This is a genomic window from Rhodoferax ferrireducens (genome assembly GCF_031458075.1).
GTDB lineage: Bacteria > Pseudomonadota > Gammaproteobacteria > Burkholderiales > Burkholderiaceae_C > Rhodoferax_B > Rhodoferax_B ferrireducens_A.
Genome location: NZ_JAVDXT010000002.1, coordinates 850,417 through 908,087, shown reverse-complemented (window position 1 = coordinate 908,087; position 57,671 = coordinate 850,417). Strand labels below are relative to the sequence as shown.

Here is a 57,671-nt window from a genome sequence, read left to right as displayed (position 1 = left end):
CAGCACCGTCAGCAGCGTGACCACCTGCATCGCCACCCGGTCCAGGGTCAGCGGATTGGCATTGTCCAGAAAGTACGGGTCGGGCATGGGTGCGGCCAGGTACAGCCAGCGGCCGGGCTCGAACTCGGCCTGGATCACCAGCACCGGCGCCGGGCGCGGGCGCAGCAGCAAGGTGGCCTCGACCCAGGACTCGGGCAGGTCGTTCACCGTGCGGCCGTCATCCGACACCCGCAGGCCATCGGGCCAGGCAAACGCCACATCGGGCGGCTGGGCCGGCTGCAGATTACCCACCAGGTCGTTGCGCACCACGGTCACCACCGCATCCACCAGGGCGTTGCCGCTCAACGGGGTGATGGACACGCGCTCGCGGTTCACATTGACGAAGAAGCGGGTGCCGCCCATGGTGCGCAGCTGCTCGATCAGGATAGGCCGGTACTTGGGTGGCAGGTCGCGGAAGAAGCGCAGGGTGCCGGCTGCGTTCACCGCCAGATGGTGGGCCGCGCCCAGGGCTTCGGCACGGGCGCTTTCGCGCAGCTGGCGCGCCCACAGCAAGGTGCCCACCAGCTGGGCGCTGACCACGCCCAAAGCCATCACCAGCACGATGCGGCCCAGCAGGCTGTCGGGCAGCCAGCGGCGGATGCCGGCAGGCCTAGGAATGTTCTGCATGACTCTGGCGAGGATGTGGTGGTGCGGATCGGGATGGGATGCAAGGCGCGTTTTGCAGCCAATAGCCGTAGCTATTGGCTAGAAATGCAACGCCGCAGACCGCACGAGCCCGTGCTGCCACAGACCGCAGGGAGTTATGCAGAGCATTCCTAGGCATCGCTGGCCGCCACATCGGCGGAGAACACATAGCCGCTGCCGCGCACGGTCTTGATCAGCAGCGGCTGCTTGCCGTCGTCGTTCAGGCGCTGGCGCAGGCGGCTGATCTGCACGTCCAAGGATCGGTCCAGCGGGCCCAGATCGCGGCCCCGGGTCTGTTCCATCAGGCGGCCGCGGTCCAGGGTTTCTCCCGCATGTTCGGCAAAGAAGCGCAGCAGGTTGAAGTCCATGCTGGTCAGCACCACCAGCGCGCCGGCCGCATCGGTCAGCTGGCGCTCCAGCAGGTCCATGCTGAAGCCGGCAAAGCGCAGAAAGCGTACCGCCACGCCCGGCCCACCCAGCTGCATGCGCCGGTGGATGGCCTTGATGCGCGCCAGCAGTTCGCGCGGGTTGTAGGGCTTGGCGATGTAGTCGTCGGCGCCCAGCTCCAGGCCGACGATGCGGTCGGTGTCGTCGGCGCTGGCGGTCAGCATGATGATGGGCACGGGCGACTGGCGGCGCACCGTCTGGCACAGGGTGAAGCCGTCGGTATCGGGCAGCATGACGTCGAGGATCACCAGGCTGAGCTCGTCCTTGAAGCGCTCGAACTCGGCCAGAAAGCTGACGCCGTCGTGCGCCACGCGCACCTCGTACTGGTGCTTTTCCAGATAGGTCTTGAGCAGGTTGCGGGTTTTTTGGTCGTCGTCGACGACCAGGATGGTTCTGTTCATGCGGTACTTTTCAACGTTCTGCACTGGGTGCGCGGATCACGGCGGCCAGCCGGCGCTGGGCCTCGGACGGCTCCATGCGCGCGTCGGTCAGGTAGCGCCACAGGGTCTGGGCCACGGCGTCCTTGATGGATTCATCGGCCGCCATGCGGTGCGCCAGGCTGGGCACGCGCGCACTGCGCGGGTCGGCAAAGGTGTCCCAGGAGTCGCGCGCGCAGCTGTCCAGGCTGCTCACATCGGCATCGCGGTGCACCGGCACCGAGCCCTTGATGCGGTTGTAGGCCAGCTGGGCTGGCAGGCTGGAGACCAGCTCGGCCACCTTCTCCTGCGTAGCCTCGCGGTGCCGCACATTGACCAGCATGGCCAGGGTGTCGATGCTGTAGAGGTGCATGTTGTCGGTACCGGGCACGACCACGCAGCCGAAGTCCTTGCCCGGACTCGCGCCCCAGGCCATCAGCTCGCCCTTGGCCCAGTCGCCCATGACCATCATGCCCACGCTGCCCTGCAGCAGCTCGCGGGCGGCATCGGTCCAGTTCTGCTCGCGCGGGGTCTCACCCTGGATGCTGCGCAGCCAGCGCAACCGCGTCAGCGCGCGTTCGACCCGCGGGTCCAGCCAGGCGCTGCTTTTGCGCTGCACGATCAGCTCGCGGTACAACGCCGGGCCGGCTTCGCCCAGCAGCACGGACTCGAACACGGTGGCGATCTGCCAGGGCTCATCGCTCCAGGCCAAAGGCTTGATGCCCTGGGCCAGCAGCTTGCGCGCCACCAGCTCGAACTCGGCCCAGGTTTTGGGCGGCAGCAGGCCGAGACGCGCAAACACGCGGCGGTTGTACAGCAAGGTGTTGATACGGTGGATGCCCAGCGGCGCAGCGATCACATCGCCCTGGTAGCTGACCAGCTCCATCACGGTAGGAAACATGTTCTGCGCCCAGCGCTGGCGCGCGGCCACGGTATTCAGCGGTAGCACCAGGCCGACATCGGCCCATTCGGTCAGGGTGGTGCCTATCAGTTGGGCCACGTCGGGCGGGTCGCCCATCAACACCCGGCTTTTCAGCACCTTGACCGCTGCCATGCCGCCGCCGCCGGGAATCGCCGCATCGCGCCACTGCACGCCGTTGGCGGCCAGGTAGAGGCTGAGCTGGTTGGCGGCACGGCGCTCGCTGGTCGAAGTCCACCAGTGCAGCACATCGACCGGCATGGGCTGCGCCTGGGCGAACGCCGGCTGCGCCCCCAGCCAGGCCGCCAGACCGATCCAAAGCAAGGCAAGAGCTTTCATTTCCTATCGAAATGTAATGTTATCTATCGCCGCTGCGGCGCCCACCGCCGCGCCTGCCCACACAGGGCGCCTGCTGCGTAATGAAACGTAATGCAGCCCGCGCACCACAGGAAAAAACATGAACAAAATCAATAGCTTGAACACTTTATAAAGCCCGTTGCGCGTGGTTTGATATTACAGGTGGCACAGCATAACCTCCGGCCCACTGTGCACCACGACATCCCGTCTGCGGTGGCAGCCAGCTTCAACCACAGACCAGGAGAACCCCACCCATGCGCACCCCACTCCACTTTGCTGCAGCCGCCATTGCCCTGGCTTGCAGCGGCCTTGCCTCCGCCGGCAACCTGACCATCGAAAGCTGGCGGGTGGACGACAAAGCCCTGTGGGAAGAGGTTTTGTTGCCCGCCTTCAACAAAGCCAATCCCGGCATCACCATCAAGTTTTCGCCCACCTCGCCGCCCGAATACGACTCGGCGCTCAATACCCGCCTGACCGCAGGCACCGCCGGCGACCTGATCACCTGCCGCCCATTTGACGTGTCGCTCGACCTGGCCAAGAAGGGCTACCTGGAAAAGCTCAACGGCATTCCGGGACTGAAAAACTTCCCCGAATCCGCCCAGGTGGCCTGGCAGTCGGACGATGGCAAAAGCACCCACTGCCTGCCGATGGCATCGGTAATCCACGGCTTTTTCTACAACAAGAAGATCTTTGCCGACCTAGGCCTGGGCGTGCCGGTGACGGAAGCCGACTTCTTTGCCGCGCTCGAAAAGATCAAGGCCGCAGGTAAAGCCACGCCGTTGGCCATCGGCACCGCCGACCAGTGGGAAACCAACCAGATCGTCTTCACCGGCATTGGCCCGAACCACTGGAAGGGCGAAGAAGGCCGCAAGGGCATCATCAGCGGCAAGAAGAAGTTCACCGACCCCGAATTCGTCAGCACCTGGGAAACCATGGCCAAGTGGGCACCCTATATGTCCAAGGGCTACCAGGCGCAAACCTATGGCGATTCGCAAAACCTGTTCGGCTCGGGCCGCGCCGCCATCTACCCCACCGGCTCGTGGGACATCTCGTACTTCGAGCAGAACAGCAAGGTCGATTTCGGCGCCTTCAAACCACCGGTGCAAAAAGCCGGCGACCCTTGCTACATCTCCGACCACACCGACATCGGCATGGGCATCAACAGCAAGAGCAAGAACAAGGCCGATGCCCAGGTGTTCCTGAACTGGCTGGCCAGCAAGGAATTTGCCGACCTGTACACCAACAAGGCCACCGGCTTCTTCTCGCTGTCCAGCCACGCCATCGAGGTGAAGAACCCGGTCGCCAAGGAAATGATTGGCTGGCGCAACCAGTGCAAGAGCACCATCCGCCTGAACGCGCAAATCATGAACCGCGGCACGCCAAGCATGGAAAACGAGCTGTGGAACGTGAGCTCGCAGGTCATGAACCTGAAGATGGCGCCCAAGGATGCGGCCCAGCAGATCCAAGCCGGGTTTGCCAAGTGGTACACGCCGGCTAAGTAAGTCGGTCGGCAGCGGGTCTATTCGGACCCGCTGCCTTTTTGCTCCCCTGCACAACCACCAAGGTTCACGATGAAACAAGGATTTTCGTGGCGGGTGCTGGTGTTTATTACGCCCGCCTTGCTGATCTACGCCGTGTTCAGCGCCCTGCCGCTGCTGGACACGCTGCGCCTGGGGCTGTACAGCACCGATGACACCGGCGCACGCACTTTCTCCGGCCTGGCGAACTACGCCACCATCCTGAACGACCCGCAGTGGTCGGCCAGCTTCTGGAACGCGATGCTGAACAACCTGAAGTTCTTCGGCATCCACATGCTGGCGCAAAACCCTATGGGCTTGCTGCTGGCCGCCCTGCTGTCGCTGCGCAATGTGCGCTTTGCGGCCTTCTACCGCACCGTATTCTTTTTGCCCACCTTGTTGTCGGTGGTGATCGTCGGCTTTGTCTGGCAACTGATCCTGTCGCCCTTGTGGGGCGTGTCCGAGCGGCTGCTCGGCTGGGTCGGCCTGGCGGACTGGTTCGCACCCTGGCTGGGGCTGGAATCCTCGGCGCTGATCACTTTGTCGCTGATGTCGGTATGGCAGTACGTGGGCATTCCCATGATGTTGATCTACGCGGCCATGATCGCCATCCCCGAGGACGTGATCGAGGCCGCCGTGGTCGAGGGCGCCTCGCCCTGGCGCATCTTCTGGCAGATCCGCCTGCCGCTGATCCTGCCGACCCTGGGCCTGGTGACCATCCTGACCTTCGTCGCCAACTTCAACGCGTTTGACCTGATCTACACCGTCAAGGGCGGCCTGGCCGGGCCGAACTACAGCACCGACATCCTGGGCACGCTGTTCTACCGCACCTTCTTTGGCTACCAGTCGCAAGTGGCCAGCCCGACCATGGGCGCAGCCGTAGCCACGCTGATGTTCCTGGTGATCCTGCTGGGCGTGGGCGCCTATTTCCTGGTGGTGCAGCGCCGCCTGCAACGCTTTGCCATGTGAGGCCCGAATGGCTCAATCTGATTTAAAAGTAGCGCCCAGCCGCTTGTTCGTCCACGCGGCCCTGCTCGGCTACCTGGTGCTGGCGCTGGCGCCCATCCTGCTGGTGTTCATGAACTCGTTCAAGGAACGCGGCGCCATCTTCGACGACCCGCTGGCCTGGCCTACGCCCGAGACCTTTTCGCTGATCGGCTACCACAAGGTATTGGCCCGCTCCGACGTGTGGCTGTACTTTGGCAACAGCTTCATCGTCACCGTGGCCTCGCTGTTCTTCATCCTGCTGTTCGGCGCCATGGCGGCCTGGGCACTGTCGGAATACAAGTTCAAGGGCAACCGCTGGCTCAAGCTGTTCTTTGCCTTCGGCATCATGGTGCCAATCCGCCTGGGCACGGTATCGATCCTGCAGATCATGGTCAGCCTGGGCCTGGTCAACACCCTCACCGCCCTGGTGCTGGTCTACGTGGCCCAGGGCCTGCCGCTGGCCATCATGATTCTGTCGGAATTCATGGGCCAGGTACCGGGCGAGCTGAAGGACGCAGCACGCTGCGACGGCATCGACGAATTCCGCATCTTCTTCCAGGTCGTAGTGCCGCTGATCCGCCCGGCGATTGCCACGGTGGCGGTGTTCACCATGGTGCCGATTTGGAACGACCTGTGGTTCCCGCTGATCCTCGCGCCCTCGGAAAAGACCCAGACCATCACCCTCGGCATCCAGCAGTTCGTCGGCCAGTACGCCACCGACTGGAACGCCGTGCTCGCCGCCCTGGCCCTGGCCATCGTGCCGGTGGTCGTGCTCTACGCCCTGTTTTCCCGTCAACTGATCCGCGGCATCACCGCTGGCGCAGTGAAGTAACCCGTTAAAAATCATGGCAAAAGTATCCATTCAGAACGTCTCCAAATCCTTTGGCAGCACGCCCGTGCTGCAGGATGTCAGCCTGGACATTGAACACGGCGAGCTGGTGGTGCTGGTCGGCCCCAGCGGCTGCGGCAAGTCCACCCTGCTACGCGTACTCTGCGGCCTGGAAGAAATCGACAGCGGCACGCTGCGCATAGGCGACGACATCGTCAACGGCAAGCCACCGGCCGAGCGCGGCATCGCCATGGTGTTCCAGAGCTATGCGCTGTACCCGCACATGACGGTCTACCGCAACATGGCTTTCGGCCTGAAGATCCACGGCGCCGACAAGGCCGAGATCGAACGCCGGGTACACGACGCCGCCAAGGTGCTGCACATCGACCACCTGCTGGAGCGCCTGCCGCGTGAACTCTCGGGCGGCCAGCGCCAGCGCGTGGCGATTGGCCGGGCCATCGTGCGCGAGCCGCGGCTCTTTTTGTTCGACGAACCGCTGTCGAACCTGGACGCTGCCCTGCGCGCCAAGACCCGCATCGAGCTGGCCCGCCTGCACCGCGACTTGGCCGCCACCATGGTCTATGTGACCCACGACCAGATCGAAGCCATGACCCTGGGCGACAAGATCGTGGTGCTGCACGAAGGCCGGGTCCAGCAGGCCGGCACGCCGCTGACCCTGTACCAGCAGCCAGCGAACCGCTTCGTCGCCACCTTCATCGGCTCGCCCACCATCAACCTGCTACCCGCGCGCGTCATCGAACTGGCCGAGCAAGGCGTGCGCGTGCAGCTGGGCAATGGCTGCAAGTTCCTGGCCACGGTGGACAACACCGGCCTGCAGGTCGGCGAGTCGGTCGAGATCGGCCTGCGCCCCGAACACTGCGAAGTGCTCAGCGGCGAACGCGCCCCGAACCTGGACGACGCGGCCCTGGACGCCGAAATCACCCTGGTCGAACACCTGGGCGAATCGAATCTGCTGTACCTGAAGACCGACGACGGCCAGGAGCTGGTGGTGCGCGGCGACGGCAATGCCGCCGTGCGCCTGGGCGACTCGGTGATCGTCCGCGCGGTGCCCGAAGCCATGTATTTGTTCCGTGCCGATGGCAGGGCCTGCGCGCGCCTGCGGCCCGGCAATATGCGCTCGGCCCACGCACTATGAAGCAGCCCGCAGACATCTTTTACCTGGTGGGCGTGGACGGCGGTGGCAGCAGTACCCGCGCGCGCATCACCCGGCCCGATGGCAGCGTGCTGGGTGAAGGCAAGGCCGGCGCATCGGGCCTGATGCAAGGCATTCCGCAAGCCTGGCAGCATATCCAGCTGGCGATAGAGCGTGCTGCGCAAGCCATGGCCGCCGCCGATGTGCCGCCCCTGACCCCGCACAACTGCGCGCTGGCGATAGGCGTGGCCGGCTTCAACAATGCGCAGTGGCGCGCCGCCTTCCTGGCGGCCAACCCCGGCTATACCCAACTGGTGGTAGATACCGATGTGTTCACCGCCCTGCTCGGCGCCCACCAGGGCCAGCCCGGCGCCCTGGTGATCGCCGGCACCGGCACGGTGGCCCAGGCGCTGCATGCCGACGGCAGCCGCACCACGGCCGGCGGCTGGGGCTTTCCGTCGGGCGACGAAGGCGGTGGCGCGGTGCTCGGCCTGCGCGCGGTGAACCTGGCCCAGCAGGCCATAGACCGCCGGCGTGCCCCCAGCGCCTTGAGCCGCGCGGTGCTGCAGGCCGTGGGGCCTAGCGCCGACGATCTGCTGGCCTGGTGCTGCGCCGCCAACCAGGCCGACTTCGCCCGCCTCGCCCCCCTGGTGTTCGACAGCGAAGCCCACGACCCCGCCGCCGCCCTGCTGCTGGCCGACGCCGTCGGCACCCTGGAACGGCTGGCGCTGGCGGTAGACCCCGGGGGCCGGCTGCCACTGGCGCTATGGGGCAGCATCGGCCAGCGGCTCGCGCCGCGTCTGGCGCCGCCTCTGCAGGCGCGCCTGGTACTGCCCCAGGCCGATGCACTGCAGGGCGCAATCCAATTGCTGTCACGGCAGTTTGCTTAACTCTCTGCACCTATTTAACGAGCCACCATCCCATGAAAACCATGCTCAAAACCATTCTGTCCGCCAGCATCCTGGCCAGCCTGCTGGCCCACGCGCCGGTATCGGCCGAAGGCATCAACGCGGTTGCGCAGGAGCGCGCGGCCAAGATCGTCCAGACCGGCATTTATTACTACTGGAACGGCGGCGACCTCAAGCAGGCCGAGAAGGACTATTTCAAAGGCATCACCCTCAAGGGCAAGTACGACATCGTGGAAAACAGCTTCCGCGAAGCCGCCAAGCTGCAGCCTGAGCGACTCGACCTGCTGTTCGGCGTGGCCTCGGCTCAGGTGCTGCAAAAGAACACCACGGGCGCACTGCAGACCTGGGCCGACATCTGGAGCAAAGACAGCCAGGGCTTTGAAGCCCCGATCCTGCAAGCCGCCTACCTGAAGGCCCAGGGACAGACTGAGGCGGCGGACAAGATCCTCGCCACGCTGGCGCAAACCCACCCGGATCGCACCCAGGCCTACCAGGACAAATTCGCCCGCACCGCGCGCACCCTGGCCTTGCCCATCCGCACCACGCCGAATGCCGGCATGCCGCAGGACAAGCACGCCATCGTGGTGCTCGGCTACGCGCTGGGCAAAGGTGGCGTGATGCAGCCCACCCTGCTCAAGCGCCTGGACAAGGCCCTGGAGCTGGCCCTGCTGTACCCCAAAGCGCCCCTGGTGCTGTCCGGCGGCGTGCAGCAAGGCGGCATCACCGAAGCCTATGCGATGGCCGAATGGCTGGCAGGCAAGGGCATTGCGCGTTCGCGCCTGGTGCTGGAAGACCTGGCCAAGGACACGGTGGGCAATGCCGTCAACTGCGCAGCCATCCTGAAAGACCTGGGCGTGAGCCACGCCACCCTGGTATCCAGCGCCAGCCACATCCGCCGCGGCCTGACCCTGCTGGAAGAAGCCGCGCGCAACCAGGGGCTGGACCTGCAATACGACAGCCTGGTCGAGCTCGACTACCCCAGTATCGAAGAAGCCCAAAAGGTCAGCGAGCAGGAGCGCGTAGTGGTCTACCGCGACCTGATGCGCACCAGCGGCATCTGGGCCTTCCCCGGCATCCAACAGTAAATCCGACTATGAACAGCTCCACACCTACCCATATGTATGCCGAGGCGGTCTCGTCCGCCCAGCAGGTCCAATTGCAACTGGCGGCCGATGCCGACCGCTACGCCGCACTCGGCGCCGCCCTGCGCGCGCGTCCACCCAGCGGCACCGTGACCATCGCCCGCGGCAGCTCGGACCACGCGGCTGCCTACATGGCCTATCTGATCATGGCGCGCAACGGCCAACTGGTCACATCCTTGCCGATGTCGCTGCTGACCCTGTACCAGGCGCCGCTGGCCATCGGCCAGATGCTGGCCATCTCCATCTCGCAGTCCGGCCGCAGCCCGGACCTGGTCGAACCCATGCAGCTGTTCCAGCGCGCCGGCGCCACCACCGTGGCCCTGGTCAACGACACCGCCTCGCCGCTGGCCGCCGCCGTCGACTGGGCCATGCCGCTGCACGCCGGCCCTGAGCTCAGCGTGGCCGCCACCAAGAGCTTCATCTGCGGCCTGGTCGCTGGCGCGCGCCTGGCCGCCTGCTGGAGCGACACGCCCGACTTCATCGCCCGCATGGCCGACCTGCCCGCGGCGCTGGAGCAAGCCTGCCAGCAGGACTGGTCGGCCGCCATCGCGGCGCTGCTCAAGGCCGAAAGGCTGATGGTCATAGGCCGCGGCCCGGGCCTGGCGATAGCCAATGAGGCCGCGCTCAAATTCAAGGAAACCTGCGGCATCCAGGCCGAAGCCTTCAGCGCCGCCGAGGTCAAGCACGGCCCGATGGCCCTGGTGAGCGACGCCTACCCGATGCTGGTGTTCGCCCCCCGCGGCCCGGCCCAGGCCAGCCTGGTCACCCTGGCCGCCGAGATGCGCGAACGTGGCGCCCGCGTGCTGCTGGCCGCCCCTGCCGACGTCTCCAGCCGCGACCTGACCCTGGCCACCGCCCCGCACGAAGACCTGGACCCGATCACGGCCATCCAGAGCTTCTACCTGCTGGTCGAAGCCGTGGCCCGCGCGCGCGGCCAGGACCCGGACCGGCCGCGGCATTTGTCCAAGGTGACCAGCACGCGCTGAGCTTGGGCTCAGGTTAATCAAAAATCGGTATCCATTTGATAGCTGCTACCGCAGGATATACCTGCGCTAGCGGCTCTTTTATGTTGCAAGCCAGCATCAACGACGCGCTGATCAACCGGGAAGCCAAGGACGCAGAAAGAAAGCCGATGGCTCGATCAGAGCGTTCGGCTTCTCTGCCATTCGCCAGAGGTTGTTCTAAGCATCAGGGGTAGTTGTCGAGAGCGGGGCCGGCGGTTGATCCTTGGCTTTATAGGCAAGCAGAAACGCGTCGGAAGACACTTGGTCGGCCAGGCCCCTCAAGCTCGCAGCCGAGTCGGAACCCAGAACAACCTCCACTTGGTCGTTTGCTGCAGCCCAGCGCACCATGCCTTCTGATAACCGGGTCTTGCCAAGCGAAGTGAGAACGCTGTGTTTGGTCCGGCGGTCTTGGGCGTCCTGACGCAATTCAACAATTCCGTCGCGCACCAGAGGCTTTAGCGCATGGGTAAGGGCCGAAAGTTGGATGGCCAGCCGCGCCGCCAGGTCCTGTAGCGTCGGTCCTTGTTGATCGCTGCCCGTGAGGCTGTAAATGCCTGCGATGAGCGCGAGCTGCGTGGCTTTGAGGCCCAACGGCGCCAGCTCTTCGTCATACAGCTGCTCAAGCCTGCGAGCAGCAAGGCGCAGTGATGTGACCGTGCAGACGCGTCCGCCCAGGATGTCCTGCTCGTCTGCGGCGGGCCCATCCGGGATGTTTTTTGCATCCATAAGATTTTTGGTAATTCCCATACTTTGAAAATGGTTTAGTACTGCACTATTGGCAATCTGCAAACGATCAGCCATACATTTGAGCCCTCAACTTATTTAGTTGAGTACTCAATTTTATTGGAAAGCTATCAATGACACATCCCAGTTCTAAAAAAGTCGCTATTGTCACAGGGGCTTCTTCCGGCATCGGCGCCATCTACGCAGACCGCCTCGCTGCGCGTGGATACGACCTTATCCTTGTCGCCCGGCGCGCTGACCGCCTGGAAGCCCTCGCTGCGCAAGTTTCAAAAGCGCACGGCATCAAAGCCGAGGCTATCGTGGCCGATCTGACCAAAGACCAGGATGTGGCGCGGATCGAAACGATTCTGGCCACCAATGGGGATGTGCAAATCCTGGTGAACAACGCCGGTCTTGCGCGCCTGGCACCGGCTGCACAGATGGGGGCAGACGACGTGGGCTCCCAGATCGCCCTGAACATCACAGCACTGACGCGCCTGACGCAAGCTGCGGTGCCTGCCTTCGTGGCAAGGAACCAGGGCCTGATCATCAACATCGCTTCCGCCCTGGCCGTTCACTCGCTGCCCATCAGCGCCATCTACAGCGGCACCAAGGCCTTCGTATTGCAATACAGCAGAGGCTTGCAGCAAGAACTGGCAGAAACTGGCGTGAAGGTTCAGCTGCTCCTGCCAGCATCGACAGCCACCGAGATCTGGGATCTGTCAGGCGTCCCGCTGGCGGCCCTCAACCAGGAGACCTTGATGACAACCGAACACATGGTCGACGCAGCGCTCGCAGGCCTGGACCAGGGCGAAACGATCACCTGGCCGTCGGTCGCCGATGCCAGTCTGTGGGACAAGTACGAGGCGGCCCGCTCCGCGCTGTTCGCAGGCACCCAAGCCGGAAAGCCGGCCCCTCGTTACAAAATCGTTTGATTTCCGCTAACGGAACGTCACTGCTCTTTCTTTTCTCGTTTTCCCATTCTTCCCAGGACAGCCCATGCTCTTCGACGCCTTTTCCCTGCGTGCCACCCAACTCGGCAATCGCATTGTGATGTCGCCGCTCACGCGCAGCCGCGCAAGTGTCGACAACACGCCCACCAGCCTAATGGCTACTTATTACGCCCAGCGTGCAAGCGCCGGCCTCATCATCACCGAAGGAACCTCGCCATCGCCCAACGGCTTAGGCTATGCCCGTATCCCTGGCCTGTTCAATGAGGCCCACGTGCAAGGCTGGAAGCTGGTGACCGACGCGGTCCATGCCAAGGGCGGCAAGATCGTCGTGCAGCTGATGCATACCGGCCGGGTGTCCCACCAGGCCAACCTGCCTGCTGGTGCCGAAGTGCTTGGACCTTCGCCCGAAACCTGCCCTGGCGAAATGTGGACCGATACGCAAGGCAGCCAGCCGCACACGCCGCCGCGCGCCATGACCGAAGCCGACATCCAGACCGCGATCGGCGAATACGCAACGTCCGCACGTCTTGCCATCCAGGCCGGCTTTGACGGCATCGAGCTGCACGCCGCCAACGGCTACTTTCTCGAGCAATTCCTGAACGCCAACATCAACCGCCGCACCGGTGGCTACGGAGGCACGGCCGAAGGCCGCAACCGGCTGGTGCTGGAGGTCGCCCGTGCTGCCGTGAAGGAGATCGGTGCTGAGCGCGTCGGCATCCGCTTGTCGCCCCACGGTGTGGTCAACGCAGCCGGCGCATTCGATGGCGTGGACGAACAGTATCTGGCGCTGGTGAAGCAACTCTCCGCACTCGGCCTCATGTACGTGCACGTCCTGGACCATTCGGCCATGGGCGCCCCGCCAGTTCCGGCAAAGCTGAAGGCCGATCTGCGGGCTGCATTCGAAGGCCCCTTCATCCTCGCAGGTGGACAGAGCAAAGCCAGCGCGCAACAGGCGCTGAGCGAAGGCCGCGCGGACCTGACAGCCATGGGCAGGCCTTTCATCGCCAACCCTGACCTGGTCGAGCGCATGCGCCAGGACGCGGCATTGAACGCGCCTGACCCCTCCACGTTCTACACGCCCGGTGCCAAGGGCTACACGGACTATCCGACGCTCGCGGCTTGAGCCAAACGCTCCGATTGCACTCGCCGGCCCTGGAGTTCCTGGGCCGTTTCACACGATAAGGAGAACGATTTGAGTACCTACACAAGCGGCAGGACGGCGAAGCGCGCGCTGGTAACCGGTGCATCCAGCGGCATTGGCGCGGCCATCGCGCGTGAGCTCGCGGCGCTCGGCGTTGATCTCGTGCTGACGGCACGGCGCCGCGACGCATTGGATGCGGTCGCCGCAAGTTGCAAGGGCGTAAAGGTCGAGATCGTCACCGCGGATCTCGGCAAGCCCGATGCCGCGCGCGCGTTGTGGGACGCCGCCACCGCCGGCGGTCCGATCGACATCCTGATCAACAATGCCGGGTTCGGCTACTTCCGCCGGTTCGACGAGGTCGACTGGGCGCGCGACGCGGAGCTTGTGCAACTCAACATGACCTCGCTCGTTCAGCTTGCGCGGTGCTTCGTCGACGCGCGCAAGACAAGCACAGCGCCTGCGCACATGCTGAACATCGCCTCGACCGGCGCGTACCAGTCGGTGCCGAACATGGCGCTGTACGCCGCGTCGAAGGCGTTCGTCCGCAACTTCAGCGAGGGCCTCCATGACGAACACCGCGGCACGCCGCTGTCAGTGACCTGCATCTGCCCTGGCGGCACCGAAACCGCGTTCCACGCCGCGTCCGGCGGGGGCGACTACTCGTGGATTGCGAACGCGTCGACGAAAAGCGCGGACTTCGTGGCGCACGCCGCGATCCAAGCGATGCTGCACGGCAAACGCACGGTGGTCCCAGGCTTGTTCAACAAGCTATCAACCTTCGGCGTGCGCTTCTTGTCGCGGCAGTTCGCGTCGCGGGTGGCGACCCAAGTGCTCGGCAAGCCGCGCTTGGCCCTGCCGGCGCGAAAAGGGGCTTGAAATAAGCGGGCAACTATCGTAGAGAACAGATGTTGCATAGAAAGTCATCCTGCGATCCAGCTGGCAAAGCACCTAGGCACCGAGGGGGCGCGACCACCAGCACGGGCAAGGTCGACCAAGGTGACCAGGACGCGCTGAGAACTACCGATTATCAGTATCAATTTGATAGCTTCTACCGCAGGTCGCATCTGCGCTAGAAGCTTTTTTTATTTATAGATTTCAGTCCTGTTTGCATAGCGCTACAGCGGCTAAGCAAAGCTGCCAACACCCCAGGGAATACCCGCTGCAACGAACAGCTTCGACCTCCCCATAATCCGGGTCGCGTCGTACGACAACAGATAACTAACCACCCCGGACACCATGCACTCTGCGCCCGCCGCCGGCCCTCGCCGCCCTCCGCTTCCCAATGGCATCCACGCGGCCCGCGGCATCTGCAAGCAGCTGCGGGTGCGCGCATGAAGTACGCGCTCGACTTCAGCACCCTGCTGCCCTACTGGCCGGTGTTCCTGAACGGCGCCTGGCTGACGCTGAAGATGACGGCGGTGGCCGTGGTGGTCGGCGTGGCAGTCGGCACGCTGGTGGCGTTTGCCAAGCGCAGCCAGATCCAACCGCTGTCGCGCATCTGCGCGGCCTACATCGAGGTGGTGCGCAACACGCCGTTCCTGGTGCAGATCTTCTTGCTGTACTTCGGCCTGGCCAGCATCGGCATCCGCATGCCGACCTTTGCCGCCGCAGTGCTGGCGATGGTCATCAACATCGCCGCCTACGCCGCCGAGATCATCCGTGCCGGATTGGAGTCGGTGCCCAAGGGCCAGATCGAGGCGGCCGAATGCCTGGGTCTGTCCAAGTGGCGCATCGGCTGGCATGTGATGCTGCAGCCATCGATAGAGAAGGTCTATCCCGCCCTGACCAGCCAATTCCTGCTGATGATGCAGGCATCGGCCATGGCCTCGCAGATCTCGGCCGAGGAGCTGACGGCGATTGCCAACACCGTGCAGTCTGATACCTTCCGCTCGCTGGAGACCTATATCGTGGTCGCCGCGCTGTACCTGGCGCTGTCGCTGGTGATCAAGCTGGTGACCCATGTGCTGGGCGAATACCTGTTCCGCCGGCGCCGCGTGGTGCGCCAGACGGCCGCGCGCAACAGCCGACAGGCAGTCCGGCCGCCGACCGCCAGCATTGCCCGCCAAGGGGGTGCGGCATGAGTTTCGGCAGTTTCACCGGCACCCATCTGCTGTACCTGTTTACCTCGATCTGGTGGACCCTGGTGCTGTCGGCCGTGGCCTTTGCGCTGGGCAGCATCGGCGGCTTTGGCGTGATGCTGGCGCGCATCTCGCCGCGGCGCTGGCTGCGCTGGGCGGCGCTGGCCTACATCGAATGCATACAGGGCATCCCGCTGCTGATCCTGCTGTTCATCGTCTACTTCGGCTTGTCGGTCTACGGCTATTCGCTGCCATCCCTGGTGGCGGCCGGCATCGCGATGATGGTCTACGTCAGCGCCTACCTGGGCGACATCTGGCGCGGCTGCATCGACGCCATGCCCAAGCCGCAGTGGGAGGCGGCCGAGTGCCTGGCCCTGGGCCGTTGGCAGACCTTGCGCCTGGTGATCATTCCGCAGGCGGTGCGCCTGTCGCTGCCGCCCACGGTCGGCTTTCTGGTGCAGATCATCAAGATGACTTCGCTGGCTTCGGTGATCGGCTTTGTCGAGCTGACCCGCGCCGGCCAGATCATCAACAACAGCATCTTCCAGCCCTTTTTGATTTTCACGATCGTCGGTGCGTTTTATTTTGCCCTGTGTTATCCGCTGTCGCGCTGGAGCGAAGCGATGGAAAGAAAACTGAATGTCGCAAATCGTTAACCCCCTGCCCGGCAAGTTGCACAGCGGCCTGGTCGCCACCGAAGGCGGTGGCAGTATCAACACTGCCGCCCACCCCGGCCCTATCGTCAAGCTCGACCAGGTCTACAAGAGCTTCGGTGCCAACCAGGTCTTGAAGGGCGTGTCGTTTGAAGTCGCCAAGGGCGAAATGATCGCCATCATCGGCGCCAGCGGCTCGGGCAAGAGCACGGCGCTGCGCTGCATAGACCGGCTCGAAGTCATAGACCAGGGCAGTATCGAAGTCTGCGGTATCCGCGTCGACAGCCCCACGGTAGACCTGAAGCAGCTGCGCCTGGAAGTCGGCATCGTGTTCCAGAGCTACAACCTGTTTCCGCACCTGACGGTGGAAGAAAACATCTTGCTGGCGCTGCGCCACGTGAAGAAGCTGCCGCGCGCCGAGGCCCACCAGGTGGCGCTGCGCGTACTCGAGCAGGTCGGTCTGCAAGAGAAAGCCGCAGCCTACCCCGAACAGCTGTCCGGCGGCCAGCAGCAGCGCGTGGCGATTGCCCGATCCCTGGCCATGTCGCCCAAGGTGATGCTGTTCGACGAAGTCACTTCGGCCCTCGACCCCCAGCTCACCGGTGAGGTGCTGCGCGTGATGGAAGACCTGGCCGCGGGCGGCATGACCATGCTGCTGGTGACGCACGAAATGGCCTTCGCCAAGCGCGTGGCCGACCGCATCATCTACATGCACCAGGGCAAGGTCTGGGAGGTGGGCGCCGGCGAGATGCTGGACGCCCCCAAGACGCCCGAACTCAAAGCTTTTCTCGACAACGGCCTATGAGGACGTGGCAAGGAGTAATTCCCCGATTTTCCCTGTCGGATTCGGGCGCGCTGCTTCGTTGCGGTCCACTTATGTGGCTCGCCACATGGCGCGTCCCACGCCTCACATCGCATCCCGACTCCTCGGGTCAAACCGGGGAATTACCCCTCGCCACATCCTAGCCTTTACCTATAACCACCAGGAGACAAACATGCACACCACCTATTTCACCCGCACCGCCATCGCCGCCGTACTGCTGGCCTGCGGCAGCCACGCCGCCCTGGCCGACCAGATGGATGACATCAAGAAGGCCGGCAAGGTCCGCGTGGCCATTGCCATTGGCACGCCGCTGTTCAGCTACGCCGATGCAAACCTGCAGCCCACGGGCTCCGATGTGGACACCGCCACCGAGCTCGCCAAGGACCTGGGCGTGAAGCTGGAAATCGTTGCCATCACCACCGCCGCCCGCATCCCCACGCTGCAAGCCCAGCGCGCCGACCTGGTGATCTCCAGCCTGTCGATCACCGAAGAGCGCGCCAAGGTGGTGGACTTCTCCACGCCCTACTCGGCCATCACCATCATGGTCGGCGCCCCCAAAGACGTGAAGATCGCCAGCTACGCCGACCTGGCCGGCAAACGCATAGGCCTGACCCGTGCCACCACCAACGACGCGCTGACCACCAAAGAAGCCAAGGGCGCAGAAATCATGCGCTACGAGGACGACGCCACCTTGATCACCTCGGTGGTCACCGGCCAGGTGGATATCTTCTCCAGCACGCCATCGAACATGGGTGAGATCAACAAGCGCGCCGCCGGCAAGAACTTCGAAATGAAGTTCTCGCAGCTCGACTCGGGCCTGGGCATCACCATGAACAAGGGCGAACCCAAACTGAAGGAATGGATCAACGCCTGGGTCAACACCAACCTGCACAACGGCAAGCTGAACACCATCTACAAGAAGTACCATGGCCGCGATCTGCCGGCCAATGTGGTGAAGCCGGTGTGAATCTTGGCGAGACTGCTACTTAATCGATAGCTGCCAGCGCAGGTAGTATCTGCGCTACAACCCGATTCGCCAAAAAATTCATACCAGGGCGTCGGCAAACGCAGGCGCCCTGACGACCGGGAGCATTTGCCGCGCGCATTTCAAAAATGCATCGATAGGCTGATACGCCAAGCGCGGCAACCTGCACTGGGGTGAAGACTGGCGCTAGACACACAGCTACAACAGACCACTGAATCCGCTCTATTCCCACCCAACAGCCCTCAGTTTTCCGCCCCACCACGCGGCACAATCCCCGCATGGCCCGCCCCCGCACCAGCCCCCCCAATCTGCCGCCCGGTGCTGACCGGCGCGACCAGGCTGTGGCCGCCTGGGTCGATGCGCTGCGGCGCCAGGCCGATGCGGCAACTCTGAAAAGCCTGCCGACCCTGGCCGACGAGGATGCAGCGCGGGTCATGGCCTTGCTGCGCATGGACCGCCCACCGGTGGTGGAAACTTCGCAGCCTCCAGCCTCACCGACCGACGGCGTCACCGGCCACTTCCGCCCTCGCCTCACCCTGCAAACCCTGGGCCGCGGTGACGGCCTGCTGGGCCTGAAACCCCAGGGCAAGCTGGGCCCGCGCGGCGACAGCGTGACCCTCGCGCAGTTCGACTGGACGTACCACACCGACAGCGGCGCGCGCTGGCAGACGCCGGCGCCAACCTCCATCCTGAACAACCGGCCGAACGCCGTGCAAGAGCTGTTCGACACTGGCGGCCCGGTGCTGAAGATGCGGCGCGATCTGGCGGCCGAGGCCGATGCCATGGACAGCGTGTGGGACATGGGCTTCGTGCCGCTGGACCCCCACTCGTTCCAATGGCGCAGCCGCGAGCACAGCCCTTTGATGGGCCCGGTCTGGACCTTGCCGCAGGAAGCATTTTTTGGCGACTTCTGGGCCGACCAGGTGCCGCAGCTGCAAGCCCAGGGCTGGTCGGTAGTGGTGAAGCCCGGCTTCGCGCACGAAAGCGTGCCGGTGCAGCGCTGGAAGCTGGTGGTCAACCCCGACACCGGCGAGGTACTGGGCAAGGAGCTGGACAGCCCGCTGGTCAAGCCCGGACGCGGCGTGGAGAAGCTACAACTGCCAGCGCGCGAAGGCGCGTGGCTGCTGAGCCTGGGCATCGAGATTGACGGGGAAACGCTGGACCTGGCGCCCATGCTGGCCGACCTGCTGCGCCGGGACCGCCGCTGGCTGAACGCCGCGCAAATCGCCGCCATCGACGACCTGGCCATCGTCTCGCTGCGCGCACCGGGTGGCCGCCGCATCGACGCGCCGGCCGCACCGCTGAAGGCCATCATCGGCGCCATGGTCGACCTGCTGACCGACCCGCTGCGCGCACAGAACCAGGGTGTTCTGAAGCTGGGTGCCTGGGAGGCCCGGCGCCTGGATGCGCTGCGCGCCAGCCTGCTGGACGTCCACAGAGTCGGCGCGCACAACGCCTGGCAGCTGGAGGGCGATCTGGGCCTGGCCAGCCTGGCGAAACGTCTGCAGGCTCTGGGCGCGCCGCAGCCGGTCGCCGCCCCCGATGGTTTGCAAATACAGCTACGCACCTACCAGCTCGAAGGCCTGGCCTGGCTGCAGTACCTGCGCGCGCACAGCCTGGGCGGCATATTGGCGGACGACATGGGCCTGGGCAAAACCGCGCAGGCGCTGGCCCATGTGCTGACCGAGAAGCAGGCCGGCCGCTTGGACCTGCCGGTGCTGGTTGTGCTGCCCACATCCCTGATCTTCAACTGGCAGGCCGAGGCCCGTCGCATGGCGCCCCGCCTGCGCCTACTGACCTTGCAGGGGCCGGAGCGCGACACGCTGTTTGCCCAGATGCCAGCCCACGACCTGGTGCTGACCACCTACCCGCTGCTATGGCGCGACATGGATGCGCTGGCGGCCCAGCGCTTCCACCTGGTAATCCTCGACGAGGCGCAGATGGTGAAGAACGCCGGCAGCCGCAGCGCCCGCGCGCTGCGCCGCCTGCAGACCCGGCACAGCCTGTGCCTGACCGGCACGCCAATGGAGAACCATCTGGGCGAACTGTGGGCGCAGTTCGACTGGCTGATGCCGGGCTTTCTGGGCGACGCGCGCCACTTCGCCGCGCGCTGGCGCAAGCCCATCGAAGAGAACGGCGAGACCCTGCGCGCTGCCCTGCTGGCCCAGCGCGTGCGGCCCTTCATCCTGCGCCGACGCAAACAAGACGTGGCCAGCGAGCTGCCGCCGCGCACCGAAGTCATCAAGCGCGTGCAGCTACAAGGCCAGCAGCGCGAGCTCTACGAAGGCGTGCGCGCCGCCGCCGACGTACAGGTGCGCCGCGTGCTGCAGCGCCAGAGCTTCAATGGCGCGCAAATCAGCATCCTGGACGCGCTGCTCAAGCTGCGCCAGGTCTGTTGCGACCCGCACCTCGTCAAGGGACCCAAGCCGGCAAAAACCATGGAGCGCGCCAAGCTGGAGCTGCTGGCCGACATGCTGCCCGAGCTGGTGGCCGAGGGCCGGCGCGTGCTGGTGTTCTCGCAGTTCACCGAGCTGCTGGAGCTGGTGGCCGAGCAGTTGCATACGCTGGAGCTGCCGTTCCTCAGCCTGACCGGCAAGACCCTGCCCAAAGAGCGCGGCAGCCTGGTGCAGCGCTTCCAGGCCCAGCAAGTGCCGGTGCTGCTGCTCAGCCTGAAGGCCGGCGGCGTCGGCCTAAACCTGACCGCCGCCGACACCGTGATCCACATGGATCCGTGGTGGAACCCGGCGGTGGAAGAACAGGCCACGGCACGCGCCCACCGCATCGGCCAGGACCAGCCGGTGTTCGTCTACAAGCTGGTGGTCGAGGGCAGCATCGAGGAACGCATGCTGGAACTGCAGGCGCGCAAACTGGCGCTGGCCGACAGCGTGCTAGGCCACGACGCGGCCGGTGCGCTGAAATTTGACCAAGCCGATCTGGATGCGCTGCTGGCCCCACTGGGCGCCCTGACCGCGGGCTCGCAAACGCCCGAGGAAGCCGCGCGGCGCTGGGGCCGCACCGGTAGCCGGGCTGGCACATAAGCTATCGAATATATAGCATTTAGCGCAGCAGGCATAAGCGCCAGAGCCGTATTTCTTATAAATCTGCGGGAGCGGATTCCCAGGCCAGGTTCAAGGGCATGTCGGCCGCCAGCGCGGGCCGGGCGAACAGATAGCCCTGGCCGTAGTCGCAGCCCGCAGCGGCCAGCAGGTCGCACTGCTCCTGCGTTTCCACGCCCTCGGCTACCACCTTCAGGCCCAGGGTGTGGGCCATCACGATGATCACATTGCACAAGGCCATGTCGTCCGAGTCGGCGGTCAGGTTGCGCACAAAGGCCTGGTCGATCTTCAGCACGTCGATGTCGAACTTCTTCAGGTAGGACAGCGAGGAATAGCCGGTGCCGAAGTCGTCCAGCGACAGGCCGATGCCGGCCTGGCGGAAGCCGCGCAGCTGCTCGGTGACATTGCCGCCAGCGTCCATTAGCAGGCCTTCGGTGATCTCGATCAGCACCGCCTGGCCCGGCAGGCCGGCGGCAGACAGCTGGGCCAGCCAGGTGGCCTGGTTGATGCCCTCGTTGCGGAACTGCACCGGCGACACATTCACGCTGACCTGGAAGTCCGGGTGGTGGGTCTTGCGCCACTGCGTGACCTGCTTGACCGCCTGCTGGAACACCCAGTTGCCGATGTCGACAATCATGCCGGTCTCTTCGGCCACCGGCACAAAATCAGCCGGGCTGACCATGCCGTCGACTGGATGGCGCCAGCGCACCAGGGCCTCGGCCTTGCGGATCTGGCCGGTCTTCAGGTCGACGATGGGCTGGTAGAACACGCTGAACTGGTGTTCGGCAATCGCCACCCGCAAGTCGTTGATCAGGCGCATGCGCTTTTGCGCCACGTCCTGCATGGACGGAGTGAACACGCTGTAGCGGTTGCGGCCCTGGCTCTTGGCCGCGTACATGGCCTGGTCGGCGTTCTTCAGCAAAGCCTCGACCCCGGTGGCGTCCTGGGGGTAGAAGGTGATGCCGGCGCTGGTCGAAATATGCACCTGCTGGCCGGCCAGCACAAATGGCTCGGCCAGGCGCCGCAAGGCCTCTTGCACGATCTGGTGCACATCGGCGATGTCGGCCAGGCCGCTGAGGATCAGGGTGAACTCGTCGCCGCCCAGGCGGGCCACCAGGTCGTTCTGGCGCACGCCCACGCGCAGGCGGCGCGCCGCTTCCTGCAGCAGCAGGTCGCCCATTTCATGGCCCAGGGTGTCGTTGACTTCCTTGAACAGGTCGAGGTCGAAGAACACCAGGGCCAGCGAGCGCGACTCGCGCGCGGCCGCCGCCATGTCCTGCTCCAGCCGGGTCTGGAACATATGCCGGTTCGGCAGGCCGGTCAGGCGGTCGAAGTTGGCCTGGTTCCAGATCATTTCGGCCGAACGCTTGCGCTCGGTGATGTCTTCCAGCACCAGGATGAACAGCTGCTCGGTGCCCAGGTCGACCATGCGGCCCGAGACTTCGCAGAGGATGGCATCGGCGCGTTCCGCGGGCAGCAGGGCCAGCGCGCCTTCGGCCACCGCGTTGCGGCGCCGATCCTGCAGCGTCGCACCGCAGCGCAACCAGGCTTCGAAGCCCTTGATATGGCCGCTGCGCTCTATCACCGACAGCACATCGGTCTGGTCCTGCGGCCGGCACCACAGCTGGGTTTGGCTGGCGCCGAGCAGGTCATCGCGCAACAGCCCGAACTGGTGCAGGCCGGCATCGTTGATGTCGACGATGGGGTAGCCAGGGGCATTGCGCGACACCGTCATCGCCAGCGGCGAGGCATGGAAGATGGCCTTGAACTTGGCCTGGGTAAAACGCAAGGCCTGCTCGGCGCGCAGGCGGTCGTTGAGTTCGTGCTGCAGATCGGAGTTCTTGGTGTCGCGCTCGGCGATCAGGCCACCCAGCGACTCGCGCATCTGGTCCAGGCTGTGCGCCAGGCTGCCAATCTCGTCGCGGCGGTGCCAGGCCAGCGGCTGGTTCAGCTCGCCGCGGGCCAGCCGGGAGGTGGCCAGCTGCAGCACCGACAAGGGGCGGATCACCCGCCGTTCGACCAACAACAGCACCAGCGCGAACGAAATCACCACCTGGGCCAGCAAGGCCAGGCCCAGCTGGGTGAAGTCGGCCCACAACTGGCGCTCGATACGGTCGGTGCTGAGCTCCACCTGCACCTGCCCGATGCGCTTCTTCTCCATCAGGATGTCGCTCTGCTGGCTCAACACCAGGCCGTGGCGGCGCGCGCCGTCCTCGCCCGACACAAAGGTGTTGCCAAATTCGTCGTGGATGGTCACCGCCACCACATCGGGGTTGCGCATCACCGAGTCGATCAATTGGCTGGCCACCGCCTTGTCCACGTTCCAGATCGGCATGGCCAGCGCACTGGACAGCAACTGGGTGTACTGCGACATGGGCTCGCGGATGCGCAGGGAAAGCTCGCGTGCATAGCGGTCCTTCAGCACCAGACTGCCGAACACCAACGCAGGTACCAGGATGCCGAGCGCAACGCCCAGCGTCATGATTCTTCTAAGGGCTAACTTGGGCACGCGTTCCTTTGTCGAGGGTAACTGGCGGGCACAAGCTGGCCGCTGCGGCGGCTGAGGCTAAAAGGTCTGCAAAGCAGGGCCGATCCAATGCCCCGCTGCGGTTATTTAGTGCGCCAGAGCTGGATATTCGCATCGACCATTTTCTTCATGACATTCAGACGCGCCAACTTGTACATGGCCTTGGACAACGCAGCCCGCAGCTCGGGCGTGTTGCACGGCGACTTATGCGACAGCGTCAGATACAGGCTTTCGTTGCTGACCGAAGGATTCACCGGCGCCAAGCCGGTAATCGCCAGCTTGGCGATATAGGCCAAGGCCGGGTCTTCTTCGTAGATCAGGTAATCCACCCGCCCCAGCTGTAGTATCTTGAAAGCCTGCTCCAGGCTGGGCACGGTATTGATCTTCAGCGAACTCTTGGCGTAGCGGTCGAAACCCTCGCCAAAGCTGTTGTTGATGACGGTCAGGCCGACCAGGCCCTTCAGGTCCGACCACTGCTGGTATTTGAGCGGCGCTTCCTGCCGACCCCAGAGCACCGAGCGGGTTTCGCGGAACGCCGGGTACACATAGTCCATGTAATCCAGCCGGTCCACGGTAAAAAAGGCGCCGGCAATCAGGTCGATGCGCCCCAGCTTCGCCTCTTCCTGCACCCGTGCCCAGGAACCCACATAGCGCACGTCGATAGGAATGCCGACTTCTTTGGACACCATCTGCATCAGGTCGGCATTCGCCCCCAACATACGGCTGCCATCGGCCGCCTCGCGCCAAAGATACGGCGGATATTCGGGGTTCCCGGTGGCTACCAGTTGCTTGCAGGACTCGGCCGCCCACACCACACCAGCCACGCAAGCGAGTCCGGCCAGCACGGCCGTCCGGAGAAAACTCCGGTGCCGCAAGCCTGTGTGTAATGAATGGATGCCCATGAACGCCCTTTAGACTCGCAAAATTGGAAGCAGTCTAGCGCTAATAACCCACCGCCAATGTCTTGAATTGAGGGGAATTACAAGCATATTGTCCGGAATCGCTTGGCAGCCGCTGCCACGCCCCATTTATATCCGAATCCCCCGTTTACGCGGCCACTCGCGCGGCTCGCTCAGCGAGCCCATCATCAAGCATCTTGCGTGCCTGTAACCGTGCCGCACAAAATAAAAAAGCCCAGACCCCGCAGGAGCCCGGGCTTTTGCCGTGCCGCGCCGGCTATGTGTCTGCCTAGGCGGCCTGTGCCCCGGCCACCATGCCGGCCACCATATCGGCGGTCACGGCCGACAGGGTCAGACCCAGGTGCCCATGGCCGGTGTTGTAGAACACGCCGGGCAGCTTGCCCGGGCCGACACGGGGCAGCATATTCGGCATCATCGGGCGCAGCCCGGCCCAGGGGATGACGCTCTCGGTGCGTACACCGGGAAAGCATTGCTGCACCCATTCGACCAGCGGGCGGATGCGGTCAGCCCGGATATCGCGGTTGTAGCCGTTGAATTCCGCTGTGCCGGCGACCCGGAAACGGTCCAGGCCCAGGCGGCTGGTCACTAGCTTGGTGCCATCGTCCAGCAGGCTGACCATGGGCGCAGCCGCCTGGCTTTGCGCATCGTCGAGGTTGACAGTGATCGAATAGCCCTTGACCGGGTAGATATTGACACGGTCGCCCAGCTGGGCGGCGATGCCGCGGCTGGCCGTGCCCGCACACACCACCAGCCCATCGAACACCTGGGTTTGCTGGTCGGCTCCATCCTGGGAGGTGATGCGGACCTGCTTGCCATCGCTGCTGACGGCAGAGATCTCTTGCCCGTACTGGGTTTTCACGCCCCGGCGTTCGGCCGCCACGGCCATGCCGGTACTGAACTTGTGGATGTCGCCGGTGGTGTCGCTCTCGGTGAAATAGCCGCCGTAGTAGCTGCCGGCCAGGGTCGGCTCGATGGCGCGCATCTCCTGCGGCGTGACCGCGCGGCGCTCCAACCCACCCTGGGCCAGCAGTTTCGACACTTTGCCCGCCTGGTCAAAACCGGCCTTGTCGCGGTAGATATGCAGAATGCCTTCGCGCTTGTGGTCGAAGTCCAGGCCCTCCTCGTCGGCCCAGGCATACAGGTGCTCGCGCGCGGCGATGGCCAGGCGGGTGGTTTCCACCGTGTTTTTCTCGTAATGCGGTATGGCGGCCATGAATTCGGCAAACCAGGCCATCTTGTGCCAACTGGGCTTGGGGTTGACCAGCAGCGGCGCGTCGCTCTTCAGCATCCACTTCAGGCCTTTGAGCACCGTGGACCAGTGGTTCCACACCTCGGCGTTGGAGACCGAGAATTGCCCGCCATTGGCAAACGAGGTTTCCATCGCCGCATAGCGGTGTTTTTCAAACAAGGTGACGGCAAAACCGCGTTTTGCCAAAGCGTAGGCCGTGGTCACGCCCGTGATACCGCCGCCTATAACGGCAAAATGACCAGCTAAATTTTTCATGATGAAGGTTCCAAAACGTCAACAGGGGGATAGCAACAAACATGCGCGGCTATCGCCCCCTCTGTTTTGGACCTGAGAGATTCGCGGCTGGTCGTTCTTTTGAACTGCCAAGCCGCTTGCTCCTGCGGTGAGCCGGGTGACGAAACCCAGCTGCTCTTCAGATGTGTGTGGTGTGGATACCGGTCCTTTTGCCTGAAAGTTTCCGGGGCGGTTGCTCCTTCGGCGCTGATTTCTTGCCGCAATGGCAAGGGGAGCAGTCTCTCCCGGTATCTCCGCAAATTATCGCACCGGTGTCAAAGCACTTTCACCGCGCGGCCTATGAACTGGATCGGGCCGGTGGGTTTATGGGTGGGTGAGCCATTGATCGGCTCCAGGGTCAGCTCGAACAGCTGGTTGGGCTGCAACGGCGGCAATTTATCCAGCGGAATCTGCACGGTCTGGCCGGATTTGACCAGGCCCAGCGACACCGGCCCGTTCCAACCATCTGCCTTGGTCCAGAACTGCAGCGACTTCTCGGCCGGCACCTCGACCTGGCCCAGCGGGATCAGGCTCAGCTGCTGCGGATTGCTGGCCTGGACCACCCAGCCCGGCGCCTTGTCCTGCGGCGCCACCAGCACCACCAGGTACTGCGGGCTGGCCGGCAGCACGCCCTGGCGCGTCACCAGCACCGAGGCCATGATGGCCGCGGCAGCAAAACCGGCGCCGGCCAGGCCGCGCCACAGGTCCAGGCTGTTCCACCAGCCGGGTTGGGCCGCGGGCAGCGGCCGCCGGCGGGGCGCCATCGCGTGGTCTACGCTGTTTTCAATGCGTTGCCATAGCTGGGCTGACGGCTCTACCGGTTCGGCCAGGGCGGTCAGGGGCAATAGCCGCGCCTCCCAGCCCTGCACCGCGGCGCGCAAATCGGCATCGTGGGCCAGGCGCTGCTCTACCTCGCGCCGGCGCACGGCCGACAAGGTGCCGAGCACGTATTCGGCGGCCAGATCCTGGCTGTCTTGCGGCGCGCTCATGCCATGCACTCCTTCAGGCTGCCCATGCCGCGCCTGATCCAGGCCTTGACGGTGCCCAGCGGCGTGCGCGTGCGTTCGGCGATTTCGCCATGCGAGCAGCCATCGACATAGGCATACAGGATGCAGTTGCGCCGCGCCGGCTCCAGCCGGGCCAGGCAGTCGTTCAGCCTGCCCAGGCTCATATTCAGCTCGAAGGCATCGGCCACCTCGGCGTGGGCGGCGATGGAGTGTTCGGCGTCCAGCGCCTCGGCGGTTTCCTCGTCGACCGACACCTCGCGGCCCTGGCTGCGCACCGCATTCAGCGCCTGGTGCCGCACCACGCTGTAGATCCAGCCGCGGCCCGCCCCCCGCTGGGGGTCGAAGCTGGCGGCCTGGGTCCAGATCTTCATGAATGCGTCGTGCACCACGTCCTCCGCCTGCTGGCGTTGCCGCACGATGCGCAGCGCCACCCCCAGCAGATGGCGGCTCTCCTGGCGGTAGATGTCCTGCAGCGCCTGGCGGTCGCCGCTGGCACAGGCCTGCAGGGCGCGTTCGTAGTCGAAGTCATCGGTAGCAGTCGTCACAGGGCGGCCATCGGCTGGGTCATGCATAGAACCCCATGTTAGCTGCCACGCAGGCTACCAATGCTGCAGGGCTCAGGCGGCTTTCCAGAAGATGTAGTCGGCCTGGTACTTGACGATTTCCTTGGCGCCCTTGTTGGCCGGGCTGCAGGCGCTGGCCGGTGCCACGCCGCCCCTGGTCGCCACACGCTGGATGTGCGTCACGCCGGCCATCGCGCCCATGCCCACGGCCGGATTCGCCTTGACCAACTGGTAAGGGATGTTGCCAGCGCCGGCCGGCGCGACGGCCAGCTGGGTGGCCGTCAGCTTGGAGCCGTCCAGGGATTCCCAGGTGGCCGGCGGGCCGTAGTACTTGCCGACCTGCTTGCCGCTGCGGTCGTTCAGCGCGGCATTCGGGCCGACGAACACCCATTCGGTCATGCCCGGGGCATTCGCCTTGTCGCGGCATTCGTAGGTGATCTCGCCCACGCCCACGGTTTCCATGGCCACCTTGTTGCCCATGGGCACTTTGACGGCCTCGGGCAGGCTGTCCTGGCTGAACATGGGCTGCGTGGGTTTCATGGAGCCGCAGGCACTCAGGACGGCAGCAGCGGAAACGACAGCAAGCAGGGAAAGAGGTTTGATCGACATGGATGTGCTCCAAAAAAGGTTTAGCGGATAAAGACAACAGGCAGCTTTGTGCGCTGCTACAGGTACTACCCGCCAGAACCGGTTTTGGATGCGCTCCAACGCAAATATTTTGATGCGCAGCCAGAAGATTTATAAAAACCGCTATCTATTCAATAGCTGCTAGCGCAGATTAAATAAGCGCCAGCAGTCTATTTCATTCAAGATTCTCGCCATCATTTCGATAGCATTACCCCCATAGCGCAGGCGACGGCGGCTGGATCACCCCCCGGTCGTACTGCAGCGGCACCGCGCGGTCCTGTTGCTGCAGCAAAGGGCCGTCCAGGTCCACGTAACTGCAGCTTTGCGCGAGCAGAAACGCCGGCGCCATGGCCAGCGAGCTGCCGCACATATTGCCGACCATCAACCCCAGGCCGAGTCGGCGGGCCTCGGCCGCCAGGGCCAGCGCCTCGGTGAGGCCGCCGCATTTGTCCAGCTTGATGTTGACGAACTGGTAGCGCCCAACCAGGGCCGGCAGCGAAGCCCGGTCGGTGCAGGACTCATCGGCGGCCAACGGTATCGGCAGCTGCAGGCCGTCCAGCGCGGCGTCCAGGCCGCGGGCCAGCGGCTGCTCGACCAGCTCGACGCCCATCTCAGCCAGTTGCGGCAGCAGCTCGCGCAGCAACGCCGGTGACCAGGCCTGGTTCGCGTCAACCACCAGGCGTGCGCCCGGGTGTTCCTCGCGCACCCAGCGCACCACGTCCAGATGGCGCTGGGCGTCGACCTTGAGCTTGAGCAACGGGTAGTGGCGGGCCGCGCGGGCCTTGCGGCGTGTCGTGGCCTCGTCGCCCAGGCCGATGGTGAAGGCGGTGGTCACCGGCTGCAAAGCCGGCAGGCCGGCAGCCTGCCACACCGGCGTGCCGCTCTGCTTGGCGCGCAGGTCCCACAGCGCGCAGTCCAGCGCATTGCGCGCGCCACCAGCCGGCAGCCAATCCAGCAGCTCGGTGCCGCCCAGGCCGTCATGCAGGCGCGGCAGCAGCGCGGCGATCTGCGCGGCCATGCGGGCCGGGGTCTCGCCGTCGTAGTCGACCCCGGCGGCTTCGGCCTGGCCGCTGTGGCCGGCCGCATCGGTCAAGGTCAGCAGCAGCACCGCCTGGTCGGTGATGGTCTCGCGGGCGATCTCGAAGGGCTCGTGCAAAGCCCAGCTCTCGGTGCGGGTCTGGCAGCGGATCATGCTTGCAGCAAGGCTTTGGCAATCGCGTCGACGCCGCCGCGCATCGGGTCGACCACCGGCAGTTGCAGCTGGCTGCGCAGACGGCTGGCGTAGGCATCCCATTCGACATCCGACAGGCTGGACGAGTTGATGCTGATGCCGACGCAGCGCACCGCCGGGTTGGTCAGGCGGCCGGCTTCCACATAGCGGTCAATGGCCACCTGCAGATCGGGAATCGGATAGCCGGGATAGCCCTCTATGGTCTGGCGCGCCGGGTCGTGGCACAGCACCAGCGCATCGGGCTGCGAGCCGTGCAGCAGGCCCAGGGTCACGCCCGCGTAAGCCGGGTGGAACAAGGCGCCCTGCCCTTCGATCACATCCCAGTGGCCGGGCGCGTTGTCGGGCGACAGCTGCTCGGCCGCGCCGGCCACGAAGTCGGAGATCACCGCGTCGATGGCCACGCCTTCGCCGGCGATCATCACGCCGGTCTGGCCGGTGGCGCGGAAGGTGGCGGCCGCGCCCTGCTTTTGCAGCGCCTGGGCCAGGGCCAGGGCTGTGTACTTCTTGCCCAGCGCGCAGTCGGTGCCGACGGTCAGCACCCGTTGGCCACTGCGCTTGCGGCCGCTGCCGGCGGGAAATGTCTGGTCGGAATGCCGCACATCAATAAGACGCGCGCCGCTGCGCTGCGCCGCCTGCACCAGGCGAGGGAACGCGCTGAGCCGCGAATGCTGGCCGCTGACGATGTCCAGGCCCGCGTCCAGCGCGGCCTCCAGCTCGGCCAGCCAGTGTTCAGGCAGCGCACCGCCGACGGCGGCCACGCCGACCACCAGCGATCCCGCACCCTGCTGCGCGGCCTGCTGCGGCGACAAGCGGGGCAGGCCCAGGCTGACTGTGGCGGCCGGCAGGCTCCATTCGCCGAGCACGGCGTCGGCACACCAGTCGCGCAGGCCGAAGGCGGTTTTGGCGTCGGACTTCAGCGTGACATCGCCCAGAAACAAGAGATAAGGTTTACGTAGTTGGTGCATTTTTTCTCAAGGGTTCAAACGGCCTGTCATCGCACAGCCGGTCGCGCGCCAAAGGCTTTGGCGGGGGCAAGCGTAAGCCCGTTCCAGGCCCCCAACACGGCCGTCCGCACCCGGCTACACCCAGCGGGATAGGCGGCAGACCACCACCGCGCCACGCCGCCCAGCCGCCCTATCCCCCTGGGGGTAGAGGCCGTCCTGAGCCGGGTAAAGCGCCGTATTCTTGCGCCGCGCTCCCACCGCAACCACCGCTTTATCCCGCGCCGATCCGGCGCCCCAACCTGCAGGAAACACCGATGAAACTCCACTACGTACTCGCCATGGCCGGCCTGGTGCTGGGCCTCTCCGTCCAGGCGGCCGAGCAGAAAGACCTGCGTATCGGCACCGATGCCACCTACGAACCCTTCGAGTACAAAGCCCCCGACGGCAAGCTGGTGGGCTTCGAGATCGAACTGGGCCAGGCGATCTGCGCCGAGATGAAGCGCCGCTGCGTGTTTGTCGAGTCGCCCTGGGACGCCATCGTGCCGTCCCTGCTGGCGCGCAAGTTCGACATGATCATGTCAGGCATGACGGTGACCGACGAGCGCCGCAAGACCGTGGCCTTCAGCGACAAGATCACCGACATCCCCTACCGCGTGATCATCAAGCGCGGCAGCGGCCTGGACGGTTCGCCGGCCGCGCTGAAGGGCAAGAAGGTCGGCGTGCTGAAAGGCTCGACCGAGGCCGACTACGCTGAAAAATACTACGCCAAGGCGGGCGCCACCATCCAGCGCTACGAGTCCACCCAGGACTCGTACCTGGACATCGCCTCGGGCCGGCTCGATGCCATCATCGGCAACCTGGTGGAGATGAAGATGGGCTTTCTGGCCAAGCCCGAGGGCAAGCCCTTCGAATTCGCCAGCTACGAGCTGAAAGACCCGGCGGTTCTGGGCTACGGCACCGGCGTGGCCATGCGCAAGAACGACGCCAAGCTGAAGGCCGACTTCAATACCGCGCTGAAGGCCGTGCACGCCAACGGCAGCTACAAGAAGATCGCCGACAAGTACTTCGATTTCGACGTCTACGGCAAGTAGACGCTAGCCCTGTGCCGGCCCGGCCTCCAGCAGCGTCTTGCGCCTGCTGGAGGCCGGCGCGCTTTGGTAGACCGCCAATGGGTCCAGCGCCGCATCCGGCTCGGCAAACGGGATGCAGTGGATAAACAGCGAAAACAGCTCGGCCTGCGAGCCTATGTCCAATTTACGGTGGATGTTCTTGCGGTGGATCTTGATCGTACCCTCGGTGGTCTTCAGGCGCTCGGCCGTCAGCGCCGACGAATAGCCGCTGATCATGTAGAACAGCACCTGGCGCTCGCGCTGGGTCAGCAGCGAGCTGGCGAAGTTCTCCACTGTGCTCTGCACCTTACGGTGCGTCAGCTTGTCGCTGTCACGCTCGGCGGCCGCGGCGGTCAGCGCGTAATGCCTGGCGGTGGCCGACAGGATGATGGGCGCCAGCGTGCGGATGGCCAGCAGATCGGTGGCCTGGAACTTCGCATGGCGGATGCTGCGCTCGACGAAGATGTTCAGCGCCGTGTCCTCGTTGATGCGCCACAGCAGGTCTACTGAATCCGACAGGCCGATCTGCGAATAGAACACCCGGTAGTACTCGCTGTCGTAGAAGTCGTCGGGCGCAATATCGCGCAGCCAGTACACGCCGCTGGGGCAGCCCTGCAGGAACAGCTGGTAGTTCGGGTCCAGCACATAGGGGCCGGACAGGAACGCGTCCTCGGGCAGGCTGCGCTCCTGCGGGTTGAAGCGGTGCAGGATGCGGCGCGGCTGCTGGTGCCGGTGGAACACCATGGCGCCGCCCGAATCCACGCCGCAGACCGCGCCCAGCAGGTTCAGCACCGTGTCGAACCAGTCGGGGCTGCCAATCGACTCGACCATCTGGGCCAGCGCGCCGGCCAGCGCCGTGTCCAGCGGTAAACAGAGTCGGGTGGAGGTGTATGCGTCGTCCATCCCGTTAGTGTGGCAGAACGGGCAATGCTACTCTATTGATAGCAGATTGCGCTGGTGGAATCTGCGCTGCAGCCCGATTTCTTATAAATTTCAGCTCACAGACGCCACCGCGCTATGCTGGCCGTGCACCGACACCGGCAGCTCGCCGTGCACGGTGACGCGGCGCACCACGCGGTGCTGGTCGTCATAGTCGTTGATCGCGTAGTGCTGGGTTGCGCGGTTGTCCCAGATCGCCACATCGCCCTCGGCCCAATGCCAGCGCACGGTGTTCTCCAGCCGCGTGATGTGGTGCTGGAAGATCTCGAACAGGCGCTGCGAGTCGTGCGTGTTGTAGCCCACAAAGCGCTTCAGGAAGTGCCCGGCCACCAGGCTGCGTTCGCCGGTTTCGGGGTGTACGCGCACCAGCGGATGGCGGGCCTCGATCAGGCGCGAGGTAAACACTTCGCGGTAATGCTTGGCGCCGTGCGCATCCACTTCGACGCGGGTGGCGGCGTAGTCGTAGTCGTTGCCGTGCACCGCCCACAGGGTGTCGGCCAGGGCCTTCAGCTCGGTCGGCAACTGCTTGTAGGCCTCGGCGGTATTCGCCCACACCGTGTCGCCGCCCTGCTGCGGAATGGTCAGGGCGCGCAGCACCGACACCTTGGGATAGGCGGCCTCGAAGGTCACGTCGGTATGCCAGGAATTGGCCCGGCCGCCGTGGTTCGAGTCCAGCTCCAGAATCTCGGTGCCGCTGCGCGAGGGCACGGTGGGGTGCGGCACGATGCTGCCCCAGCGCCCGGCAAACAGCTGGTGCTCGGCATCGTCCAGATGCTGCTGGCCGCGGAAGAACAGCACCTTGTGCTGCAGCAGCGCCTGGTGGACGGCGGCAAAGGTTTCGGGCGCCAGCTGGCCCGACAGGCGTACGCCCTGCACCTGGGCGCCAATCCGCCCGGCCAGCGGGTGGATGTCGAGTGCGGGAACGACTTCAGCGTGGGGAGCGTTGAGAACAGCAGACATGCAATTTCCTTTGGAGTGACGGTGGTTAAGAAAACACCTGTCCATGCTAGGAAGCCCGGCGCCGAAACCAAAGCACGAAATCCGCATGTGCATCTGCGCCGCAGAGTTGCGCATAAGCATGGTCGGTTTCCTTCGTTGGCACCCAGGCCCTGCCGGCCTACGCTGCGGCTCCAAGACCAATACACGAGGGAAATGCATGCGAACCGTTTTCAAGCTATTCAGCACCCTGGCCGTGGCCCTAGGGTTGTCGGGCCAGGCCCTGGCCCAAGAGACCCTGGAGGTCACCGATATCCGCTACCAAGGCTCGGCCGGCCAGGTGGTCTGGATCGAGCTGGCCGAGAGCCTGGGCTATCTGGCACCGCTGAAAGCCAAGTGGGTGGGCAACACCATCAGCGGCCCGCAGGACGTGCAGGCCGTGGTCACCGGCGACATCGACATCGGCGGCGCCTTCAACGGCGCGCTGGTCAAGCTGCTGGCCAAGAAGGCGCCGGTGAAAGCCGTGCTCGGCTACTACGGCGTGGACGACAACACCTGGACCGGCTACTACGTGAAGAGCGACAGCCCGATCAAGAGCGCCCGCGACATGATCGGCAAGAAGGTGGCGGTGAACACCCTGGGCGCGCACCACGAGTTCATGGTGCACGAATACCTGGAACGCAACAAGGTCAGCGACGCAGAAGCCAAGCAGGTCACGCTGGTGGTGATTCCGCCAGTCAGCGGCGAGCAGGCACTGCGGCAAAACCAGGTGGAAGTCACCACACTGGGCGGCATCCTGCGCGACAAGGCGCTGGAGCGCGGTGGCATCCGCCCGCTGTTCACTGACCAAGAGCTGTTCGGCCACTTCACCGCCGGCTCGCTGGTGGTGCGTAACAAGTTCCTGGAGCAAAACCCCAAGGCCTCCAAGCACCTGGTCAGCGCACTGGCCCGCTCCATCGAATGGGCGCGCAAGACGCCGCCGGCCGAGGTGCGCGCCACCTTCGAGAAGATCATCAAAACCCGTGGCCGGGCCGAAAGCGCCGACGCCATCCAGTACTGGAAGAGCACCGGCGTACCGTCCATCGGCGGCGTGATCCAGGACAAGGAACTCCAGGTATGGATCGACTGGCTGGTGAAGGACGAGCTGCTCAAGCCCGGCCAGGTCAAAGCCGCCGACCTGTACACCAACGCCTTCAACCCCTATGCCGGTGGCGCCAAGGTGGCCGCCCAATGAGCACGCCCAAGATCCGCTTTGAACATGTGCGCAAGGAGTTCACGGTGCGCGCCGAAGATGGCGGCCCGGACCAGCGCTTTGTGGCGATGGACGATGTCACGCTGGACGTGCAGGCCGGCGAATTCCTGGTGCTGGTCGGGCCCAGCGGCTGCGGCAAGTCCACACTGCTGGACCTGCTGGCCGGCCTGACCCTGCCCACCAGCGGCCGGGTGCTGATCGACGGCAAGCCGATCACCGGCCCGGCGCGCGACCGCGGCGTGGTGTTCCAGCAGTACGCGCTATTCCCCTGGCTGAGCGCGCTGGACAACGTGGCCTTTGGCCTGGAGATTGCCGGCATCGGCAAGCGCGAGCGCCGGGACAAGGCCGCCGAGTATCTGGACCTGGTGGGCCTGAGCGCCTTTGCGAACCGCTACCCGCACGAGCTGTCGGGCGGCATGAAACAGCGCGTGGCGATCGCCCGCAGCCTGGCCTACGAACCCCAGGTGCTGCTGATGGACGAGCCGTTTGCCGCGCTCGATGCGCAGACCCGCGAGACCCTGCAGGAAGAGCTGGTGGAGATCTGGCAGCGCACCGGCAAGACCATCGTCTTCATCACCCACGGCATCGACGAAGCCGTGGTGCTGGGCCAGCGCGTGGCGGTGATGACATCGCGCCCCGGCCGCATCAAGCAGATTGTGGACATCCCCGAGTCGCTGCGCACCGGCACGCAGGACGTGCGCTCGCTGCCGCTGTTTGGCGCACTGCGCCATGAAATCTGGTCGCTGCTGCACGACGAAGTCGACGCGGCCCGCCAGCAACGCCGCGCCCGCATCGCGGCCCAACCCACCCTGAAGGAAGGTTTGCATGTCTGATATCACCTTGAGCGCCGGCAGCGCGCCGCTGACACTGTCGGCCCCGCCGCGCTGGGCGCGCTTTTTCTGGCAGCTGCGCAATGTGCTGCTGCACTCGGGCCTGGTGCTGGCGCTGGCACTGCTGTGGGAGCTGGTGCCACGGTTTGTGCTGGAAGACTCCACCTTTCTGCCGCCGCTGAGCGAGGTGCTGGCCGCCGGCTGGGCCCTGGCGCAGAACGGCCAGCTGTGGCAGCACACCTCGGCCAGCCTGCAGCGCGTGCTGGGCGGCTATACCCTGGCCGTGCTGTATGCCGTGCCGCTGGGCTTGGCGATTGGCTGGTACCGGCGTTTGGGCCAGGCGCTGAACCCCTTGATCGAGCTCCTGCGCAACACCGCGCCGCTGGCACTGCTGCCGGTGTTCCTGCTGCTGTTGGGGATTGGCGAAGTATCTAAGCTGACCATGGTGGTGTATTCCTGCTCGTGGCCGCTGCTGCTGAACACGATTGCGGCCGTCAAGCAGGTCGACCCGCTGCTGGTCAAGTCGGCGCGCACCATGGGCGCCAGCGCGCAGCAGCTGTTTCTGAAGGTGATCCTGCCGGCCTCGGTGCCGACGATTTTTGTCGGCCTGCGCACGGCCAGCGCATCCGGCATCCTGGTGCTGATCGCCGCCGAGATGGTGGGCGCCAAGTCGGGCCTGGGCTTTTTGGTGATCAACGCCCAATACAGCTTTTTGATCCCCGACATGTACTTCGGCATCATCGCCATCACCTTCATCGGTGTGGTCTTCAACTATGCGATCGAGGTGCTGGAGCGCCGGCTGACGGCCTGGAAGCCAGCCCCCGCCAACGCCTGATCGCCCTCGGATTTCCAAGGAACCACCATGTCCCAACGCAAGCTGCGCCTAGGCGCATTCATCATGGCCACCGGCCACCACATCGCGGCCTGGCGCCACCCCGGCGGCCAGATCGACGCCGGCACCAATATCGACCACTACATCGCGCTGGCCCAGACGGCCGAGCGCGGCCTGTTCGACCAGGTATTTGTGGCCGACACCCCCGGCCTGCGTTTTGAAGGCAGCGACGAGGCTTTCAGCCGCCAGGGCCGGGTCTCGTACTTCGAGCCGGTGACGCTGTGGGCCGCGCTGTCGGCGGTGACCAAGCACATCGGCTTCGTCGCCACCGCCTCCACCACCTACGAAGACCCGTTTCTGCTGGCGCGTAAATTCGCCTCGCTGGACCACATCAGCAAGGGCCGTGCGGCCTGGAACGTGGTGACCACCAGCGCCGAAAACGTCTACGGCAACTTCGGCCAGGACAAGCACCCCGAGCCCGAAGTCCGCTATGAGAAAGCGCAGGAATTCGTCGACGTGGTGAAGGGCCTATGGGACAGCTTCGAAGACGACGCGTTTGCCCGCGACCCGGCCTCCGGCGTCTACTTCGACCCGGCCAAGCTGCACCCGCTGAACCATGTGGGCAAGCACCTCAAGGTAGCCGGCCCGCTGAACCTGGAGCGCTCGCCCCAGGGCTACCCGGTGATCGTGCAGGCCGGCTCGTCCGAGCCCGGCAAGGAGCTGGCCGCTGCCACCGCCGAGGCCATCTTCACTGCCTGGACCAGCCTGGCCGAAGCCCAGGCCTTTTACAGCGATGTGAAAGGCCGGCTGGCCAAGTATGGGCGCCGGCCCGAGCAGCTGCTGGTGCTGCCTGGCATCTCGCCGGTGGTCGGCCGCACCCAGGCCGAGGCCGAGGCCAAATGGGCCGAGCTGCAAAAGCTGATCCACCCCTCGGTAGGCCTGAACACGCTGGAGCCATTCTGGCCGGGCGAAGACCTGTCCAAGTGGGACCTGGACGCCCCGCCGCCCTACATCCCGCAGCCGCCGCTGGGCCGCAACAGCCGCGCCCATGTGGTGCTGGAACTGGCGCGGCGCGACAAGCTCACCGTGCGCCAGCTCTACGAATACCTGGCCGGCGCACGTGGCCACTGGGTGGTGGTAGGCACGCCGGAACACATCGCCGACCAGATGCAGAGCTGGTTCGAAAACGGCGCGGCCGATGGCTTCAATGTGATGCCGCCGGTGCTGCCGGAGTCGCTGGACGACTTTGTGGACCTGGTGATTCCCGAGCTGCAGCGCCGTGGCCTGTTCCGCACCGCGTACGAAGGCACCACCCTGCGCGAGAACCTGGGACTGGAGCGGCCGGCCAACCAGTTCAGCGTACAGGCGCGCAAGGCAGCGTGAAGGCGATTGCTATTAAATAAATAGCTACTGGCGCAGGTAGAAACTGCGTCAGCGGCACTTTTTATTTAAATTTCCCAGTCTCCGTTCGTCGGACGGGACGCAGACCAATAGGCCTCGAAGTCGGCCGCTGCCAGCGGATGCGAGAACAGATAGCCCTGCGCATAGTCGCAGCCTGCGGCGGTCAGCAGGTCGCGCTGCAGGGTGGTTTCCACACCTTCGGCCACCACCTTCATGCCCAGCGCATGGGCCATCACGATGATGGCCTTGCACAAGGCCAGGTCGGTAGCCCCGGGAACCAGATGGCGCACAAACGACTGGTCGATCTTCAGAAAGTCGATATCGAACTTCTGCAGGTAGGACAGCGAGGAATAGCCGGTGCCGAAGTCGTCCAGCGATACCTGGATGCCGGCGTCGCCCAGCGCCAGCAGATGCTCGGTCACGCGGGTGCTGGTGTCCAGCAGCAGGCCTTCGGTGATCTCGACCACCATGCACGCGCCCGGCAACCCCATGGCCTGTAGCCGGCTGGCCCAGGGCTGCAGGCCATGGCCATCGTGGTGAAACTGTGCGGGCGACTTGTTCACGCTGATCTGGAAATCGGGGTGCAGGGTCTGGCGCCAGGTCTGCACCTGGCGCGCCGCCTGCTGGAACACCCACTCGCCAATGTCCACAATCAGCCCGCTGGATTCGGCGATCGGGATGAAATGCGCGGGGCTGACCAGACCGCGCGTAGGGTGCTGCCAGCGTATCAAGGCCTCGGCCTTGTGCACCGAGCCGGTGGCCAGCTCGACAATCGGCTGGTAGACCAGCCGGAACTGCTGCTCTTGCAGACCGGAGCGCAGGTCATGCGCCAGCCGGGCCCGGGTTTGCGCGGCCTCCTGCAGCGCCGGCGTGAAAAAGCTGAAGCGATTCCGCCCCGCGCCCTTGGCCACGTACAAGGCCTGGTCGGCGTTCTTGAACAGGCTTTCGATATCCTGGGCATCGGCCGGGTACAGGGTGATCCCTATGCTGGCCGACACAAAAGCCTGCTCGTTGCCCAGCTGGAACACCGCTTCCAGGGTGCGCAAGATTTTCTGCAGGGTGGGCTCCAGGCGGTTGCCGTCGTTCACCTCGGTGAGGATCACGGTGAATTCGTCGCCGCCCATACGCGCCACGGTATCGGCCTCGCGCACGCAGTGCTGGATGCGCCGGGCGGCCTCTTGCAGCAACAGGTCACCGTTGTCATGGCCCAGGGTGTCGTTGACTTCCTTGAAGTGGTCCAGGTCGATGAACAGAATGGCCAGCTGCTGCACATCGCGTTTGCAGCGCTTAATCTCCTGCTCCAGCCGGTCGCGCAGCATGCGCCGGTTCGGCAGGCCGGTCAGGGTGTCAAAGAACGCCTGCTGGCGGATCAGCACCTCGGAGGCCTTGCGCTCGGTGATGTCGGTATGCGTGCCAATCATGCGGGCCGGCCGGCCTTGGGCATCGCGGCTGATGACCATGCCGCGGCTCAACACCCATTTCCAGCTGCCGTCCTTGCAACGCACCCGGTGCTCGTTGGAATAGGTGGCGCTCAGGCCGCTGAAGTGGGCGTTGCGGTCGCGCTCCATCTGGGCCAGGTCGTCGGGGTGGGTGCGCTTGTCCAGTTCGGCCGGCAGGTCGGGTATCTCGCCTTCCTGGAAACCATACATCTCGACCAGGCGTTTCGAGAAATGCTCTACCCCGCTCTGGATATGCCAGTCCCACACGCCGTCGCCGGTGCTCTCCAGCGCCAGCCGCCAGCGGTCTTCGGTTTCCTGCACCGCCATCTGGGCCTGCTTGCGTTCGGTGATGTTCTGCATCACGCCGATGCGCGACACCAGCTTGCCGTTCTTGCGCACCGAGGTGCCCGTCACATGCACCCAGATGGTGTTGCCGCGGAAGGTCACGGCCTCCAGCTCGATGCCGACAGACTGGTCCGTATCGAACGCCAGCGCGCGGGCGTGGACCTTCTCCATGGAGGCCGGCGTGAACACCCGCTCGGCCGACTCCATCGCTGTGCTGGGCGTGTATTCCTCGGGCGAGGTCTGGAAGATGCGGTAGACGCCCTCGGTCCAGTAGACCCGGTCGGTGGCGACATCCACCTCCCAGGCGCCTATCTGGGCCTGGGACTGCAAGGCGGTCAGCAGCAGATCCAGCCGCTTGCGCGCCGCCTGGGCCTGCACGTAGTCGGAAACATCGGCAACGGTCCGCACCATGCCACCATCGGGCAACATCTGGCTTTTGACTTCCAGGGTCCGGCCGTCCGGGGTGTCGCGCAAAAAATGCGCGGGCAGCGGGGTTTTTCCGCCGGTCAGTACATAGTCGCGGGCATGCTCGTCCACCAGCTGCGCCTGCGGGCCGAAGTCGCCGCGCTTGAACTGAAAGCCGCTGATACGCGCCAGCGAGGGGCGTTCGGCCAGAAAGCTCTCGGGCAAGTCCAGCATCTCGCAGGCCCGCTGGTTGAACGAGATCAGGCACATCTCGGCGTTGAACACAAAAATGCCTTGGCTGATGCTCGCGGTGGTGGTTTGCAGCAGCCGGGTCTGCTCCTGCAGCTGGGCATTCAGTTCACGCAATTCCGCCTCGGCCTGCTTGCGGGCGCTGATGTCGGTATGCGTGCCTATCAGCCGCAGCGGCCGGCCCTCGGCGTCCCGGCTGACGATGGTGCCGTGCGACATGATCCAGACCCAATGGCCGTTCTTGTGGCGCATGCGCAGATCGGCAACGTATTCCGGCGCCAAGCCGGCCAGGTACGCCGTCACCGCCGCTTGCAGAGGCACGATATCGTCTGGATGCACCATGCGGATGAACTCCGCATAGCCACCCACCAGCTCGCCGCCGCGGTAACCGAGGATTTCCTCCCAGCGCTGGGAGTAGGTCTGGGTATTGCGGGCCAAATCCCATTCCCACACGCCGACGCCCGAGGACTCCAGCGCCACCTTCCAGGGGTTGTCTTCCGCGCTCAGCTCTGGCGCACGGGTCCAGTCCTGCGGTGCGGGCGAGGCTGGAGGTTCAAAGCGGTCGGTCACAGGCGATGGGGCGAATATTTAAGCCGAATTCTAAAACTCTGGCGCCCATCCAAACCCAGCCACTGAAATCGACAGTTCAAACAAGCTCAAACCCTCGTTAAGCTCAGTTTTTTCAGAAGTATGAATCCCCATTTATCTGCTTTTTCAAACAGTTAAATACCCCTAGTATCGTCGGCGTATCAACTCTTTCTCGTTGGAGAAACCCATGAAAAAATTGCTTTCCCTGCTTGCCGTGGTTCTGACCATCGGCTTGTCGACTGTTGCGATGGATGCCGAAGCGGCCAAACGCATGGGCTCCGGTAAATCCGTGGGCATGCAGCGCCAGGCCACGACGGACAAGGCTCCCACGGCGACTCCTGCACAAACGCCTGCGGCCAACACCGCAGCCGCCGCGCCCGGCGCTGCAGCTGCTGCTGCCGCACCCGCCAAACGCTCATGGATGGGCCCGCTGGCCGGTATCGCGGCTGGCCTGGGCATCGCGGCCCTGGCTTCGCACCTCGGCTTGGGTGGTGAACTGGCTTCCATGCTGATGTTCGGTCTGCTGGCTGCCGCCGTCATGCTGGCCATCGGCTTTGTGATGCGCAAACGCGCCGCCGCTCGCCAGCAGCCAGGTGACAGCCGCGTGGGTGGCATGCAGTACGCCGCAGCCGGTGCTCCGGCCGACGTGCAGCCCGCTGCGCAAGCCTTCAAGAGCGCCCTGCCCGGCTCGGTGATCGGCTCGTCCATCGGTTCGTCGATTGGCGCCAGCCTGCCGACCGCCAAGGCGATTCCGGCGGACTTCGACACCACCGGTTTTGTGCGCAACGCCAAGGTCAACTTCATCCGCCTGCAGGCCGCCAATGACGCCGGCAACCTGGAAGACATCCGCCAGTTCACCACGCCGGAAATGTTTGCCCAGCTGAAGATGGACCTGAGCGAACGCGGTACGGCAACGCAACACACGGATGTGGTCAGCATCGACGGCGATGTGCTGGAAGTCGCCGAAGAAAACGGCCACTATGTCGTCAGCGTGCGCTTCACCGGCCTGATCCGCGAAGAGGCTGCTGCGCCTTCCGAGTCGTTCGACGAAGTCTGGCATCTGACCAAGCCTCTGCAAGGCAATGGCGGCTGGGTGCTGTCGGGTATCCAGCAGATGTAAGTCTCCCGCTCCGGGAAACCAGGGCCTCGGCACGCAAGTGCCGGGGCTTTTTTCATGGGCAGCATCCCTGCACAATGGCGCCATGACTCTCCCCCCTACCCGCTATTGGCTGATGAAGTCCGAGCCCGAAGACTGCTCCATCGACGACGCACTCGCCGCCCCGGACGCCACCGTGCCCTGGACCGGCGTGCGCAACTACCAGGCCCGCAACTTCATGCGCGACGGCATGCAGGTCGGCGACGGCGTGCTGTTCTACCATTCCAGCTGCGCCGAGCCCGGTGTTGCCGGCATCGCCCGCGTAGCCTCAGGCACGCGGGTGGACACGACCCAGTTCGACCCGGCCTCGCCCTATTTCGACCCCAAGTCAGCGCCCGATAAACCACGCTGGCTGTTACTGGACGTGCAGGCGCTGCGCAAGACCCGGGTACTCGGCCTAGCGGAAATGCGGGAGCAGCCTGCACTGGCCGCGATGCGGGTGCTGCAGCGCGGCAACCGCCTGTCCATCACGCCGGTGGAGCCCGGCGAATGGGAGCTAATCACGCAGCGGCTGTTGGCTTAGCTGTTGGCTACCGCCGTGTCGGGCGCCCGGTACACCAGCACCTTCAGGGCCCGATCCATCGACACATCGGCAAACGCCGCCGGATTCGCCACGCGCTCCACAAACACCAGTTCGGGCGCCAGCTCCGCCATCTGGTCTTGCAGAAAAGCCACACCCAGCTCCGGCGCGTTCAGGCATAGCAGCGCATGGCCGCCGTGCATCAGCAGATCGGGCAGGCGGCGCATCAGCCGGGCGTAGTCCTTGGTGGCAACGAAGCTGCCTTTCTGGTAGCTCGGCGGGTCGACAATCACCAGGTCGTAGGCGCCGCCGCGGTTGATCTTGCCCCAGGTGGTGAAGATGTCGTGCGGCAGAAAGCTGGCGCCGCTGTCCAAGCCGTTGAGCCGGTGGTTCTGCTGGCCGATGCCGATTGCGCCCTGGCCCATGTCCACGTTCAGCACATGCTTGGCGCCAGCCTGCAGCGCCACCACCGAGAACGCGCAGGTGTAGGCAAACAGGTTCAGCACCCGGCAGTCGGTGCGGCCCGCCACATGCGCACGCACCCAGCGCCGGCCTTCGGCCATGTCGAGGAACAGGCCGTGGTTCTGGCCTTTGAGCACATGCACACGGTAGCGTGCGCCCTGCTCCGTCACCACATGCGGATCGGGCACCTCACCCGCCATGAGACGTGTTTCGGTGCGGCCGTCAAAGCGGCACTGGTAAACCCAGTTCAGCGCCTGGTCCGGCGCCAGTTGCTGCCAGCGCGCGGCCAAGGCGGCGCCAATGGCGGCCAGTTCATCCTCTGCCGCCGGCTGGAAACTGGTCAGCAGCAGGACCGGCGGAAACGCATCCAGCGCCCAGTGCTCGCAACCGGGATACAGGCCGCCGCGGCCGTGGAACACGCGCTGGGCATCGGTGGGCAGGTCCATCGTGGCGATGGCATTCAGCAGGGCTTGCATGGGGTAAAGGGTAAGAAGCAAACGCCAATGGTAAAAGAAAAAGCCACGCAGCCCTTTCAGAACCTGCGCGGTAAGCTACCGAATCAATAGCAACACCAGTTTGCTTGCGAGCCCGCAGCCCTCCGGGCCTTGGCGCCTCAGTGGCGGCGGTAGCGCAGCAGCCGCCCGCGGTACAGCGGCTGCTGCTCCACCGCCTCTTCGCGCAGCAGGGTTTCTTCCAGCACATAGCCGAGCTGCTGCAGCCGTCGCGTGAAGGCGGCACGGTTGCCGCGCTCCGGGTCCACGATCAGGACTTCGCTGACCGGCATGGCGTGGCGTTCGATAAAACGGGGCAAAGCGCCGCCATCGTCGCGCTCATACAGCACGTCGCTGCCCATGATCAGATCGAAGCGGCCCTGCACCCTGGGAGCCAGGTCTTGCCCCGGCAGTTGCATGGGCACATCGGACCAGTCGCCGTGGCAATAGCGCATCGGCGCCAGCCGGTTGAGCCGCAGATTCTCCAGCAGAAATTCACCCGCCAGCGGATGGCAGTCGCTGGCGGTCACCTGGGCACCACGCCGGTGGCAGACCAGGCTGGCCAGCGCCAGGCCGCAACCGATCTCCAGAATGCTCTCGCCCGGGTGTAAGGGACGCAGCACCACCGCCGCGGCCAGCTGCAAGCCCGAGGGCCAGACCATGCCGAACAACGGCCAGTTGCCCGAGGAAATACCCACGGCCGAAGCATGCCCCAGCGGGTCGCTGAACTGCTGGCGGTCGAGCAGGCAACGGATCTGCAGCGCAGCGACGCCCAGCACCGGGATGGATTCTTGTTTGAGCGCATAGCCCGGCATATCGACTTTCGTGAGCGAGTTGCCGGGGACGCCGTGAGGGTGGCATCAGGAGCGCGTGCGCGGGTGGTTGGAAACAAGGCTGCAGCGCCGCGGGATGGCATGGGCCAAGCAGCGGGCAACCAGGCCGCAGTATGCAGCAGCGCGGGAAGCGTGGTCGGCGGACGCCTGATTACCCACTCCAGCAGTGCCGGGCGCCCTGCGCCATGGCATTGCTGGAGACCCACGACATCAGAAGGCGTGCGTCATGCCCAGGCTCAGGCCGTTGGAGCTGCCTTTGTTGCCAGCCCCCAGGTAGTTGCCCTTCCAGTGTGTGTTGTCCAGCTCCAGGTACACCTTGCTGCGGCGGGAGAACTTGTACTCCAGGTAGGCCAGTAGGCGATTGAAGCCATCGTCGGCCACGGCCGTGCGCTCGCGGTTCAGCTTGTAGTAGCCCGCCAGCAGGTCGATGGCCGGCGTGATGGCGTAGTTCACGCCGCCCACCACCACGCGGTTGGTGCTTTCGGTCGTCGCAGTGGTTGCGCCGCGGTTGTAGCCCATGTTCGCCATCACGCGAAGCGACGGCAGCGCGAGCCAGCTAACGCCCAGATTGGCGGCATTCAATGTCCTGTCGTTGGCGTCCTTGAAGCGTGTGTAGGCTGTCGTCACGCTCAGGCCGGGTGTTAGATAGTCCAGGCCCAGGCTCGAAACACTTTGCTTGGACCCGGAGCCCGCGACTTCGCCGAAACCGCGCATGGCGCGGGCGACCACGGGTCCAATGGGCACCGAGAACTTGGCCGAATTGTTGACCCGGTTCGACGCGGCACTTGAGCCCGTGGCGCCGTACTCGACACCGAGCTGGTGCGCAGACAGGCCAACGTTCTGGATGTTGGGGTTCAGGCTGGCGAAGCGCAAACCGATGGGGTCCGCGACACCGGCGGAGTCGGCGGTCAGCGTGTTCTGCCGACCCAGCGTGACACCGCCCCAGTTGCCGGCAAGGCCTATCACCGAGGCGCGGTCAAAAAACGTGGTGGCATTGGCCGAAGCCCCGGTGTCCACGTTGATACCTGACTCCAGGTTGAAAGTCGCGCGCAGCCCGCCGCCCAGATCTTCCGCTCCCCGCAGGCCCCAGCGGCTCGTGAGGCCAACGCCGCTCGCGACGGCGGTGGTGTTGAGCGTGGACCGCGCATAGGTGCTGGTAAGCCCCGTCTGCGTACGTACCGACGCGTCGATGATTCCGTACAGGGTGACCGAACTCGCGGTCTGCGCGAACACAGGCACCGCAGTGCACAGCACGGTAGCGGCAAGGATTTGTCTCTTTTTCATTTTTGTCTCCAGTTGAACTTATGTGGATTGTTCTGTGGTGCGGCTGTCGCAACTAGGGCATACCGGCACTACCAGCTATGTCTTGCCAGCAGGGCAGTTGCGCATCCGTGGCGCGCACCCGCTCCGCCAGCAATATGAATGCAGCCTTTTGCGTGTGGGGGTCGCGGCACGCCGGGCCGAGACGGCGCGCATCCGCCGAATCTCCAAGCCGCCCGGCCGGGCGGGCTGGCAACGGCAACTCCAGGATGCCGCCTATGTCTAAGGCATACCTTCGCCGCGTGGCGCCGCTCTACAAGCGGGGTACGTTGGCGCGCGTGATGACGTCAGACCAACGCCGGACTTCCGACGCCAGCAGGTCACGCAGTTGCTCGGGGGTTCCGCCTGCGGGGCTCACGCTCAGGTCCGCCAACTGCTTGCGCAGCTCCGGGTTTCCCAAGGCTTTGTTGGCCTCGCGATTGAGCTGGGCGATCACGGCCGGAGGCGTGCGGGCCGGGGCGGCGAGTGCGTTCCAGGACGCGACCTCGAACCCGCGCACGCCGCTCTCTGCGACCGTGGGCACCTCGGCCAGCAAGGATGTACGTTTAGCGCCCATCACCGCCAGCGGCCGAACCGCCTTGGAGGAAATCTGGCTCATCATCGGCCCGAGGATTTCGACTGCCGCATCCACCTGCCCTCCGCGCAAGGCGGTGAGCACAGCGGGTGAACCGTTGAACGGCACAACCTGGAAGTCCACACCCGCGCTGGTCTTGAGCAGCTCGGCCGCCAGGTGCTGCGTGCTGCCGATGTTGATGGTCGCGATATTCAGTTTGCCCGGGTTCGCTTTCGCGTAGGCAAGCATTTCCTGCATCGACTTGAAGCGGCTGTTGGCCGCGGCGAGCACGGCGATGTCGAAAAACCCGAGAGTGATGATGGGTGCGAAGTCCTTTTGCGCGTCGAACGACAAGGACTTGAACAGCCCCGCGCTCACCGCCGTGCCATTACTCATGAGCAACAGCGTATGGCCGTCCGGCTCGGACTTGGCCACCGCTTCACCGGCGACCACACCGCCCGCGCCCGGCTTGTTGTCAATGATCACAGCCTGGTGCAAGCCTTCTCCCAGCTTGTTGGCAACCGCACGCGCCGTGAGATCCGCAATGCCGCCGGCGCCGAATGGCACGACGATGCGGATAGGCTTGGATGGAAAAGACTGTGCGTTCGCCCATGCGGGCAGCAGCGCGCCCATGGCGCCGGTGGCCAGCAAATGTCGCCTGTTCATCATATTGTTTGTCTCCTTGTTAGCGGTGCCGCAAGTTTCAGCCCCTGGGGCAACTAAAGCAATACGACATATCTCGCTACCTGATAGAGCTAAAAATACATGGCTCCATGGCAAACAACGCACCTCCCCGGCGTGTAACCGCCTGCACGTGGGTGCAGGTTCGGCTACGCGGCAAACATCGCACCCACTTGCTGCAACCAGGCTTGGCGCTTGGCATCGGTAGCGTGGCTGACGGGAGACAGGGCCACCCACTCCACCTTGCGCACGCCGCATTTGCGCAGCGTGCCGCGCACCAAAGACCGCTGTACGGCATCGCCATACAACCAGCGGTAAGCCCATTTGGGCGTGTTCATCGTTGTCACCACGACGGCGCGCTGGATGTGGGTCAAATGGCCCTTGACGCCGAGTTTGGACGGCTTGTAGGCCCATCCATTGGTGAACACCTTGTCGATAAAGCCCTTGAGCAGGGCCGGCATGACCTCCCACCAGATCGGAAAAATAAAGACCAGTTGCTGGGCCGCGTCAATGCGCGCCTGGTAGAGCGGCACGGCGGGGTCGGCGCTGTGGCCGCGGGCATACCCCGCCAGATCGGTGCCCCGCATGACGGGGTCAAAATTCTCACTGTCCAGATGCAGGCGGTCGACGATATGGCCGGCTTGTTCTAGCTGCTGCACCACCCGGTGGTACAGGGCGTGGCAATAGCTCTTGGCATAGGGGTGGGCCAGAATGACCAGGGTTTGCATATGTGCTCCATCAAAAGTTGCGATGGGGCGATGGTGCGGAGCGCGGGCCGCGCCGTCATTAACAAAGGTTCAGAGCGTGCGCGAAGGCGCGGTTTCTTTCAATTTGCGCCGAATCCGGCTCAGATGCACCGCGCTCACGCCCAGGTAGGCCGCCAGAATGTGCAGCGGTATGCGTTCCAGCCGCTGTTGGTGCGTGGCCTGCAAAGCCAGGTAGCGCTGGGTGGGCGAGTCGGCAATCGCACTGGTGTAGAGGTTGGCGTAGTGGATCAGCCGCTGCTGCGTCAGCACCTGCAGATCAGCTTGCAGAGCCGGGTCCGTCTTGGCGCGTGCCTTGATGGCAGCCCCCTCCAGCACACGCAGACGGCAGGCTTCCATGGTGACCAGGTGCAGGGCACTGGGGCGCCCGGTCAGAAAGCTTTCCAGCGAACTGACCACCTCGCCCTCAAAGAAAAACTGGGTACTGGTCTCGCGCCCCTGGGCGTCGATCAAGTAGAGCCGCGCGCATCCCTGCTCTATCAGGTAAATACGCTGCGCCACTTCACCGGCGCGCAGCAGCAACTGGCGTGCGCCGACCTGGCGGCCGGTGCCAAGTTCCAGGAAGGTGGCGTGGAGGGCGCTCATGCTGGCTTGAGTCTATATTCAGTGGCCATCCGCATTGCGTACAGGCAAGGGCTCAGTGCAGCGCCCGCACTGCCCAGCGCAACTTGGCGGACGTTGAGCGGGGGTTGCTGCGCTGCTCGTCATACGAAGCGCGAATCGGGTCGGCGGCCACGCTGCTGAAGATGCCATTGCGCTCGCCGGTTTGAAAGCATTTTTTCACGCGCCGGTCTTCCCCGGAGTGGAAGCTCAGAATAGCCACGCGCCCGCCGGGCTTCAGGCAGGCGGGCAGGTTCAGCAGCATGGTGTCCAGCACGCCAAACTCATCGTTCACCTCAATGCGCAGCGCCTGGAACGTGCGCTGCAGCACTTTTTTGGTTTCGGCCAAGCGCTCTTCTGCGGGCATGCTGCGCTTGTACGCCAGCTCCATGGTGGCGCGCACCAGGTCGGCCAACTGCACCGTGGTTTCCAGATACTGGCCTTGCAAGGCTGCGGCCAAAGGAACAGCAAAGGGCTCATCCGAGTTGTCGGTCAGCAGGTCGCGCAGCCGGTGCCGGGTCACGCACAGCAGCAGCTCGCTGGCCGACTGGCCGCTGCTCGGGTCCAGGCGCAAATCCAGCGGGCCATCGGCCCGGAAGCTAAAGCCCCGTGCCGGGTTGTCTATCTGCATGGACGACACGCCCAGGTCCGCCAGCACAAAGTCGAAGCCACCGCCCGCCTGCGGCAGCAAAGTAGCCAGTTCACTGAAGTTGGCGCGGTGCACGCTGAGCGCCTCTTCGCCAAAACCCGCTGCGCGCAGCCGCGCAGTGGTGCGGGGTAGCTCAATCGGGTCGACATCCATGCCAAACATGCGCCCGCCGGGCTGCACCAGCGGCAGCATGGCCAGCGTGTGGCCGCCAAAGCCCAGGGTCAGATCCAAGCCGGTTTCGCCCGGCACGGGTTTCAAGATGGCGAGGATTTCGTCCACACAAATCGAGCGGTGCATGCCCGCAGGCGTTTGCCCGCGCTGCATCACTTTGTCCACCTCGGCCGCATGGCGCGTGGGGTCCAGCTCTTTGTACTTTTCTTCAAACTGGCGGGGATGGGTGCCAGCGTAACGCACGCGGCGCTTGTGGGGAGGGGAAGCGTCGGTCATCGGCCATTATGCGGCCGCGCGCTTGCTCCTTCAGCAACGCACGATCACATAGTGCCGAAAACACTATGCAACTTCAAAGCAACAAGCAAAGGCCGCTCAACCAATTGAAATCTGCGCGACTCGTTACTGAATCAGTAGCGAGTCAGTGATTTACTTTTTGCCGGCGGCCAGATTCTATTCACTAGTGAAATACTTTACTGCTCAAGCCATTTTTGCAAAATTTGGTTGGAATGAACCGGCGAAGAAGACGCCTCCCTCCACACAGACAGCATTCTTGACAGAGGGTTTCGCAACTCTACTTTATCGCGACAGGTGTTCAGCAGCGCATCTGTAGTAGTAATTGCGCTCATATAAGGCTCACCTAGTTCTTTCTGCATCAAAATGCACAAGCTTTCCACGCACCAGCCTGCCGATTTACCTTTGAGCAACAAGTCAATTCTAGAAATTTCACCCAGAACAGTCAAAAGTCTATCCTTAACACTGATTTTTTCCGTACATATAATTCCTAACAACCATCCCGAAATCCTAATTTCCAAATTATTTTCAGGATTATCCGCCAGAGTATCAAAATCACTTACAGTCAAACCAAAATCTTTAATACTAGAAGCAGCTTTTCTCATTACTTCAGGCCATTCATTTTCAGATCGATACCGAAAACCCTGAAAAATACCTTTCGTTAACAAACAAATCAAAGCGCCATCATTCCGAGCTATTGGAAAGGGTGTAGGCTCTGTTAAACCAAATACATCGTCACCACTACTATAATCTGTTGCCTCAACTACTGCTCGCAATTGGCTGATAATATTTGGATTTTTTTTATAAAAAATTCCCCAATAAAGAAAATTAGCTTTTGCAAAACGAGCGGACTGCAATAAAGATTTTTCCACCAACGGAAGATATTCCTCTCGTTGCGCAACATTAATACCTAGATGTTCAAAATTCCTTGACATCAAAATATTCACCCCAATAAAAGGCAAATGCCTAAACAAGTCATCCCATCCGACATAGGTTATATTTTGCCCATTAAAATGATTAAGGCCACGAAACACAATAGGCGGGCAAGCATCCACATCCTTCTCATCAACAAACTTGGAAAATGATTGGCGATTCATCGCCCGAAGATGCGAGCAATCATAAGGAATTAAATAATGCTCACCTCTACAAGGAAATAATCCAATCATCCAATCTGGAATAGCAGCCATAAAATCCTCGGACCCCGGCGACATAATTTTCAAAACAACTTGCAAGTCATCAAAATTCGATGTTTGAGAAAATTTTATTAAAGCCAAAATAATCTCAAACATTCCATTTGATTTTAGATTCTTACAATCACTCCATGCCTCAAGAACCTCAGGCGGCAGAGAGCCATTAGCCCAATTGTGTTGAAGCAGATGTACGTAAACGGGTCCATATTCTTTTTTAGATGCTACATTCTTATCATCTCGTATGCGCACATCAAAAATTGCAATAATCAAATTTGAAAGATTGGGGGGAATTTCCGCCAATCTGCAGGCAGCAGGCAGCATTGCTGCATGACCTGTTAATAATGTGCGCAAATTTTCCTTCCCCGTCGAATCCAGTTGCCTCCACTGATCTTCACTCCCTGCGATTCTTAGAGCAGCCGCAATAACCCATATACTGACATGCTCCTCATTTCTCAATAAATTTCTATGATAATCTAATGTATTCCATGCATCCAATGCCACCTGCTGATATTTAGCAGAAAGAGAATGGAAACATTTCAATAAATCTCGATTCAATCCATGTTCATTTGGCAACAACCAACCCAAAGCAATAATAGCGCCTATTGATTCAGAAAAATTAGCCTCTGCTATTTTTTCTGAAAGCACATTAATTAACCAATTTCTTGAATTTGGGGCACGTACATTATTCAAATTTCGCAAAAAACTAACATCTAACAATCCACCAATAGGTTCAAATAGAGTTTTAAACCGTAAGCGATCACGCTTATCTTGTTCAAGGACACCTTCAATTAGAAGACGCATCCCAAGAACAGCCCCTTTAGCCATACGGCGATAGAACAAACGATAAACTCCATCGTTATTCCCTTCATTCAATCTCTCCAAAACTTTTATTGCCACATCCAGTTCAGTTGTTCTTCTATTTTCAACGAGTGCGCTTAGGAGAAAATGCATCACCTCCAACCAATGAGAGTCTCCTCCAACAACTTCAATACGACTAGCCAATACAGAGGGATTATCCACGTCGTACAAAAACTCTGAAGCAAAAAATTCTTGTAACTGCCTTATATCAAAACGGACATGGGCACCATTCTCTGGTGTACTCACCAAAACCAATCTCTCAGTCATCGCTTCCATAACAACATCCACAGTATTATTGGTGTTGTCATCTGACAATTTTTCAACAACATATGTAACAAGCGCTCGAAACTCTGCTTTTGTTAGCGTTGTTTGCGCACCCTCACTACGTTCTGCTCGTGCATGTAACTCGAAACCTAGGCGTGCATGCACAGCGCGTATTAGCCGATCATCTTCTCTTAGTAATCTAGAGATTCTAGGATTATGGACATTCTTTAAACTTTCTCTTTTTTTCATTACTTGATAGAAGTTTTCGAAGAGTGCCCACCGCAACTCTGGTGGGCGCCCCCCATCTCGAACTACTACTGCCATAATATGTGACTGCAACGGTGTCGTCATTAACTGTTGAACACTTTGTGAAGCGGCTGCAGATTTCAGCAGCTCCAATGAGCGCGTCCCCTCATCTTCACTTCGGTCATACCTCACTACAGGCTCAGCGCATAAAATTGCCGTATCTACATCAAGTTTCTGAAGAATAAGAATAGGGCCATCCAATGCGGAAAACTGCCCAGAATAACCTTGTGGACGAGATGTACACAGCGTTAAAACGTCAGCATCCTCTTGAACAACTATCTCATTTATAAAATTATTAACCTCATCTGCTATCAAGTCTTTGACATCATTTGGAACTTCATCCAAACCGTCGAAAAGCACAAACCAACTCTGAACACTTAACGCTCGTCGCAGCATGTTTGGCAAAATATTTTGTTCAATTTTTGCAGCAATGCGATTAGCCAAATAACTCAAAACTCCACGTCCTTCATCATTTGACTTCTGGCCAAACCAATGTGCATATTCCTTGAGTTCTATAAAAATAGGAATTCGAGGGGCCGAAGGCCAAGCTCCAATTCTGTCTGCGGCCACTTTGACCTCTAACGCGAGATTCTTCACTTTTTCCGTAACCACTGGTGCATCAGGTAGTAATAGAAGTGCAGCCCTTTGTATTTGGCTGAAATATTGACCAACGGTTGATTTTCCTTGACCAGGACCACCTTTCAAAAGTGCAACTCTGGCACGATGAGGGTTTTTCCTCCAGTCGCGCCATACCTTTGAATACTGGCTTATAACCGAATATCGTTGGGGCTGCGCCGATGCACTACAAAGATAATCAAGCGCTGACCCCTCCAAATCAGATTCATCTACAGAAAATGGTAAATCAATGAATAAATGATGAACGCCGGGACGAGTGTCAGACGAGGATCCTGCTTGATCAAGCTTTGTATATATTTGCTCAGAAAATTGAGTTCCAACAAGATAGCGAATAACGCTCGATATATTCGCATATTGATCGGTCAATTGGTTTTGAAGCGCAGAAAGAACTTCCCCTGGCGTAATAAAGTGTGCGTATTGCTGTGCCACATCCGGATATTGCGAAAGAAGGCCGAGAATTTTATTACCACCCCAAATCGCAATGTTCACCTTTTTTCTAGTCGCAGCGTCTACTAAAGAACGTATCGCATCAAAACTACCCGTATCTGATTTGCCACTTGGATCAATGTTAGTGGCAATAATCCAATTATCTGGCCATAATCTGCCGTTATCAGATTCCTCAAACAACTCAATCTCACCCTTAACTTTCTCAATTAACCATTTTTGTGGATTTTTTGATAGATGAGGCGCATGAAACTTTGACTGGATATACCAAATACCCTTCCAATTTTCAGTAATGGAAGGGTAAGGTGCCTCACCTTCAAAAAAACCATCTCGCCCACCATCTGGACCCGGGCCAAAACCTGAAGAGCCAGGTCCAAGCACTTTTAGTGCGAGAAGGTTGACAAGATTCTCAAATGCATAAGGATCTAGCCCACCTAGCTCATAGGAATTGACCATAATTTTTCCGCCTTTTCTCTTTTTTAGTTGCTTAAAGTTCGAACAAACAACCGTTAAAAAAAAGCCGCGCAGCCCAATCGGAATCTGCGCGGCCAGCTACTGAATCAGTAGCAATTCAATAACTTACTTCTTCGCCGGCGGCAAATCCGTGCAGCTACCATGTGCCACCTCCGCGGCCATGCCGATGCTTTCGCCCAGCGTCGGATGCGGGTGGATGGTCTTGCCGATGTCGACGGCATCCGCGCCCATCTCGATGGCCAGCGCGATCTCGCCGATCATGTCGCCGGCATGCGTGCCGACCATGCCGCCGCCGAGGATCTTGCCGTGGCCATGGGCTTCGGGGGAGTCGTCGAACAGCAGCTTGGTGACGCCTTCGTCGCGGCCATTGGCAATGGCGCGGCCGGATGCGGTCCAGGGGAACAGGCCCTTCTTGACCTTGATGCCCTGGGCCTTGGCCTGGTCTTCGGTGAGGCCGACCCAGGCGACTTCGGGGTCGGTGTAGGCGACGCTGGGGATCACGCGGGCATTGAAGGCGGCGGCTGCCAATTCCTTGTTGCCTTGCAGTTCACCGGCGATGACTTCGGCCGCCACGTGAGCCTCGTGCACCGCCTTGTGGGCCAGCATGGGCTGGCCGACGATGTCGCCGATGGCGAAGATGTGCGGCACGTTGGTGCGCATCTGGATGTCGACGTTGATGAAGCCGCGGTCGGTCACGGCGACGCCGGCCTTCTCGGCGGCGATCTTCTTGCCGTTAGGCGTGCGGCCGACGGCCTGCAGCACCAGGTCGTAGACCTGGGGCGCAGGGGCGGTGCCGCCCTCTTCCGCGGGTGCGAAGGTTACTTCGATGCCCTCGGGCGTGGCCTTGGCGCCGACGGTCTTGGTCTTCAGCATGATGTTGTCGAAGCGCGGTGCGTTCATCTTCTGCCAGATCTTGACCAGGTCGCGATCGGCGCCCTGCATCAGGCCGTCGAGCATTTCCACTACGTCCAGGCGCGCGCCCAGGGTGCTGTAGACCGTGCCCATTTCCAGGCCGATGATGCCGCCGCCGAGGATCAGCATGCGCTTGGGCACTTCCTTGAGCGCCAGCGCGCCGGTGCTGTCGACCACACGCGGGTCCACCGGCATGAAGGGCAGGCGCACCGCCTGGCTGCCAGCGGCGATGATGGCCTTCTTGAAGGCGATGGTCTGGGTCTTGCCGGTCTTCTCCTGGCCTTCGGCACCGGCGGTTTCTTCGACCTGCAGATGGTTGGCGCCAACGAACTGGCCGACGCCGCGCACGGTGGTGACCTTGCGCATCTTGGCCATGGCCGCCAGGCCACCGGTCAGCTTGCCGATGACCTTTTCTTTGTGGCCGCGCAGCTTGTCGATGTTGACGGCGGGCGCACCGAAGTCGATGCCGAGGGCACCCAGGTGGCTGACTTCGTCCATCACCGCAGCCACGTGCAACAGCGCTTTGGAGGGGATGCAACCCACGTTCAGGCAGACGCCGCCCAGGGTAGCGTAGCGTTCGACCAGGATGACCTTCAGACCCAGGTCGGCCGCGCGGAAGGCGGCGGAATAGCCGCCAGGGCCGCCGCCGAGCACCAGCACGTCGCACTCCAGATCGGCGGTGCCGGCAAAGCTGGATGCAGTCGGCGCTGGCGCCGCCGCTACAGGAGTTGTAGCTGCTGGCGCAGGTGCTACCTGCGCTGGAGCCGGTTTTTGCTCGGAAGCTGGAGCAGCAGCCGCACCAGCGACTTCCAGCGTCAGCACGACGGAGCCTTCCTTGACCTTGTCGCCCAGCGCCACTTTGAGCGCGGTGACCACGCCGCCGTGGCTGGACGGGATTTCCATCGAGGCCTTGTCGCTCTCCACGGTGATCAGGGACTGGTCGGGCTTGACGGTGTCGCCCACCTTGACCATCAGTTCGATGACGGTGACTTCGTCGAAATCGCCGATGTCGGGGACTTTTATTTCCAGGGATGCCATTTGTTTGATCTCCACTTTATTTCTTTAACTTGACGGTGAACACATCCACCGGACCACCAGAGTTCTTGTCGAATTCGCAGGCTGCCTGCACGCTGAGCACAGCCAGGTCGCGCGCCGATTTGGCGCTGCCCCAGCTGGCATGCAGGGCGCCCAGCGCGAAGCTGCGGCCCGAGCCTATGCCCCAGAATTCTTTGAACTCGAACACCTCGCGGTAGCTGTACAGCCCGTAGATGCCGGTGGCATTGGCCACCACCACGCTGAACTGGCTGGACTCGTAGGGGTCGTTGTCGTCTTCTTTGGTTTGCAGAAAGAAGGTCTCTTTCAGCACCGGGTGCAGCCGGGTGAAGGTGTCGAACACTTCGTCCTTGCTGCCCAACAAAAGCTGGTCTTTGGGCAGGGCTTCCATGGCCTTGCGCAGCGCGGGAAAGTGGGCCACCGTGCCCGCCATGCCGACGAAGCTGGCGCCCGCCAGGGTGTCGATCTTGAAGATTTTGCTGTTCTCTTCAAACCGGCTACCCAGGCGGGTGTCGCCGAAGGTCACCAGCGTGTCGGCGGCTATCGCCACCACCCCCGCTTTCTTGACCACGACGACGGTCGTCATATCAGAGCAGTACCCGGCGGAAGTCGGTGAGGACTTGACCGAAATAGGCGTTGAAGCGGGCTGCAGCCGCGCCGTCGATCACGCGGTGGTCCCACGACAGCGACAGCGGCAGCATCAGCTTGGGCACAAAGGCCTTACCGTCCCACTTGGGTTCGATCGAGCTCTTGCACACGCCCATGATGGCCACTTCGGGCGCGTTGATGATGGGCGTGAAGTAGCGCCCGCCAATGCCGCCCAGGCTGGAGATGGTGAAGCAGGCGCCGCTCATGTCCGCTGGGCCCAGCTTTCCGTCGCGCGCCTTCTTGGCCAGGTCGCCCATTTCTTGGCTGATCTGGACCACACCCTTCTTGTCCGCGTCCTTGATGACCGGAACCACCAGGCCGTTCGGCGTATCCGCCGCGAAGCCGATGTTGAAGTACTGCTTCATCACCAGTTGGTCGCCGTCCAGCGAGCTGTTGAACTCGGGGAACTTCTTCAGGGCCGCCACGCTGGCCTTGATCATGAAGGCGAGCATGGTCAGCTTGATGCCGGCCTTCTCGTTTTCCTTGTTCATGCTGACGCGGAAGGCTTCGAGTTCGGTGATGTCGCAGTCGTCGTGGTTGGTGACGTGCGGAATGATCACCCAGTTGCGGTGCAGATTGGCGCCGCTGATCTTCTTGATGCGCGACATGTCCTTGCGCTCGACCGGGCCGAACTTGGCGAAGTCGACCTTGGGCCAGGGCAGCAGGCCCAGGGCCTCGCCACCGCCTGCCGCAGCCTTGGGCGCAGCCGCGGCCTGGGCCTTGGTCTGCACGGCGCCGGCCATCACCGACTTGGTGAAGCTTTGCACGTCGGAATCGGTGATGCGGCCCTTGCGGCCCGTACCCTTGACCTCGTCCAGCGGCACGCCGAGTTCGCGGGCGAACTTGCGCACCGAGGGCGATGCATGCGGCAGTGCGCCAGAGGGCGCCACGGTGGGGTTGTGGGCCGCGGGTGCAGCGGCAGCCGCGACCGGAGCGGCGACCGGTGCCGCAGGTGCGGGGCTGGCCGCAGCAGCTGCAACAGGTGCCGATGCGGGTGCAGGAGCCGCAGCAGCGGGTGCGCCCACGCCTTCGACGATGGCCAGCAGGTCACCGATGTTGACGGTGTCACCCAACTTGACCTTGAGTTCTTTCAGCACGCCGGCCGAGGACGACGGGATCTCCATCGAGGCCTTGTCGCTCTCCACGGTGATCAGCGACTGCTCTTGCTTGATGGTGTCGCCAACCTTGACCATGACTTCGATGACGGTTACGTCCTTGAAGTCGCCGATGTCGGGTACGAAGATCTGGATCGGGCCGGAGGCCGCAGGTGCGGCAGCCGGTGCTGCTACAGGAGTTGTAGCTGCTGGCGCAGGTGCCGCCTGCGCTGCAGCCGCTTTGGGTGCTTCAGCTGCAGGGGCGGCGGCAGCGCCACCGGCGACTTCCAGCATCACCACCAACGAGCCTTGCTTGACCTTGTCGCCGATGGCGACCTTGAGTTCCTTGACCACGCCGGCCGCGCTGGACGGGATTTCCATCGACGCCTTGTCGCTTTCGACGGTGATCAGCGACTGGTCGGCCTTGACGGTATCGCCAGGCTTGACCATCAGCTCGATCACGGTGACCTCGTCAAAGTCCCCAATGTCGGGGACATGAATTTCTACCAATGCCATGTTGTGTCTCCAAAGTGCGGGCAGGACCGCTGTGCGCGGTCCTGCGAGTGGGGTTTTTTATGCGTAGAGCGGGTTGATCTTGTCGGCCTGGATGCCGTACTTGGCAATCGCCTCGGCCACCTTGGCCGCCGGCACCGTGCCGTCTTCGCTCAGCGCCTTCAACGTGGCAACCACGATGTAGTGGCGGTTCACTTCAAAATGCTCGCGCAGCTTGCTGCGGAAATCGCTGCGGCCAAAACCGTCGGTACCCAGCACCTTGTAGGTACGGCCCTTGGGGATGAACGGGCGGATCTGCTCGGCGTAGGCCTTCATGTAGTCGGTGGACGCAATGACCGGGCCGGTGG

49 protein-coding genes and 1 riboswitch (2 of these 50 only partly in view) are annotated in these 57,671 nt (G+C 63.0%); of the genes, 22 read left to right on the top strand and 27 right to left on the bottom strand.

What is annotated here, in order from left to right:
• The 3 genes from J2X19_RS13200 to J2X19_RS13190 form a co-directional block, all read right to left on the bottom strand.
• Nucleotides 1-666, bottom strand: the 5' portion of a protein-coding gene (locus tag J2X19_RS13200; RefSeq protein ID WP_310373750.1) for an ATP-binding protein. The gene continues 807 nt to the left of window position 1, outside the view; only the first 666 of its 1,473 coding nucleotides appear in the window; it begins with the start codon at nt 664-666; the stop codon falls past the left edge of the window.
• A gap of 149 nt (nt 667-815) precedes the next feature.
• The gene (locus J2X19_RS13195; RefSeq protein WP_116606266.1) at nt 816-1,532 is read right to left on the bottom strand and encodes a response regulator; all 717 of its coding nucleotides are present in this window, start codon (nt 1,530-1,532) and stop codon (nt 816-818) included.
• A gap of 10 nt (nt 1,533-1,542) precedes the next feature.
• Nucleotides 1,543-2,805: an ABC transporter substrate-binding protein gene (locus tag J2X19_RS13190; RefSeq protein ID WP_310373747.1), complete on the bottom strand. Its 1,263-nt coding sequence runs from the start codon at nt 2,803-2,805 to the stop codon at nt 1,543-1,545.
• 272 nt (nt 2,806-3,077) lie between these two features.
• Between J2X19_RS13190 and J2X19_RS13185 the strand changes: the two genes are divergently transcribed.
• The 7 genes from J2X19_RS13185 to J2X19_RS13155 all read left to right on the top strand — a co-directional run bounded on the left by J2X19_RS13185 (nt 3,078) and on the right by J2X19_RS13155 (nt 10,345).
• On the top strand, nt 3,078-4,325 hold the full coding sequence (locus J2X19_RS13185; protein WP_116606265.1) for an ABC transporter substrate-binding protein: 1,248 nt from the start codon (nt 3,078-3,080) through the stop codon (nt 4,323-4,325).
• Nucleotides 4,326-4,394: 69 nt separating this feature from the next.
• Nucleotides 4,395-5,309, top strand: a complete 915-nt coding sequence (locus J2X19_RS13180; RefSeq protein WP_116606264.1) for a carbohydrate ABC transporter permease — start codon at nt 4,395-4,397, stop codon at nt 5,307-5,309.
• A gap of 7 nt (nt 5,310-5,316) precedes the next feature.
• Nucleotides 5,317-6,159, top strand: coding sequence for a carbohydrate ABC transporter permease (locus tag J2X19_RS13175; RefSeq protein ID WP_310373742.1), 843 nt, complete (start codon nt 5,317-5,319; stop codon nt 6,157-6,159).
• A 13-nt stretch (nt 6,160-6,172) separates the two neighbouring features.
• The gene (locus J2X19_RS13170; protein ID WP_310373741.1) at nt 6,173-7,312 is read left to right on the top strand and encodes an ABC transporter ATP-binding protein; all 1,140 of its coding nucleotides are present in this window, start codon (nt 6,173-6,175) and stop codon (nt 7,310-7,312) included.
• Entirely contained in the window at nt 7,309-8,199 is an 891-nt protein-coding gene (locus J2X19_RS13165; RefSeq protein WP_310373739.1) for a glucosamine kinase nucleotide-binding domain-containing protein, read from the top strand. The genes J2X19_RS13170 and J2X19_RS13165 overlap by 4 nt, the downstream gene beginning before the upstream one ends.
• Nucleotides 8,200-8,231: 32 nt before the next feature.
• Complete coding sequence (locus J2X19_RS13160; protein ID WP_310373737.1) at nt 8,232-9,302, top strand: YdcF family protein; 1,071 nt, start codon at nt 8,232-8,234, stop codon at nt 9,300-9,302.
• Nucleotides 9,303-9,310: 8 nt separating this feature from the next.
• Entirely contained in the window at nt 9,311-10,345 is a 1,035-nt protein-coding gene (locus tag J2X19_RS13155) for an SIS domain-containing protein (protein WP_310373736.1), read from the top strand.
• A 195-nt stretch (nt 10,346-10,540) separates the two neighbouring features.
• Here J2X19_RS13155 and J2X19_RS13150 read toward each other — a convergent pair whose 3' ends face one another.
• Nucleotides 10,541-11,164 (bottom strand): MarR family winged helix-turn-helix transcriptional regulator, encoded by a 624-nt coding sequence (locus J2X19_RS13150; protein ID WP_310373734.1) that lies wholly within the window; start codon nt 11,162-11,164, stop codon nt 10,541-10,543.
• A gap of 56 nt (nt 11,165-11,220) precedes the next feature.
• On the opposite strand from J2X19_RS13150, the gene J2X19_RS13145 reads away from it, so the two are divergent.
• The 8 genes from J2X19_RS13145 (at nt 11,221) to J2X19_RS13110 (ending at nt 20,757) form a co-directional block, all read left to right on the top strand.
• The gene (locus tag J2X19_RS13145; RefSeq protein WP_310373732.1) at nt 11,221-12,021 is read left to right on the top strand and encodes an SDR family NAD(P)-dependent oxidoreductase; all 801 of its coding nucleotides are present in this window, start codon (nt 11,221-11,223) and stop codon (nt 12,019-12,021) included.
• Nucleotides 12,022-12,085: 64 nt separating this feature from the next.
• Complete coding sequence (locus J2X19_RS13140) at nt 12,086-13,162, top strand: alkene reductase (RefSeq protein WP_310373729.1); 1,077 nt, start codon at nt 12,086-12,088, stop codon at nt 13,160-13,162.
• 69 nt (nt 13,163-13,231) lie between these two features.
• Complete coding sequence (locus tag J2X19_RS13135) at nt 13,232-14,056, top strand: SDR family NAD(P)-dependent oxidoreductase (protein WP_310373727.1); 825 nt, start codon at nt 13,232-13,234, stop codon at nt 14,054-14,056.
• A gap of 455 nt (nt 14,057-14,511) precedes the next feature.
• Nucleotides 14,512-15,261: an amino acid ABC transporter permease gene (locus J2X19_RS13130; RefSeq protein ID WP_310373725.1), complete on the top strand. Its 750-nt coding sequence runs from the start codon at nt 14,512-14,514 to the stop codon at nt 15,259-15,261.
• On the top strand, nt 15,258-15,914 hold the full coding sequence (locus J2X19_RS13125) for an amino acid ABC transporter permease (RefSeq protein ID WP_310373723.1): 657 nt from the start codon (nt 15,258-15,260) through the stop codon (nt 15,912-15,914). The genes J2X19_RS13130 and J2X19_RS13125 overlap by 4 nt, the downstream gene beginning before the upstream one ends.
• A complete protein-coding gene (locus J2X19_RS13120; RefSeq protein ID WP_310373721.1) occupies nt 15,898-16,716 on the top strand; it encodes an amino acid ABC transporter ATP-binding protein in 819 nt (272 codons plus the stop codon). Before J2X19_RS13125 ends, J2X19_RS13120 begins: the two co-directional genes overlap by 17 nt.
• Nucleotides 16,717-16,906: 190 nt before the next feature.
• Nucleotides 16,907-17,701, top strand: coding sequence for a transporter substrate-binding domain-containing protein (locus tag J2X19_RS13115; protein ID WP_310373719.1), 795 nt, complete (start codon nt 16,907-16,909; stop codon nt 17,699-17,701).
• A gap of 296 nt (nt 17,702-17,997) precedes the next feature.
• Nucleotides 17,998-20,757 carry a DEAD/DEAH box helicase gene (locus J2X19_RS13110; protein WP_310373718.1) on the top strand — a complete coding sequence of 920 codons (2,760 nt, stop codon included), beginning with the start codon at nt 17,998-18,000 and terminating at the stop codon, nt 20,755-20,757.
• A 55-nt stretch (nt 20,758-20,812) separates the two neighbouring features.
• Here J2X19_RS13110 and J2X19_RS13105 read toward each other — a convergent pair whose 3' ends face one another.
• The 8 genes from J2X19_RS13105 to J2X19_RS13070 form a co-directional block, all read right to left on the bottom strand.
• Entirely contained in the window at nt 20,813-23,257 is a 2,445-nt protein-coding gene (locus J2X19_RS13105) for an EAL domain-containing protein (RefSeq protein WP_116606249.1), read from the bottom strand.
• 128 nt (nt 23,258-23,385) lie between these two features.
• On the bottom strand, nt 23,386-24,147 hold the full coding sequence (locus tag J2X19_RS13100) for a substrate-binding periplasmic protein (protein WP_207776309.1): 762 nt from the start codon (nt 24,145-24,147) through the stop codon (nt 23,386-23,388).
• 343 nt (nt 24,148-24,490) lie between these two features.
• Nucleotides 24,491-25,726: a D-amino acid dehydrogenase gene (locus J2X19_RS13095; RefSeq protein WP_310373712.1), complete on the bottom strand. Its 1,236-nt coding sequence runs from the start codon at nt 25,724-25,726 to the stop codon at nt 24,491-24,493.
• Nucleotides 25,727-25,896: 170 nt separating this feature from the next.
• Nucleotides 25,897-26,002, bottom strand: a riboswitch (glycine riboswitch).
• Between the two features lie 17 nt (nt 26,003-26,019).
• Complete coding sequence (locus J2X19_RS13090) at nt 26,020-26,733, bottom strand: anti-sigma factor (RefSeq protein WP_310373710.1); 714 nt, start codon at nt 26,731-26,733, stop codon at nt 26,020-26,022.
• On the bottom strand, nt 26,730-27,323 hold the full coding sequence (locus J2X19_RS13085) for a sigma-70 family RNA polymerase sigma factor (protein WP_405048645.1): 594 nt from the start codon (nt 27,321-27,323) through the stop codon (nt 26,730-26,732). Before J2X19_RS13085 ends, J2X19_RS13090 begins: the two co-directional genes overlap by 4 nt.
• A 45-nt stretch (nt 27,324-27,368) precedes the next feature.
• Nucleotides 27,369-27,923 (bottom strand): DUF3455 domain-containing protein, encoded by a 555-nt coding sequence (locus J2X19_RS13080; protein ID WP_310373705.1) that lies wholly within the window; start codon nt 27,921-27,923, stop codon nt 27,369-27,371.
• Between the two features lie 226 nt (nt 27,924-28,149).
• A complete protein-coding gene (dgcA, locus tag J2X19_RS13075; protein ID WP_310373704.1) occupies nt 28,150-29,133 on the bottom strand; it encodes an N-acetyl-D-Glu racemase DgcA in 984 nt (327 codons plus the stop codon).
• Complete coding sequence (locus tag J2X19_RS13070; protein ID WP_310373702.1) at nt 29,130-30,137, bottom strand: N-acetyltransferase DgcN family protein; 1,008 nt, start codon at nt 30,135-30,137, stop codon at nt 29,130-29,132. The genes dgcA and J2X19_RS13070 overlap by 4 nt, the downstream gene beginning before the upstream one ends.
• Before the next feature lie 293 nt (nt 30,138-30,430).
• Between J2X19_RS13070 and J2X19_RS13065 the strand changes: the two genes are divergently transcribed.
• Nucleotides 30,431-31,207 (top strand): transporter substrate-binding domain-containing protein, encoded by a 777-nt coding sequence (locus tag J2X19_RS13065; protein ID WP_310373700.1) that lies wholly within the window; start codon nt 30,431-30,433, stop codon nt 31,205-31,207.
• A 3-nt stretch (nt 31,208-31,210) separates the two neighbouring features.
• On the opposite strand, the gene J2X19_RS13060 is transcribed toward J2X19_RS13065, so the two are convergent.
• Nucleotides 31,211-32,128 carry a helix-turn-helix domain-containing protein gene (locus tag J2X19_RS13060; RefSeq protein ID WP_310373698.1) on the bottom strand — a complete coding sequence of 306 codons (918 nt, stop codon included), beginning with the start codon at nt 32,126-32,128 and terminating at the stop codon, nt 31,211-31,213.
• A 90-nt stretch (nt 32,129-32,218) separates the two neighbouring features.
• On the bottom strand, nt 32,219-33,124 hold the full coding sequence (locus J2X19_RS13055) for a TauD/TfdA dioxygenase family protein (protein WP_310373696.1): 906 nt from the start codon (nt 33,122-33,124) through the stop codon (nt 32,219-32,221).
• A gap of 196 nt (nt 33,125-33,320) precedes the next feature.
• Between J2X19_RS13055 and J2X19_RS13050 the strand changes: the two genes are divergently transcribed.
• From J2X19_RS13050 to J2X19_RS13035, 4 genes are read left to right on the top strand one after another with little or no spacing between them, the layout of a single operon-like run.
• A complete protein-coding gene (locus J2X19_RS13050) occupies nt 33,321-34,334 on the top strand; it encodes an ABC transporter substrate-binding protein (protein WP_310373695.1) in 1,014 nt (337 codons plus the stop codon).
• Nucleotides 34,331-35,185 (top strand): ABC transporter ATP-binding protein, encoded by an 855-nt coding sequence (locus J2X19_RS13045; RefSeq protein WP_310373692.1) that lies wholly within the window; start codon nt 34,331-34,333, stop codon nt 35,183-35,185. Before J2X19_RS13050 ends, J2X19_RS13045 begins: the two co-directional genes overlap by 4 nt.
• On the top strand, nt 35,178-36,017 hold the full coding sequence (locus tag J2X19_RS13040; RefSeq protein WP_310373689.1) for an ABC transporter permease: 840 nt from the start codon (nt 35,178-35,180) through the stop codon (nt 36,015-36,017). The genes J2X19_RS13045 and J2X19_RS13040 overlap by 8 nt, the downstream gene beginning before the upstream one ends.
• A gap of 27 nt (nt 36,018-36,044) precedes the next feature.
• Complete coding sequence (locus tag J2X19_RS13035; RefSeq protein WP_310373687.1) at nt 36,045-37,397, top strand: LLM class flavin-dependent oxidoreductase; 1,353 nt, start codon at nt 36,045-36,047, stop codon at nt 37,395-37,397.
• Nucleotides 37,398-37,462: 65 nt separating this feature from the next.
• Here J2X19_RS13035 and J2X19_RS13030 read toward each other — a convergent pair whose 3' ends face one another.
• Nucleotides 37,463-40,423 (bottom strand): sensor domain-containing protein, encoded by a 2,961-nt coding sequence (locus tag J2X19_RS13030; protein ID WP_310373685.1) that lies wholly within the window; start codon nt 40,421-40,423, stop codon nt 37,463-37,465.
• Nucleotides 40,424-40,628: 205 nt separating this feature from the next.
• Here J2X19_RS13030 and J2X19_RS13025 point away from each other — a divergent pair, with 205 nt between their 5' ends.
• Both J2X19_RS13025 and J2X19_RS13020 read left to right on the top strand, forming a co-directional pair.
• Nucleotides 40,629-41,561, top strand: a complete 933-nt coding sequence (locus tag J2X19_RS13025) for a Tim44 domain-containing protein (RefSeq protein ID WP_310373684.1) — start codon at nt 40,629-40,631, stop codon at nt 41,559-41,561.
• 82 nt (nt 41,562-41,643) lie between these two features.
• A complete protein-coding gene (locus tag J2X19_RS13020) occupies nt 41,644-42,120 on the top strand; it encodes an EVE domain-containing protein (protein WP_310373682.1) in 477 nt (158 codons plus the stop codon).
• On the opposite strand, the gene J2X19_RS13015 is transcribed toward J2X19_RS13020, so the two are convergent.
• The 12 genes from J2X19_RS13015 to aceE all read right to left on the bottom strand — a co-directional run.
• Nucleotides 42,117-43,055, bottom strand: a complete 939-nt coding sequence (locus J2X19_RS13015) for a class I SAM-dependent methyltransferase (RefSeq protein WP_310373680.1) — start codon at nt 43,053-43,055, stop codon at nt 42,117-42,119. The two genes, J2X19_RS13020 and J2X19_RS13015, sit on opposite strands and share 4 nt — an antisense overlap.
• A 137-nt stretch (nt 43,056-43,192) precedes the next feature.
• Nucleotides 43,193-43,885, bottom strand: coding sequence for a class I SAM-dependent methyltransferase (locus J2X19_RS13010; protein WP_310373678.1), 693 nt, complete (start codon nt 43,883-43,885; stop codon nt 43,193-43,195).
• Nucleotides 43,886-44,113: 228 nt separating this feature from the next.
• Complete coding sequence (locus tag J2X19_RS13005; protein WP_310373676.1) at nt 44,114-45,187, bottom strand: porin; 1,074 nt, start codon at nt 45,185-45,187, stop codon at nt 44,114-44,116.
• Nucleotides 45,188-45,476: 289 nt separating this feature from the next.
• Nucleotides 45,477-46,445: a Bug family tripartite tricarboxylate transporter substrate binding protein gene (locus tag J2X19_RS13000; protein WP_310373674.1), complete on the bottom strand. Its 969-nt coding sequence runs from the start codon at nt 46,443-46,445 to the stop codon at nt 45,477-45,479.
• A 161-nt stretch (nt 46,446-46,606) separates the two neighbouring features.
• Complete coding sequence (locus J2X19_RS12995; protein WP_310373672.1) at nt 46,607-47,185, bottom strand: NAD(P)H-dependent oxidoreductase; 579 nt, start codon at nt 47,183-47,185, stop codon at nt 46,607-46,609.
• Between the two features lie 69 nt (nt 47,186-47,254).
• A complete protein-coding gene (locus tag J2X19_RS12990; protein ID WP_310373670.1) occupies nt 47,255-47,806 on the bottom strand; it encodes a Crp/Fnr family transcriptional regulator in 552 nt (183 codons plus the stop codon).
• A 52-nt stretch (nt 47,807-47,858) separates the two neighbouring features.
• Complete coding sequence (rsmH, locus tag J2X19_RS12985; RefSeq protein WP_310373668.1) at nt 47,859-48,917, bottom strand: 16S rRNA (cytosine(1402)-N(4))-methyltransferase RsmH; 1,059 nt, start codon at nt 48,915-48,917, stop codon at nt 47,859-47,861.
• 194 nt (nt 48,918-49,111) lie between these two features.
• Nucleotides 49,112-53,086: an NACHT domain-containing protein gene (locus J2X19_RS12980; RefSeq protein ID WP_310373666.1), complete on the bottom strand. Its 3,975-nt coding sequence runs from the start codon at nt 53,084-53,086 to the stop codon at nt 49,112-49,114.
• Nucleotides 53,087-53,209: 123 nt separating this feature from the next.
• Nucleotides 53,210-55,054: a dihydrolipoyl dehydrogenase gene (gene lpdA, locus J2X19_RS12975; protein WP_310373664.1), complete on the bottom strand. Its 1,845-nt coding sequence runs from the start codon at nt 55,052-55,054 to the stop codon at nt 53,210-53,212.
• A 16-nt stretch (nt 55,055-55,070) separates the two neighbouring features.
• A complete protein-coding gene (locus J2X19_RS12970; protein WP_310373662.1) occupies nt 55,071-55,655 on the bottom strand; it encodes an Ntn hydrolase family protein in 585 nt (194 codons plus the stop codon).
• Between the two features lies 1 nt (nt 55,656).
• Nucleotides 55,657-57,327 carry a dihydrolipoyllysine-residue acetyltransferase gene (gene aceF, locus J2X19_RS12965; protein WP_310373660.1) on the bottom strand — a complete coding sequence of 557 codons (1,671 nt, stop codon included), beginning with the start codon at nt 57,325-57,327 and terminating at the stop codon, nt 55,657-55,659.
• Between the two features lie 57 nt (nt 57,328-57,384).
• Nucleotides 57,385-57,671: the 3' portion of a pyruvate dehydrogenase (acetyl-transferring), homodimeric type gene (aceE, locus tag J2X19_RS12960; RefSeq protein WP_310373658.1), read on the bottom strand. It continues 2,419 nt past the right edge of the window; only the last 287 of its 2,706 coding nucleotides appear in the window; its start codon lies off the right edge, out of view; its stop codon occupies nt 57,385-57,387.

Excerpts from the sequence above, each read along its gene's own strand:
- J2X19_RS13045 (WP_310373692.1), top strand. The coding sequence starts at position 34,331 with ATGAGCACGCCCAAGATCCGCTTTGAACATGTGCGCAAGGAGTTCACG.
- J2X19_RS13130 (WP_310373725.1), top strand. The coding sequence starts at position 14,512 with ATGAAGTACGCGCTCGACTTCAGCACCCTGCTGCCCTACTGGCCGGTG.
- J2X19_RS13020 (WP_310373682.1), top strand. The coding sequence starts at position 41,644 with ATGACTCTCCCCCCTACCCGCTATTGGCTGATGAAGTCCGAGCCCGAA.
- J2X19_RS13170 (WP_310373741.1), top strand. The coding sequence starts at position 6,173 with ATGGCAAAAGTATCCATTCAGAACGTCTCCAAATCCTTTGGCAGCACG.
- J2X19_RS12980 (WP_310373666.1), bottom strand. The coding sequence starts at position 53,086 with ATGGTCAATTCCTATGAGCTAGGTGGGCTAGATCCTTATGCATTTGAG.
- J2X19_RS13175 (WP_310373742.1), top strand. The coding sequence starts at position 5,317 with ATGGCTCAATCTGATTTAAAAGTAGCGCCCAGCCGCTTGTTCGTCCAC.
- J2X19_RS13165 (WP_310373739.1), top strand. The coding sequence starts at position 7,309 with ATGAAGCAGCCCGCAGACATCTTTTACCTGGTGGGCGTGGACGGCGGT.
- J2X19_RS13060 (WP_310373698.1), bottom strand. The coding sequence starts at position 32,128 with ATGGACGACGCATACACCTCCACCCGACTCTGTTTACCGCTGGACACG.
- J2X19_RS13195 (WP_116606266.1), bottom strand. The coding sequence starts at position 1,532 with ATGAACAGAACCATCCTGGTCGTCGACGACGACCAAAAAACCCGCAAC.
- J2X19_RS13010 (WP_310373678.1), bottom strand. The coding sequence starts at position 43,885 with ATGCCGGGCTATGCGCTCAAACAAGAATCCATCCCGGTGCTGGGCGTC.
- J2X19_RS13015 (WP_310373680.1), bottom strand. The coding sequence starts at position 43,055 with ATGCAAGCCCTGCTGAATGCCATCGCCACGATGGACCTGCCCACCGAT.
- J2X19_RS13000 (WP_310373674.1), bottom strand. The coding sequence starts at position 46,445 with ATGATGAACAGGCGACATTTGCTGGCCACCGGCGCCATGGGCGCGCTG.
- J2X19_RS13005 (WP_310373676.1), bottom strand. The coding sequence starts at position 45,187 with ATGAAAAAGAGACAAATCCTTGCCGCTACCGTGCTGTGCACTGCGGTG.
- rsmH (WP_310373668.1), bottom strand. The coding sequence starts at position 48,917 with ATGACCGACGCTTCCCCTCCCCACAAGCGCCGCGTGCGTTACGCTGGC.
- J2X19_RS13085 (WP_405048645.1), bottom strand. The coding sequence starts at position 27,323 with ATGCATGACCCAGCCGATGGCCGCCCTGTGACGACTGCTACCGATGAC.
- J2X19_RS13125 (WP_310373723.1), top strand. The coding sequence starts at position 15,258 with ATGAGTTTCGGCAGTTTCACCGGCACCCATCTGCTGTACCTGTTTACC.
- J2X19_RS13080 (WP_310373705.1), bottom strand. The coding sequence starts at position 27,923 with ATGTCGATCAAACCTCTTTCCCTGCTTGCTGTCGTTTCCGCTGCTGCC.
- aceF (WP_310373660.1), bottom strand. The coding sequence starts at position 57,327 with ATGGCATTGGTAGAAATTCATGTCCCCGACATTGGGGACTTTGACGAG.
- J2X19_RS13150 (WP_310373734.1), bottom strand. The coding sequence starts at position 11,164 with ATGGCTGATCGTTTGCAGATTGCCAATAGTGCAGTACTAAACCATTTT.
- lpdA (WP_310373664.1), bottom strand. The coding sequence starts at position 55,054 with ATGGCATCCCTGGAAATAAAAGTCCCCGACATCGGCGATTTCGACGAA.
- J2X19_RS12970 (WP_310373662.1), bottom strand. The coding sequence starts at position 55,655 with ATGACGACCGTCGTCGTGGTCAAGAAAGCGGGGGTGGTGGCGATAGCC.
- J2X19_RS13155 (WP_310373736.1), top strand. The coding sequence starts at position 9,311 with ATGAACAGCTCCACACCTACCCATATGTATGCCGAGGCGGTCTCGTCC.
- dgcA (WP_310373704.1), bottom strand. The coding sequence starts at position 29,133 with ATGATCCGCTGCCAGACCCGCACCGAGAGCTGGGCTTTGCACGAGCCC.
- J2X19_RS12990 (WP_310373670.1), bottom strand. The coding sequence starts at position 47,806 with ATGAGCGCCCTCCACGCCACCTTCCTGGAACTTGGCACCGGCCGCCAG.
- J2X19_RS13050 (WP_310373695.1), top strand. The coding sequence starts at position 33,321 with ATGCGAACCGTTTTCAAGCTATTCAGCACCCTGGCCGTGGCCCTAGGG.
- J2X19_RS13180 (WP_116606264.1), top strand. The coding sequence starts at position 4,395 with ATGAAACAAGGATTTTCGTGGCGGGTGCTGGTGTTTATTACGCCCGCC.
- J2X19_RS13095 (WP_310373712.1), bottom strand. The coding sequence starts at position 25,726 with ATGAAAAATTTAGCTGGTCATTTTGCCGTTATAGGCGGCGGTATCACG.
- J2X19_RS13040 (WP_310373689.1), top strand. The coding sequence starts at position 35,178 with ATGTCTGATATCACCTTGAGCGCCGGCAGCGCGCCGCTGACACTGTCG.
- J2X19_RS13070 (WP_310373702.1), bottom strand. The coding sequence starts at position 30,137 with ATGCACCAACTACGTAAACCTTATCTCTTGTTTCTGGGCGATGTCACG.
- J2X19_RS13025 (WP_310373684.1), top strand. The coding sequence starts at position 40,629 with ATGAAAAAATTGCTTTCCCTGCTTGCCGTGGTTCTGACCATCGGCTTG.
- J2X19_RS13115 (WP_310373719.1), top strand. The coding sequence starts at position 16,907 with ATGCACACCACCTATTTCACCCGCACCGCCATCGCCGCCGTACTGCTG.
- J2X19_RS13190 (WP_310373747.1), bottom strand. The coding sequence starts at position 2,805 with ATGAAAGCTCTTGCCTTGCTTTGGATCGGTCTGGCGGCCTGGCTGGGG.
- J2X19_RS13140 (WP_310373729.1), top strand. The coding sequence starts at position 12,086 with ATGCTCTTCGACGCCTTTTCCCTGCGTGCCACCCAACTCGGCAATCGC.
- J2X19_RS13105 (WP_116606249.1), bottom strand. The coding sequence starts at position 23,257 with ATGACGCTGGGCGTTGCGCTCGGCATCCTGGTACCTGCGTTGGTGTTC.
- J2X19_RS12995 (WP_310373672.1), bottom strand. The coding sequence starts at position 47,185 with ATGCAAACCCTGGTCATTCTGGCCCACCCCTATGCCAAGAGCTATTGC.
- J2X19_RS13145 (WP_310373732.1), top strand. The coding sequence starts at position 11,221 with ATGACACATCCCAGTTCTAAAAAAGTCGCTATTGTCACAGGGGCTTCT.
- J2X19_RS13110 (WP_310373718.1), top strand. The coding sequence starts at position 17,998 with ATGGCCCGCCCCCGCACCAGCCCCCCCAATCTGCCGCCCGGTGCTGAC.
- J2X19_RS13160 (WP_310373737.1), top strand. The coding sequence starts at position 8,232 with ATGAAAACCATGCTCAAAACCATTCTGTCCGCCAGCATCCTGGCCAGC.
- J2X19_RS13185 (WP_116606265.1), top strand. The coding sequence starts at position 3,078 with ATGCGCACCCCACTCCACTTTGCTGCAGCCGCCATTGCCCTGGCTTGC.
- J2X19_RS13065 (WP_310373700.1), top strand. The coding sequence starts at position 30,431 with ATGAAACTCCACTACGTACTCGCCATGGCCGGCCTGGTGCTGGGCCTC.
- J2X19_RS13035 (WP_310373687.1), top strand. The coding sequence starts at position 36,045 with ATGTCCCAACGCAAGCTGCGCCTAGGCGCATTCATCATGGCCACCGGC.
- J2X19_RS13120 (WP_310373721.1), top strand. The coding sequence starts at position 15,898 with ATGTCGCAAATCGTTAACCCCCTGCCCGGCAAGTTGCACAGCGGCCTG.
- J2X19_RS13090 (WP_310373710.1), bottom strand. The coding sequence starts at position 26,733 with ATGAGCGCGCCGCAAGACAGCCAGGATCTGGCCGCCGAATACGTGCTC.
- J2X19_RS13055 (WP_310373696.1), bottom strand. The coding sequence starts at position 33,124 with ATGTCTGCTGTTCTCAACGCTCCCCACGCTGAAGTCGTTCCCGCACTC.